The sequence below is a fragment of the Longimicrobiales bacterium genome (assembly GCA_029245345.1).
In the GTDB taxonomy this organism is placed as follows: domain Bacteria; phylum Gemmatimonadota; class Gemmatimonadetes; order Longimicrobiales; family Gaopeijiaceae; genus CALFPJ01.
In genome coordinates this window covers 573,467-631,137 of sequence record JAQWPM010000021.1, presented here as the reverse complement: position 1 = coordinate 631,137, position 57,671 = coordinate 573,467, and the positions used below count along the sequence as shown (strand labels likewise).

38 protein-coding genes (2 of these 38 running past the window's edge) are annotated in these 57,671 nt (G+C 63.5%); 26 read left to right on the top strand and 12 right to left on the bottom strand.

Annotated elements, in window-relative coordinates:
* Positions 1-2,818: the 3' portion of a PDZ domain-containing protein gene (locus P8L30_13795; GenBank protein ID MDG2241271.1), read on the top strand. It extends 446 nt beyond the left edge of the window; only the last 2,818 of its 3,264 coding nucleotides appear in the window; the start codon falls outside the window, past its left edge; the stop codon is at positions 2,816-2,818.
* Between the two features lie 397 nt (positions 2,819-3,215).
* A complete protein-coding gene (locus P8L30_13790; protein ID MDG2241270.1) occupies positions 3,216-4,844 on the top strand; it encodes a CPBP family glutamic-type intramembrane protease in 1,629 nt (542 codons plus the stop codon).
* On the opposite strand, the gene P8L30_13785 is transcribed toward P8L30_13790, so the two are convergent.
* Positions 4,841-5,017 carry an ArsR family transcriptional regulator gene (locus P8L30_13785; protein MDG2241269.1) on the bottom strand — a complete coding sequence of 59 codons (177 nt, stop codon included), beginning with the start codon at positions 5,015-5,017 and terminating at the stop codon, positions 4,841-4,843. The genes P8L30_13790 and P8L30_13785 overlap by 4 nt on opposite strands.
* A gap of 10 nt (positions 5,018-5,027) precedes the next feature.
* Positions 5,028-8,258 (bottom strand): hypothetical protein, encoded by a 3,231-nt coding sequence (locus tag P8L30_13780; GenBank protein MDG2241268.1) that lies wholly within the window; start codon positions 8,256-8,258, stop codon positions 5,028-5,030.
* Between the two features lie 543 nt (positions 8,259-8,801).
* Between P8L30_13780 and P8L30_13775 the strand changes: the two genes are divergently transcribed.
* Positions 8,802-10,469, top strand: coding sequence for an amidohydrolase (locus tag P8L30_13775; GenBank protein MDG2241267.1), 1,668 nt, complete (start codon positions 8,802-8,804; stop codon positions 10,467-10,469).
* A gap of 53 nt (positions 10,470-10,522) precedes the next feature.
* On the opposite strand, the gene P8L30_13770 is transcribed toward P8L30_13775, so the two are convergent.
* On the bottom strand, positions 10,523-11,107 hold the full coding sequence (locus P8L30_13770; GenBank protein ID MDG2241266.1) for a phosphatase PAP2 family protein: 585 nt from the start codon (positions 11,105-11,107) through the stop codon (positions 10,523-10,525).
* 172 nt (positions 11,108-11,279) lie between these two features.
* Between P8L30_13770 and P8L30_13765 the strand changes: the two genes are divergently transcribed.
* Positions 11,280-11,483 carry a hypothetical protein gene (locus P8L30_13765; GenBank protein MDG2241265.1) on the top strand — a complete coding sequence of 68 codons (204 nt, stop codon included), beginning with the start codon at positions 11,280-11,282 and terminating at the stop codon, positions 11,481-11,483.
* 150 nt (positions 11,484-11,633) lie between these two features.
* Positions 11,634-11,834, top strand: coding sequence for a hypothetical protein (locus P8L30_13760; GenBank protein MDG2241264.1), 201 nt, complete (start codon positions 11,634-11,636; stop codon positions 11,832-11,834).
* Positions 11,835-11,947: 113 nt separating this feature from the next.
* On the opposite strand, the gene P8L30_13755 is transcribed toward P8L30_13760, so the two are convergent.
* The 3 genes from P8L30_13755 to P8L30_13745 all read right to left on the bottom strand — a co-directional run bounded on the left by P8L30_13755 (position 11,948) and on the right by P8L30_13745 (position 17,138).
* Complete coding sequence (locus P8L30_13755) at positions 11,948-13,417, bottom strand: alpha/beta hydrolase (protein MDG2241263.1); 1,470 nt, start codon at positions 13,415-13,417, stop codon at positions 11,948-11,950.
* Between the two features lie 6 nt (positions 13,418-13,423).
* Entirely contained in the window at positions 13,424-13,846 is a 423-nt protein-coding gene (locus P8L30_13750; GenBank protein ID MDG2241262.1) for a hypothetical protein, read from the bottom strand.
* Between the two features lie 73 nt (positions 13,847-13,919).
* Complete coding sequence (locus P8L30_13745) at positions 13,920-17,138, bottom strand: hypothetical protein (protein ID MDG2241261.1); 3,219 nt, start codon at positions 17,136-17,138, stop codon at positions 13,920-13,922.
* A 181-nt stretch (positions 17,139-17,319) separates the two neighbouring features.
* On the opposite strand from P8L30_13745, the gene P8L30_13740 reads away from it, so the two are divergent.
* The 7 genes from P8L30_13740 to P8L30_13710 all read left to right on the top strand — a co-directional run bounded on the left by P8L30_13740 (position 17,320) and on the right by P8L30_13710 (position 27,983).
* Positions 17,320-19,488, top strand: a complete 2,169-nt coding sequence (locus P8L30_13740; protein ID MDG2241260.1) for a transferrin receptor-like dimerization domain-containing protein — start codon at positions 17,320-17,322, stop codon at positions 19,486-19,488.
* The gene (locus P8L30_13735) at positions 19,485-20,795 is read left to right on the top strand and encodes an amidohydrolase family protein (protein ID MDG2241259.1); all 1,311 of its coding nucleotides are present in this window, start codon (positions 19,485-19,487) and stop codon (positions 20,793-20,795) included. Before P8L30_13740 ends, P8L30_13735 begins: the two co-directional genes overlap by 4 nt.
* 40 nt (positions 20,796-20,835) lie before the next feature.
* On the top strand, positions 20,836-22,080 hold the full coding sequence (locus P8L30_13730; GenBank protein MDG2241258.1) for a PQQ-dependent sugar dehydrogenase: 1,245 nt from the start codon (positions 20,836-20,838) through the stop codon (positions 22,078-22,080).
* An 85-nt stretch (positions 22,081-22,165) separates the two neighbouring features.
* Positions 22,166-24,415 carry a DUF5916 domain-containing protein gene (locus P8L30_13725; GenBank protein ID MDG2241257.1) on the top strand — a complete coding sequence of 750 codons (2,250 nt, stop codon included), beginning with the start codon at positions 22,166-22,168 and terminating at the stop codon, positions 24,413-24,415.
* Entirely contained in the window at positions 24,415-24,768 is a 354-nt protein-coding gene (locus P8L30_13720) for a type II toxin-antitoxin system VapC family toxin (protein MDG2241256.1), read from the top strand. The genes P8L30_13725 and P8L30_13720 overlap by 1 nt, the downstream gene beginning before the upstream one ends.
* Positions 24,769-24,852: 84 nt before the next feature.
* Complete coding sequence (locus P8L30_13715) at positions 24,853-26,004, top strand: dipeptidase (GenBank protein MDG2241255.1); 1,152 nt, start codon at positions 24,853-24,855, stop codon at positions 26,002-26,004.
* A gap of 17 nt (positions 26,005-26,021) precedes the next feature.
* A complete protein-coding gene (locus tag P8L30_13710) occupies positions 26,022-27,983 on the top strand; it encodes a sulfatase-like hydrolase/transferase (protein ID MDG2241254.1) in 1,962 nt (653 codons plus the stop codon).
* 112 nt (positions 27,984-28,095) lie between these two features.
* Here the strand turns inward: P8L30_13710 and P8L30_13705 are convergent, their stop codons facing one another.
* Both P8L30_13705 and P8L30_13700 read right to left on the bottom strand, forming a co-directional pair.
* Entirely contained in the window at positions 28,096-28,317 is a 222-nt protein-coding gene (locus tag P8L30_13705) for a hypothetical protein (protein ID MDG2241253.1), read from the bottom strand.
* Positions 28,318-28,459: 142 nt separating this feature from the next.
* Positions 28,460-30,166 carry an amidase family protein gene (locus P8L30_13700; protein MDG2241252.1) on the bottom strand — a complete coding sequence of 569 codons (1,707 nt, stop codon included), beginning with the start codon at positions 30,164-30,166 and terminating at the stop codon, positions 28,460-28,462.
* A gap of 315 nt (positions 30,167-30,481) precedes the next feature.
* On the opposite strand from P8L30_13700, the gene P8L30_13695 reads away from it, so the two are divergent.
* From P8L30_13695 to P8L30_13685, 3 genes are read left to right on the top strand one after another with little or no spacing between them, the layout of a single operon-like run.
* Positions 30,482-31,723, top strand: a complete 1,242-nt coding sequence (locus tag P8L30_13695; GenBank protein MDG2241251.1) for a sorbosone dehydrogenase family protein — start codon at positions 30,482-30,484, stop codon at positions 31,721-31,723.
* A complete protein-coding gene (locus P8L30_13690) occupies positions 31,710-33,206 on the top strand; it encodes an amidohydrolase family protein (GenBank protein MDG2241250.1) in 1,497 nt (498 codons plus the stop codon). Before P8L30_13695 ends, P8L30_13690 begins: the two co-directional genes overlap by 14 nt.
* Positions 33,203-34,426, top strand: a complete 1,224-nt coding sequence (locus tag P8L30_13685) for a PQQ-dependent sugar dehydrogenase (protein MDG2241249.1) — start codon at positions 33,203-33,205, stop codon at positions 34,424-34,426. The genes P8L30_13690 and P8L30_13685 overlap by 4 nt, the downstream gene beginning before the upstream one ends.
* Positions 34,427-34,447: 21 nt before the next feature.
* Here the strand turns inward: P8L30_13685 and ggt are convergent, their stop codons facing one another.
* Complete coding sequence (gene ggt, locus P8L30_13680) at positions 34,448-36,232, bottom strand: gamma-glutamyltransferase (protein ID MDG2241248.1); 1,785 nt, start codon at positions 36,230-36,232, stop codon at positions 34,448-34,450.
* A 129-nt stretch (positions 36,233-36,361) separates the two neighbouring features.
* Between ggt and P8L30_13675 the strand changes: the two genes are divergently transcribed.
* Complete coding sequence (locus tag P8L30_13675; GenBank protein MDG2241247.1) at positions 36,362-36,628, top strand: hypothetical protein; 267 nt, start codon at positions 36,362-36,364, stop codon at positions 36,626-36,628.
* Positions 36,629-36,641: 13 nt separating this feature from the next.
* Here the strand turns inward: P8L30_13675 and P8L30_13670 are convergent, their stop codons facing one another.
* Together P8L30_13670 and P8L30_13665 are read right to left on the bottom strand one after the other, a co-directional pair.
* Complete coding sequence (locus P8L30_13670; GenBank protein ID MDG2241246.1) at positions 36,642-38,810, bottom strand: prolyl oligopeptidase family serine peptidase; 2,169 nt, start codon at positions 38,808-38,810, stop codon at positions 36,642-36,644.
* A gap of 109 nt (positions 38,811-38,919) precedes the next feature.
* Positions 38,920-39,366 carry a DUF3127 domain-containing protein gene (locus P8L30_13665; protein MDG2241245.1) on the bottom strand — a complete coding sequence of 149 codons (447 nt, stop codon included), beginning with the start codon at positions 39,364-39,366 and terminating at the stop codon, positions 38,920-38,922.
* Between the two features lie 186 nt (positions 39,367-39,552).
* Here P8L30_13665 and P8L30_13660 point away from each other — a divergent pair, with 186 nt between their 5' ends.
* The 9 genes from P8L30_13660 (at position 39,553) to P8L30_13620 (ending at position 53,270) form a co-directional block, all read left to right on the top strand.
* Positions 39,553-39,693, top strand: a complete 141-nt coding sequence (locus tag P8L30_13660) for a hypothetical protein (GenBank protein ID MDG2241244.1) — start codon at positions 39,553-39,555, stop codon at positions 39,691-39,693.
* Positions 39,694-39,752: 59 nt separating this feature from the next.
* On the top strand, positions 39,753-41,321 hold the full coding sequence (locus P8L30_13655; GenBank protein MDG2241243.1) for a serine hydrolase: 1,569 nt from the start codon (positions 39,753-39,755) through the stop codon (positions 41,319-41,321).
* Between the two features lie 2 nt (positions 41,322-41,323).
* Positions 41,324-42,895 (top strand): M20/M25/M40 family metallo-hydrolase, encoded by a 1,572-nt coding sequence (locus P8L30_13650; GenBank protein MDG2241242.1) that lies wholly within the window; start codon positions 41,324-41,326, stop codon positions 42,893-42,895.
* 16 nt (positions 42,896-42,911) lie between these two features.
* Positions 42,912-43,268: a Smr/MutS family protein gene (locus P8L30_13645; GenBank protein MDG2241241.1), complete on the top strand. Its 357-nt coding sequence runs from the start codon at positions 42,912-42,914 to the stop codon at positions 43,266-43,268.
* A gap of 79 nt (positions 43,269-43,347) precedes the next feature.
* Entirely contained in the window at positions 43,348-45,006 is a 1,659-nt protein-coding gene (locus tag P8L30_13640; protein ID MDG2241240.1) for an amidohydrolase family protein, read from the top strand.
* Positions 45,007-45,297: 291 nt separating this feature from the next.
* Positions 45,298-48,069, top strand: a complete 2,772-nt coding sequence (locus P8L30_13635) for an alkaline phosphatase D family protein (protein ID MDG2241239.1) — start codon at positions 45,298-45,300, stop codon at positions 48,067-48,069.
* A complete protein-coding gene (locus tag P8L30_13630; protein MDG2241238.1) occupies positions 48,066-50,549 on the top strand; it encodes a sulfatase-like hydrolase/transferase in 2,484 nt (827 codons plus the stop codon). Before P8L30_13635 ends, P8L30_13630 begins: the two co-directional genes overlap by 4 nt.
* Positions 50,550-50,586: 37 nt before the next feature.
* On the top strand, positions 50,587-51,087 hold the full coding sequence (locus P8L30_13625; protein ID MDG2241237.1) for a (2Fe-2S)-binding protein: 501 nt from the start codon (positions 50,587-50,589) through the stop codon (positions 51,085-51,087).
* Positions 51,084-53,270, top strand: coding sequence for a molybdopterin-dependent oxidoreductase (locus P8L30_13620; GenBank protein MDG2241236.1), 2,187 nt, complete (start codon positions 51,084-51,086; stop codon positions 53,268-53,270). The genes P8L30_13625 and P8L30_13620 overlap by 4 nt, the downstream gene beginning before the upstream one ends.
* 29 nt (positions 53,271-53,299) lie before the next feature.
* Here the strand turns inward: P8L30_13620 and P8L30_13615 are convergent, their stop codons facing one another.
* Positions 53,300-56,506 (bottom strand): glycoside hydrolase family 2 TIM barrel-domain containing protein, encoded by a 3,207-nt coding sequence (locus tag P8L30_13615; protein MDG2241235.1) that lies wholly within the window; start codon positions 56,504-56,506, stop codon positions 53,300-53,302.
* A gap of 223 nt (positions 56,507-56,729) precedes the next feature.
* Between P8L30_13615 and P8L30_13610 the strand changes: the two genes are divergently transcribed.
* Positions 56,730-57,671 carry the 5' end (the start) of a DUF5916 domain-containing protein gene (locus P8L30_13610; GenBank protein MDG2241234.1) on the top strand. It continues 1,434 nt past the right edge of the window, so only the first 942 of its 2,376 coding nucleotides appear in the window; the start codon lies at positions 56,730-56,732; its stop codon lies beyond the right edge, outside the window.

The window sequence follows — 57,671 nt, the reverse complement described above, 5'->3', positions numbered from 1 at the left end:
ACTCTCCGCCCAAGCCTACGAAGGTGAACTCAACGCCGACGGCTCCTGGTTCGCCTATCAGGAACTCGGCCTCTGGGACCCCGAGTGGCGCAACCACCGCGGCGGGCAAGCGCAGCCGGTCAGCCTGGTATCGACTGAAACCAACGAACGCCTCACCCCACCCTGGGAAGGCGAACGCCACCTGGCCCCGGTGTGGTTGGACAGCAAAGTCTTCTACATGTCCGAGCGCGACTACGCGGCCAACGTCTGGTCGTTCGATCCTGCGACGGGCACCGAGACCCAGCACACGTACCACGCCGACTTCGATGTGAAGTCGCTCGGAGCGGGGGACGGCGTCGTGGTCTACGAGCAGGCTGGCTACCTCCACGCGCTAGACCCAGCCACTAATACGACCCGGCAGCTCGACATCAACGCGTCGGGCGATCAGAACTGGGCCCGTACCCGCTGGGAGGATGCCCCTGCGACCCAACTCCGTGACGCCCGCCTCTCGCCCACCGGCCAGCGCGCACTCTTCGAGTACCGGGGCGAGCTGTTCAGTGTCCCGGCGGGTGAAGGTTCATGGCGCAATCTGACTCGAACTCCGGGCGTAGCCGACCGGCACGCCGCATGGTCGCCGGACGGATCGCAGATCGCGTGGTTCAACGATGCTGAGGACGAATACGCACTGGTCATCGCAGATCAGGACGGCACGAATCAGCGCCGCATCTCCATCGACAACCCGACCTTCTACTTCCAGCCGCAGTGGTCGCCGGACGGCACGCACATCGCGTTCACGGACACGGACTATCGCTTGCTCGTCCTGGACGTCGAATCGGGCGACGTCGCACACGCGGACACGGAGCGATACGCGCACCCCGAGCGCACGCTAGAGGCAGTGTGGTCGCCGGACTCTCGCTGGGTCGCCTATGCGCGCCGGCTCGACTCGCACCTGCGCGCCATCTTCATCTATGACACCGAGTCAGGTGAGTCCCATCAGCTCACGGACGGTATGGCGGATGCGATCACGCCCGTGTGGGATGCCTCGGGTGAGTACCTCTATTTCCTCGCGTCGACGGACGTCGGGCTCGGTACGGGATGGCTCGACATGTCGTCGTTCGACCATCCCGTCACTCGCGCGCTTTACTTGGCCATCCTAAAAGAGGATGGCGTATCGCCGTTTATGCCCAAGTCGGACGAGGAGCCTGAGTCGGACATGGCTTCAGGCACCGCGGCTTCAGGCACCGCGGCTTCAGGCACTGCGGAGTCGGGCTCCTCGGACGCACCTGTCGTCACGATCGACTTTGAGGGGATCAACACCCGCATCGTAGATGCACCGGGCCTGCCGCTCCGTAACTACACGGGGCTGCGCGACGCACCGGAGGGCCACGTCTTCGTATCGGAGGTCATCCCGAACGAGGGCGCGGTGCTCTACAAGTACAGCCTCGACGATGCCGATGACGAGACCTTCATCGAGGGTTTCCAGGCCGTACAGATATCCCACGATCGGAAGCAGATGCTCTACCGCCAGGGACCGAACTGGAGCGTGGTGAGCACGGGCAGCAAACCGTCCGGATCAGACGGCCGGCTCACCCTGGGCCTGCGCGTGCAAGTCGAACCGATGGCCGAGTGGGGCCAGATGCTCCGCGACGGTTGGCGTTTCATGCGCGACTTCCTCTACGTGGACAACCAGCACGGCGCCCCGTGGGATGACGTGTGGGACTGGTACAGCGCGTGGCTGCCGGACCTGCGTCATCGGTCAGATTTTAATCACCTGTTGGACATGGTCAGCGGAGAGATCGCGGTCGGGCACAGCTACGTCCGAGGCGGCGACTACCCCGAGCTCGACAACCCGAGGACAGGCCTGCTCGGCATCGATCTGGAGGAAGCGGATGGGGCGTACCGCATCAGCCGTATCTATTCGGGTGAGGGTTGGACCCCGGGGCTGACCGGCCCGCTCAGTGTACCAGGCATGGGGGTGCATGAAGGGGACTATCTGCTCCGCATCGACGGGCAAGAGATCGGTGCCGGACAGAACCCGTATGCCGCTCTAGAAGGCACCGCGGGACGGGTGATCACGATCACCGTAGCCGATGACGCTCAAGGCGTCGGCGCGCGGGATGTTGTGGTCCGCCCCGCATCGACTGAAGGACAGCTCCGGAACTGGGCCTGGGTAGCGGGTAACCAGCGCAGGGTAGACGAATTGAGCGGTGGCAAGCTCGCCTACGTCTGGCTCCCGAACACGGGGCAGGGCGGCTACACCTATTTCAACCGCATGTACTTCGCGCAGCAGGACCGGAAGGGCGCCGTCATCGACGAGCGCAACAACGGAGGCGGATCAGCCGCCGACTACATCGTGGATATCATGGCCCGGGAGCTTACCGGCTACTTCAATTCCAAGGCCGACGATCACAGGCCGTTCACGCAGCCTATTGCCGGGCTGTGGGGGCCGAAGGTCATGATCATCAATGGGCGCGCCGGGTCGGGTGGGGACTTGATGCCCTACCTGTTCCGGGCCAAGGGTGTCGGGCCGTTGGTGGGCACGAACACCTGGGGCGGATTAGTGGGCACGTGGGACACGCCGCCGTTGATCGATGGCGGGTCTTTTGTGGCGCCAAGGGGTGGGTTCTATGACGTGAACGGCGAGTGGGCCGTGGAAGCCACGGGCGTGGCTCCGGATATCGAGGTGCGGAATAACCCTGCTGAGGTGCTTGCTGGTGCCGATCCGCAGTTGGAGGCGGCTGTCGCTGAGGCGTTGCGGTTGTTGGAGACGGAGGGCATTGAGTTGATGGCTGAGCCGGAGGCGCCGGTGCGGTATCGGCGGCCGGGGGGCGGGCGGTGATCAGCGGCTACCGTCCAGATATGTAGGCGTGTCCTTCGCGGTCTGCGGTGTCCTGGTCTTCGCCATCAATTGGATTGCGTTCGTTCCCGCCTACCTCAGGCGGACCGAATTAACGAGTCCCCCAGCCGGTAAGGCGAGCCCATCCCGCCCCTCGTTTGAGGACTCTTTGCACTATATGCGAACGTTTGTCTAATAAAGTGATGCATAAAAAGGCAAATAGTTAGACATAAGCTTGACATAGTGTCCGGGCGCCGCTCAATTCTTGGAAGATGTCGGCTTCGGTCGACTTCCTGGGCTTGGCCCTTTGCACAGGGTCGCCGCTTCAAATACTAGATCCTACTCGACCCGACCTCGGCTCATTGAGCGGGGGTCGACCCTCAGTCAACATGGATGAATCGTGAACGCTCCTGCTAGACGAACCCTGCTGTTAACCGGCGCGACGGGATTCGTGGGTCGATACGTATACGAGCCACTTGTCGAAGCGGGTTGGACTGTGCGCTGCGCCACGCGCAACGTCGCGGCTGCACAGGAGCGTTGGCCGGACCGTGAGTGGGTGAGGCTCGACGTAGCGGACGCGGACTCTGTTGAGCGGGCCGTCGAAAGGTGCGACGCTGCCCTGTATCTGATACACGGCATGGCGTCGCACGCGGAAGACTTTCGCCAAGCTGAAATCCACCAGGCGGAGACGTTTTCCGCCTCGGCGGCGCGAGCCGGCTTGAAGCGAATTGTCTATCTGGGTGGCGTGGCCGCACAGGCCGACCCGTCGGAGCACCTGCGCAGCCGTGAAGAGGTCGGCGAGGCCCTACGCGCGGGGGACGTACCAACCATCGAGCTTCGGGCCAGCATGATCGTCGGAGAGGGAAGTCTGAGCTGGCTGATCGTGAGAGACCTGACCGCCCGGCTGCCGGTGATGATCTTGCCGAGTTGGCTTCGGTCGCGCACAGAACCCGTCTCCATTCACGACATCACCATCGCCCTGGTGCGGTCCCTGGATCTTGAAATGTCAGGGAGCGATTGGTTCGATGTGCCGGGGTCCGAGGTGCTTTCAGGACGAGAAATCTTGGGGCGCACTGCGACCGCTCTGGGCGTAGCGAAGCCCCTCATGATTCAGGTCCCCTTCCTCTCCCCCAAGCTGTCCTCTCACTGGGTGCGGTTCGTCACGAGGGCCGAATGGTCCGTGGCACGTGAGGTCGTCGTCGGTCTCAAGACGGACCTCATTGCACGGGACGACCGGTTTTGGTCGCTCATTCAGCACGCAGAGCTTCAGAGCTTCGATCAGGCGGCGCGCAGGGCCCTCGAGGACGAGCATGCCCGCCCACCTTTTCGGGGGGTTTGGGCCTGGATCGAGCGAGCCTTGGTGGGGATTGCGAAGGCGGGTCGAGAACGAAGGAGTGCCGCGGGAGATCAGAAGCGAGGCACGACCCTCGCCGACTGGCGGGCAGTCGCCTATGGGCTCGTTTGGCTCGTGGGTGCCTGGGCTTCCGGGCACTTCGGAATCTGGCCGGCCGTGGGCACCACCGCCGTCTTCCTGGGCCTGGCCGTGATCGGGTTCGAAGGAACGAGTGTTCTGGGCCGGGGGCCACACATACGACCGTTGATACTCGGGGTGGTGGTCGGCCTCGCTATGGCGGCGACTACCCTTGTGTTGTTCGAGCCTGTCACGGCCGCTTTCCCCGGGCTCAGGGCCGATGTCGCAGCGCTGTATTCCGCGTTTCAGCGTCCAGGCGTGCTCATGGCCATCCTCATGGTTCCGTTGGTCGTAGCGTTCGAGGAGATCGTTTGGCGGGGCGCGATCCAGAATGCCCTCGCCCGCCGGATGTTCTCGCCGCTGGCTGTGGTGGCTGGCGCCGCGCTCTACACGCTGGCGCATGTCCCCATCGGTTCCTCTGCGCTCCTGCTCGCTTCATTGGGCGCCGGCCTGAGCTGGAGCGCGCTACGAGCCTACACCGACAGCCTCCCCGCTGTGGTTGTCGCACATCTGGTGTGGGACCTCATGGTGCTCGGGTTCTACCAACTCACGCTTTAACCGCTGCGCATGAGTGCCAACACCCAGCACTCTTCGAGCTCTCGAAGGCCTTCGGCGTTGAGACGGTAGCTCCGGCGTTGGGCGTCTCTGCGTACGGAGGCCAGCCCGGCTTCCCGGAGCACACGTAGCTGCTTGGAGACGGCCGGTTGGCTCATGTCGAGTCGCTCAACCAGGGCGCCAACCTCAGCGGTCCGTGATGAGGAGCAGCCCCTGAGCGCTCAACATACGATTCAGCGCCGCCACGTCGGATGCCACGAGCGACTCCAATGCCATCAGGTGGTCTCGAAGCTGATCGTGAAGGATCGTCTTCACCTCCGCTTCCGAATCCGTCGGCCGGAAGTCGGCGACCGAGAGTCCCCCGGTCAAATAACCCAGCTTTTGCAGGAGCTTCGCCTCAAAGCGCGTACCGTCCTGTCCCTGCGGCGTCAGGCGTAGGTCGACCATGTTCATCTGAAGGCTGACGAGCTTCTCCTCAAGGTCGTCGATTGCGGCCGCGATCACCTGATCCTCCACGAAGCGCGCCATGGTATGGAGCTGCACGCGCATGGCCTCGACCCGGTGCACGGCCTTACCCGCGGTGACGACGTCTTCGCGCACCTCCCGCAGGAACGTGACCTGGGCCCGTATGTCGGCGGGCGACCCCGCCGAGTGCGGGTCCTTGATGATGGTGAGTGGTTGTTCGTGCGTCTGTCCGTCGACGTTCAGACGTACGGTGTACTGTCCCGGTGGCATGAGGATCGATATCTGCCTGCCGCCGGGGGCCGAACGGCCTTCTTCGGTGACCACGATCTGTGGCGCATAGAGCGGGCTCGTGAACAGCTGGACGGGACCGTTGGGTTCGTCGGCGAGATCCCAGTGGATACGGTTCACTCCACGCTCATTCGTCCCATCCAAGGTCCGCACGGTGGTTCCCGCACCATCGAGGAGCTCGATCGTCGGCGTCTCAGCGGCCGCTTGGGCCAGCCAATAGTTGATCGACGCTCCGTACTCGGGATCCTGTCCCTCGGTTGGGTCGCTATAGGGGACCGACGGGGGTGTGATCGGTCGGAAGCGATAGGCGTCCCGCGGCTCGAACAGGTGTGACGCAGATGACATCACCTGGGGTGTCACCTGCTGAAGGGGCGCCAGATCGTCGAGGATCCAGAAGCCACGGCCGTACGTGCCGATGACCAGATCGTTGAAGTGTTCCTGGATCACGATGCCGGAGACGGGTGCGTGCGGGAGGTTGTTCTGCAGCGGCTGCCAGTCGTCTCCGTCATTGAACGAGACGTAGACTGCGTTCTCGGTGCCTACGTAGAGCAGGCCCTGCCTCTTCGGGTCCTCGGCGATCACCTTGGTGTAGCTGAGCATGCTGCTGGGGATCCCGTCCGTGATCTTCTCGAACGAGGCACCCCAGTCGCGCGTGCGGTAGATGTGTGGGTCGCGGATGTTCGCCTGGTGCCCGTCCACGGCCACATAAGCGGTGGCTGCGTCATACCGCGAAGCTGCTATGCTGCGCACCGCTCCCCACTCGGGGGTCCCGGGCATATTGCCGGTAACGTCGGTCCACGAGTCACCACCGTCGCGTGTCACGTGGAGGAGGCCGTCGTTGGTGCCGGCCCAAATCAGACCCTGTTCGATGGGCGACTCGGCGATCCCGAACACGACACCCGCGTATTCGACGCCGATGTTGTCGCCGGTGAGGCCGCCGGAGAGTCCCATGCGACTCTGGTCGTTGAGGGTCAAGTCGGGACTGATGACCTGCCAGCTCTGACCTCCATCGCGCGTCCGGTGCACGTGTTGGCTCCCGACGTAAACCGTGTTGTGATCGTGCGGCGAGATGGTGATCGGAGCGTCCCACACGAAGCGGTAACGCACGCCGGATGCGGCGCCGCGGCTCTGCTCAGGCCACACTTCAACCGCACGGTACTGGCGGCGGTCCTCCTCGTAGCGGACCACGATGCCGCCGACCATGCCCGATCCGGACGCGGACGACCAGACGATGTTCGGGTCGACAGGGTCCGGCGTGGCCCATCCGCTCTCTCCGCCGCCCACGTGATGCCACATGCCGCGCGGAATCCCCGTGATGCGCCGCTGGCCCATGATCCGGCTGTTGCTCGGCCCTCGGTATGTCGGCTCGTCCTGCTTGTTGCCGAGCACGTTGTACGGAATCTCGTTGTCCGCCGTCACGTGGTACATCTGCGCGTTGTTGAGCCGCTGCCGGAACCACGTCTTCCCACGGTTGATGGAGATGGACAGGCCCTGATCGTGCGCGACGATCATTCTCTCGGGGTTGGTGGGGTCGATCCACATGTCGTGGTGGTCACCGCCGGGCGCCAGCGGGCGAGGCACGACGTCCAGTGTGCGCCCGCCGTCGGTCGACCGCGCGAAGGATGCGGTCAGAAAGTAGGCCTCGTCTTCGTCGTCGGGAGCGATGACGACCCGAGAGTAGTAGTGAGGCCGGCCCATGGCGAAGTGATCCCGCGAGATCAACGACCACGACCGGCCGCCGTCCTGGGAGACCCACACCTGACCGTCTTCCGTCTCCTGGCCGTTCCAGGGGAACCCGTCACCGGTCTCGAACATGGCGTAGACGTGCTGGGTGTTCGATGGCGCGATCGCCACCGCCACCTTGCCCACCGGGAGCTGAGGCAAGCCGATGTCGTCGGCTCCTCCGTTCAGCTTTTCCCAACTGTCCCCGCCGTCACGGGAAACGTGTAGCCCGCCGCCCGGCCCACCGCTGGTTCGGCCCCAGGTATGGATCTCGAGTTGCCACGTGCCAGCGAAGAGCACCCGTGGGTTCGACGGGTCCATCGCGATGTCGGAGCAGCCGGTGTCCTGGTCGATGAACAACACGTGCTCCCAACTTTCCCCACCGTCCGTCGTGCGGTAGACGCCGCGCTCCGGCTGAGGGCCGTACGAGTGGCCGAGCGCGCATACGTAGACGATATCCGGATTCGTCGGATGCACGGCCAAGCGGGGGATACGGCCGGTCTGCTCCAGCCCCATCAGCGTCCATGTCTGACCCGCGTCGGTGGATTTGTAGATGCCTTGCCCGACGGAGATGTGACTCCGAATCTTCCCCTCACCGGTGCCCGCCCAAACGATGTTGGGGTCGACAGGAGAGACCGCGAGCGCCCCGATCGATTGGACCGGCTGGTCGTCGAAGATCTCATCCCAATGCACACCGCCATCAGTCGTCTTGTAGATGCCGCCCGAAGCCGCTCCGACGTAGTACGTCGCTATGTCTCCCGCGATTCCGGCCGCGGCGGAGAAGCGGTTACCCTCAGGTCCGATGTGCCGCCACTCGAGGCTCGCGTAACTTGCGGGGTCAGGCGCGCCCTGAGCTGCGAGGTCTGCGCGTGGCAACCCCACAAAAGCGACGGCCGCGAGCAGGGGCAGGGGCCCGAATGGAGAACATCTGCGTGCACGCATGACAAACCTCTCGAAGTCGGCAGGTGCCAAGCAGGCCTCGGTCAGCGAGGTGATGGCTTGGCATCGGGCCGGGTGGGTGCGGGGACCGGGCCCCGGGTGAACTCTTGGATTACCAATAGAGGCGCTCCGCTAACGGTGTCAAATGCGGGCTCGGCGGACCTCACGCCTGGCCTGATCCGGACGTCGTGAGGTAACGATGCAGGTCGCGGCAGTAGGATGGGCCATTGGCGCCACTGCGTGGCTTGATCTACCGCCCCCCCCCGGCCGCGGGATACCTCACACAGGTGTGGGTATCGATCGCTCTCGGGATCGCAGGCGCGTACGCCTCCCTGTGGGCCGCAGTCAAGATTGTCCGCGTCAGACTGCTTATGTAGGGCAAGCCGCCGAACTTGCCGACTCTGCTGAAGTGGACCCGGCAGGCTTAGGGCTCCGGGACGGCGATCCTCGGATGGCGTGTCCACTGTAGACCGGCTTCGCCTCCGGAGCGTACTATGAGCGGGTTGGCCATGAGGCCGGCCTTTCCCGCGCGATCTGGAGCCTTGGATGCTCGACTCCGTATGTGGCCGACTCACCGTGCTTGGCCTGGCCACTCTGCTCGCAGCATGCGCAGGCCCTGAACCTGCCGATCTCGTCTTCGTGGGAGGTTCGGTCGTGACTGTGGCCTCTCAGAGGGTCGCGGAGGGACTGGCCATCAGGGGCGAACGCATCGTGGCCGTGGGAGACGAGTCCGAAGTCAGGAGGCTCATCGGGCCCGATACTCGGGTCGTTGAACTGAGCGGACGCTCGGTGATCCCCGGGCTTGCCGATAACCATTTTCACTCGATCGGCGGCGGGCCCGGTGTCGACCTCTCTCGGGCCCGGTCCGTGGAAGACGTGCTCGACGCGATTCGTGAGCGGGCTGAGGGAACCGACCCAGGCGGAGTTGTCGTCACCAACAGTGACTGGCACGAGGGGCAGCTGGCCGAGCAGCGGCTACCCTACAGGGACGACCTTGATCGAGCCGCGCCCAACAAGGCCGTCGTGGTCGTCCGCGGAGGTCACGAGTTCATTCTGAACAGCGCTGCTCTGGATCGATGGGGGATCGACGAGTCGACCGATGACGTGGCTGGCGGCCGCATCGGGCGATATGACGATGGGCGGCTCAATGGCGAACTGGTGGACCGAGCGAAGGACTTCGTTTCCTTGCCGTCGCCCTCTCCAGCCGGTCCGGATGCGGTCCTCGACGAACAAGAAGCGGCTCATCGCATCTTGAACAGCCGCGGTCTCACGAGCATCCGCCATCCGGGGACGTCGCCTGCCCAATACGCGTCACTGCAACGCCTACGCGATGAAGGTCGGCTCAATCTCCGAGTCGAAGTGCTCATGCGCGCACCTCGGTCGGGGTTACCCGAGCAACTGGCGGAGGCCATGGAGGACTGGCCAGATCCCGATGAGGGAGACGCATGGCTGAAGATGGGTGGCGTCAAACTCGGTGTAGACGGTGGCTTCGAAGGGGGGCTGATGAGGGATCCCTACGAAGAACCGTGGGGTGAGGGTGGGACGTTCTATGGCCTGCAGACCGTCCCGCGAGAGCCTTTCGTCGAATCTGTGCGTGCACTTCACGCCGCCGGATGGCGGGTCGCTACGCACGCGGTGGGTGATGCCGCAATCGACCTGGTGCTGGACGCGTACGAGTCAGCTAACCGCGACGCCCCAATTACCGGGGAGCGATGGGTCGTTGAGCACGCGTTCATTCCAAGGGATGATCACTTCCCCAGAATGAGGGAACTCCAACTCGTGGTGTCGGCCCAGGACCATCTCTATCTGGCCGCTCCGAGTTTGGTCGAGTATTGGGGCCGGGACCGGGCTGGCCTGACCACGCCACTGAGGGCGTTTCTCGATGCTGAAGTGCCCGTCTCTCTCGGGACGGATTCTCCAGTTGTCCCTTACGACCCCTGGTGGGTCCTCCATCACTTCACCACCCGAGGCACCATCAGCGCGGGGGTCGTGGGAGCGGACCAGAAGGTGACTCGCCTCGAAGCCCTCCGGGCGGCTACAGCCGCGTACGCCTATCTAACCTTCAGCGAGGACGAGCTTGGAACCTTGGAGGTGGGCAAATTCGCGGACGTCGTCGTGACCGCCGAGAACTACCTGACCTGCCCCGACCCGTGTTTGGAAACGATGCTCGTAGACCTCACGGTTGTGGGTGGCCGCGTCGTCTGGGAGCGATAGCGCCCCGCCGGTCAGCGCAGCCCGGGTACGGCGTCGGCCCGATCGTAGGTCCCCTACCTGCTCGAATACCCCACCGTGACCCTGCCCGCAGCGTTCACCGTCGCGGCGAAGTTGGGCACGGCACCCCCTGATGAGCCGTCTCCGGCTCGAGAGCCAGTGAAGAGCCGCGCGCTGAGCGCACCGATGGCCGCACCCAATAGAACGTCTTCGAAGAAGTGTTTGTCCGCGTGCATCCGACTGTACCCGACGAACGCCGCCGCCGCGTAGGCGGGCACGGCGTAGCGAAGTCCATACCGGAAGTGGAAGAACGTCGCGCTCTGGAACGCGATGGAGGTGTGGCCGGAGGGCAGTGAGTTTTGGTCTGATCCGTCGGGGCGGTCCTTATCGACCAGATACTTGAGGCCCTTCGTGACGCCCGCATTCGCGACGAAGCCCAAGACGAACTGTTGCGCGCCGTCGTGCTCTTTGAGCACCAGGGTGCTGGCCAGCGCCACCACGGGCGCCGCGACCATGAGCACGTCCCCGACGTCCTCAGTCCGATTGTGCTGAGCAACTCCTGGCTGCGGCGAGACGAACAGAGCCGTCGCGGCGATGAGGCAAGCTGATGCGAACTGGAAGCGTGGTTTCCCGAAAAGCACGTTGGCGAACCCCGATCTCGGCAGATGGTGATGGTGACGCCGAATTGAAGACGAGGGGGCGTGCTAAGAAAGGGGTGATTCCCAAGCGCTTGTAGGACCGGGCACCCCTTTGCACGATTGGTACGTACGCTACATAGCCTGGGGCTGTGACGCGCATGCAGCGGTCGGCAGTGTGGGTGATCCGACGCTCGCTCGCATGGAGGCGCGTGACTATGTGGTGTCTGAATGGGGGGAGGCCGGAGACGCGAAGGCTGCAGACAGGCCGCGCCGGCGCTACTGCCGCGTCACGGCGGTGGGTGCTCTGGCTCTGAGTGAAGCGCTCGATCGTCTCGCGGTCTTGTCCGGCGCGGCGCCGCGAACGGCTGCACAGGGCTGATGCCTCGGCTTCTGCTGCGCCTGTGGGCGCGCACGGTGCCACTGATCTACCGGGGCCGGTGTGTGCAGGAGTGGGAGGCGGAGCTTGTGGGGCGCTCGTTCACATGCCGCAGAGCTGGCACGCATACATGAGAAGGACAACACAGGGACGATGACGGTGACGATGATGGGACGGGATTTGAGATTTGCGCTGCGGTCGTTCAAGCGGGCGCCGGGCTTCACCTTTGTTGCTGTGCTGACGCTGGCACTGGGAATCGGCGCCACGACGACCATGTTCAGTGTGCGGGACGCGGTCGTGCTTCGGCCTCTCCCGTACAACAACCCGGACGAGTTGGTCATGATCGGGTCGTAATCGCAGCGCTTCCCGGGCCTCGCCCCTGTGGCCCCGGGGAGACCCGCGCGGCCGAGGAGGGAGCGCTGTACGGTGAGCTTGGGGCGCCCGGACAGGGGCGTCACGCCAAGGTTTTATCTGACGGAGATTTCGAAGGCTGTGGGTGGTCGGCTCTGGACGCAGCTTGTATCGATGCCGCTGACTGAACCGGTGCGAACGAGGTGTACCAGCATCGCCGTGATGCATGGACCGCCTTGACCGTGGCCTCCGTTAGGAACGACCACATGGACGTTGTTCGGCCACTGCTCTGCCATCCTGTTTCCGCCGCCGACAGGCGTCACCGGGTCACGGCCGCCGGACAGGATTAACACTGGTTTGTTTGATGTCACCGGTTCGAAGAAGGACGCCGGCATCTTTGCAGAGGGCCAACGCTCACACGCACGTTTGTAGCCGGCGATGAGGTAGTCACCCATGAACGTGCCGGCTGACGCCTCCTCAATCTCGGGCCACGAAAGCGGGTCGATATCTTCCGCGCACAGGACTGAGAAGTGGTATCCCGCGGGCACACCGGCGGTAGTGCCCACCCATGACTGCCGCTGTACATAGTAGTCCGCCAGCGCCTGCCAATTGCCGTCTTTCGCTTCGTAGATCCGGGCAGGCACGGTCTCCGACTGGCCGTACAACAGTCCGCGGAGAGCATACGACAGGGGTCCGATGCGGAACGGGGCTCTCGTGCTTCCAGCACGAACCAAGCGGGGCCGGGTGGACGCAGTCTGGAGGACCTCTTCTGTGACCGCTTGTAGGTCGGGGTATGCCTCGGAGCACTCGGGCTGTTCCGCGCATTCCGCGTACATGTTCTCGAGGGACTCCTGCAGGTAACGCGCGTGATGGACATAAACGCGGTCTTGGAGTGGTGCCACTCCGTTCATAATCACCGTGCGCACCATGTCCGGGTGCCGCCGGGTGAAGACTTGTGCCTCCACCGTGCCGTATGATCCACCGTTGATGTTCAGCTGTGCGTAGCCGAGCCATTCGGACAGCTCCGCCAAGTCGTCCATCGCGTTCGGCGTCGTGTACTGCGAGAGGTCGTGACGCCGGGACAACATGTCGCGGCACCCGTCCACATGGTCCAGCGGCATGACCGTCTCGAACCTCGACCGCATCCCGGTAGGGTAGGCGTTGTTGCACCCCAGCGGAGTCGAGTTGCCGGTTCCGCGGTGATCCACGAGAAGGACGTCACGGTCCGCTCGGATGTCGGCCCGACGGCGAGCCATAGAGCTGGATGCCGGCGTCATGGGAGACCCCGGACCGCCATTGAACTGGGTGTAGGCGTCGGCGCGTCCGCCGCCGTCTAATGCCTTAAGGACGACAAATGCCACGTCGATCGTGCGGCCAGCTGGGGCGGCCCGGTTTTCCAATACGCGGAAGCGTCCGCACACGGCCTCGCCTTCAACGGTGTCCAGGCACGGCTGGGTTATGCCCTCGCCAATGGCGTGATCGGTGGCCAGCGTTGGGAATTCTGGAGCCAGTTGGGCGGCTATGGGTGATACGGCCAGGACTCCGAGCAGGGCGACGGCGTATACCCCGAAACGATGGCCTCTCACCAAGGGTCAGCCGCCCTCTTCTTTCCTATACCCCATGAAGCTCCCCCCACCGTAGTCGCCGAAGTCGATGGTGCCGTTACGAAGCTGGCCATCGAGATAGGTGGCCTTGTACGTGACCGCGAACGCGCCGGCATCCATGAAGATGGATGCGACGAAGAAGACCTGGTCTCCTTCGATCGTGCCCTCGAGGTCGCCGCTCGCCATGGAGCTCGAGATCTCGCCCGTGAGCTTGTTGCCTTCTTGAACGAAGGTCACCTGTCGCTCACCGAGGCCGTTCGGAGACTCGACGTTGAAGACCCACTCACCGGTGAGGTCGAATTCCGGAGCCGGCTGAGCCGATGCGTGCTGGGCTGCAGAAAGCGTGAACGCGATGAGCAGGGCGGATATCGTGCCGATGCGTCGGGCGAGTAGCCTCGTGGCGAACTTCATACGTGCTCCGTTGATCCGAAATCGTTTACATGTCTATGCTGAAAAATGCGGACGATGCGACTGTGGTACAACGTCACGTGATAATCGGGGGCAGCCCGCGCGCGAGCACGAGACGGTTGTACTCTTGTACGGCGGTTTCCAGCAATGCTTCCAGCGCCTCCTCCGCGTCACGGAGCTGCTGACGCAGGATCACCTGCACTTCACCGTGCTGGTCGGTGGGGCGGAAGTCCGCTGAACCGACGGCTCCCCTCAGGTAGTTGAGCTGTCCCCACAGCATTGCAGGCCAGCGCACGCCGTCACCGCCGCCCGTGGTTTTGAGCTGCACCAGTGACGACTCCACTTCGATCAGCTGCTCCTCAAGCGTGCTCGAGGCCGCGTCGAACTCTTCGTCGGTGTCGTCGCTGGTCTCATCCACAACGGTCCGGATGTCCGCGATCTGTTTGCGGATCAACTCGATGCGATTCACCGCTGCAGCCGCTCCCTCCTGGTCCGCCCTGATCTCGTCCATGAGCGTGTACTGCGTCCGGATGTCCGAGAGTGACCCTTCGGATGTGGGGTCTTTCAAGACGGTGAGGGGCTGACTGGCCGCATCCTCTCCATCTATCACGAGTGTCACGGTGTACGTGCCCGGTGGTTGGAGCATGCCGCCTACTCGCCCGCCGGACCTGAAGCCCTCGTCGGGCATGCTGAACCAGTTCGCGAACAGTGGCTTGGTCCAGAGCTTCACCTGCGTGCCCGGCTCGTCCTGGAAGTCCCACCAGGCGCGGTTCACACCGGGTTCTGTCCCGCCATCAAGGGTCCTGACGACGTCACCTGCTGCATCCTCGATCCTCAGCTTCACCGACTCCGTGGCATCGTCACCAATCCAGTAGTTCAATGACGCTGCGTTCGGTGGGTTTTCGCCGTTCGCCCAGTCTTCAAGCGTGATCATGGGTTCGGTAACGGGCCGAAACCGATATGCGTCTCTTGTTTCGAACAGATGAGCGCCCGACGCAGCGACCTCCGCGTCGAGCTGCTGAACCGGCCCGAGGTCGTCCAGGATCCAGTAGCCCCGGCCGTACGTCCCGAGCACCAAATCGTTGAAGTGCTCCTGGACGAAGATCCCGTAGAACGGGGCAGGGGGCATGTTGTTCATAAACGTGCGCCAGCTCGCTCCGTCGTCGTAGCTCAGGTAGAGCGTGGTCTCAGTGCCCAAGTAAAGCAGGCCGGGCCTGACCGGGTCTTCGAGCAGGTACCGCGTGTAGTCGACAGGCATGTTCGAGATGCCTGATGTGATCTGCGTCCAACTCTCACCGTAGTCGTCCGTCTTGTAGGCGCGGGCAGCGAAGTCACCCACCTGATGATGCTCGATGGTGATGTACGCTTTGGCAGCGTCCCAACGTGAGGCATCGATGGAGCGTACGACGCCGTCTGCCGGCAGGTTCGGGATGTTGTCCGTGACGTTGGTCCAGGTGGCTCCGTCGTCGCGGGTGACCTGCACGATCCCGTCGTTCGAGCCGGTCCACAGCACACCTTCCTGCACCGGGGACTCGTCGAAGGCATAGATCACGCAGCAGTACTCGACGCCGATGTTGTCCGGCGTGAGTCCGCCGCTGATGCCTTGTTTGGACAGGTCGTTCGTGGTGAGGTCAGGGCTGATCACGTCCCAGCTCTGCCCGCCGTTGCGGGTCCGGTGCACAACCTGACTCGTCACGTAAATGGTGTTGTTGTCATGTGGCGAGATGAGCAGAGGGAAGGTCCACTGGAAGCGGTATCGAAGTCCGTCTGCGGGCCATCCGCCGGTGGACATGGGCCACACTTCTACGTTGCGGAACTGACCCGTCTCTACGTTGTGTCGCACGACGATGCCGCCGCGTGCGCCGGAGCCTGAAGCGCTCGACCAGACGATGTTCGGGTCTGTGGGATCAGGCGTTGCGAAGCCGCTCTCACCACCGCCCACGGCACGCCAGTCTCCTCGCGGAATGATGCCGTTCGCCCAGAGTCCACCTGTACGGGTGTTCGACGGCCCGCGGAACGAGGGGCCGTCCTGCCGGTTGCCGAGCACGTTGTACGGCACCGCATTGTCGGCCGTGACGTGGTACATCTGTGCGATCGGGAGTTGGATCCTATACCAGGAGGCGCCGCGGTTTTCCGTGATGACCACGCCGCCGTCGAATGCCAGAGCAAAACGTTCTGCGTTGCCGGGATCGATCCATATGTCGTGGAAGTCCCAGCCGGGGGATGACTTGTCACGGAGGAAGTTGGTGGTCGTGTGCGTCGTGCCGCCGTCCAGGGTCTTGCTGAAGCTGGACGACAGAAAGTAGACCTCGTCTTTGTCGTCAGATGCGACGCCGCAGCGGGTGTAGTACGCCTGCCGGGTGGCCAGGTCATGGTGGTACGAGACCAGGCTCCACGTCGTGCCGCCATCATCGGTCCGCCACAGCTCACCGGAGTCCGTCTCTTCGCCGTGGATCGGCACGCCGTCGCCCGTCTCGATCAGCGCGTAGATGCGCCGAGGGTCATCGGGTGAAGTACAGACGCCGATCTTGCCCACCGGTTTTGTCGGGAGCTCGCTCCCTTCCAGGCGTGTCCAGTTGTCACCGCCGTCCCGGGTCATGAACATGCCGCTGCCAGGACCGCCGCTTTCTCGACCCCACTGGTTGATTTCGATCTGCCACATGGTGGCCAGGATCTTCCGAGGGTTCGTCGGATCGAAGAGCATCTCGTATGCACCCGTGTTCTCATCCACGTGGAGCACGAGCTCCCACGTCGCGCCGCCGTCCATGGTGCGGTATAAGCCTCGCTCTGCGCTGGGCCCGTGCGAGTGGCCGAGGGACGCGACGTACACGATGTCCGGGTCCGACGGATGGATGAGGACCTTTCCGATGCGACCTGTGCCCTCCAGTCCCATATGCGCCCAGGTCTCTCCTGCATCAGTGGACTTCCAGACACCATTCCCGAGAGAGACGTTGGACCGAATCGACGTCTCACCCGTGCCGACCCACACGATGGCCGGGTCGGATGACGAGACCGCGAGGGCCCCGATCGCGTGTACCGGCTGGTCGTCGAAGACCGGTTTCCAGTGGATGCCCGCGTCCTCGGTTTTCCAAACTCCGCCTGTTGCCGCGCCTGCGTAGTAGGTGAAGCGATCGCCTTCCACACCCGCAATTGAGGTGGTCCGGTTACCGACCGGCCCAATATGCCGGAACGACAACTGGCTGAGCGCGTCGGTGGGGATCTGCTGTGCGGCTGCAGGGACGGCGAGTGTCAGGATCAGCGGCAAAGACGACAGAGCGCGGAGCGTCGGGCGCATGGCAATTTTCCTGCGTACAGTGGTGGGCCTACACGAACTCTCCTTCAATGGGCAGAGCAGCGAGACTTCGGGCAATGCTTAGTAAAGTGTGGTTAGGGCCTGAACTGAGTCGCTCTTGCGGCGGTACCGGCGCTCACCCCACCATCGGTCCTTGCAGTTCGCCCGCACCGAGGAAGTCCGTATGCCACGAGGATTTGAGAGCATGGGCAGTAGGCACGTGCTCATGGCCACTGTTGCAACGCTCGTCGCGTTCCCATGTGGCTTGGCCGGTCAGGAGCCGCAGCGCCTCATGGGCTTCACATCTGAGCGCGCCGCCGAGCAGCTCCGCTGGGAGCGTGTTATGGCCGCCGTGCCCGACACCGCGACGATGCGCGAATACCACTTCGCGATGACGCGGGCGCCTCATCACGCAGGCACCGAGGAGAACTACCGTCTCGCGACGTATCTGCGGGACATCTGGGATGGCTTCGGCTTCGAGACCGAGATGGTCCGTTACGACATTCTCGTGCCGTGGCCGGTCGATCTGAGTTTGCGACTCGTCTACCCAGAGACGATCGAGCTGGCCGTGACGGAGCCGCCGATTCCGGAGGACCCCGATTCGTACGTGGAAGGTGGGCTCCCGGGAATGGCGGCGTACGTCGCGTCAGGGCGGGCGGAAGGCGATGTGATCTACGCCAACTACGGCCGGATCGGGGACTATCGGCACCTGGACGACTTGGGGGTCTCACTCGAAGGCAAGATCGTGCTCGTGCGCTACGGAGGCACTCCGGGCCAGATGCGCGGCATGAAGGTGCGCGAGGCGGCGAAGCGAGGGGCGGTGGGGGTTGTGATCTACTCCGACCCGGAAGACGACGGCTACGTGCGGGGCGACATCTACCCGGAAGGCCGTTGGCGTCCCTGGGAGGGCATTCAACGAGGGAGCTTCCTCGACGTGCCGATCTACCCGGGGGACCCACTGACACCCTTCGAGCCTTCGATCCCAGGCGTCGAGCGCATCGCGTTTGAAGATGCGGAGAACGTTCAGAAGATCCCGGTCCAGCCGATCTCGTATGGGGAAGCCCTCAAGATCCTCGAACACGTCGGCGGCGACCTCGTGCCCGCGGAGTGGCAGGGCGGTTTGCCCCTAGCGTACCACATGGGACCCGGGCCGGCGCGCATCGAGATCGATGTCGAATACGACTATCAGGAACGGCCGGTGTGGAACGTCTTTGGGAAGGTGGTCGGCTCCGTTGAGCCCGAGAAGTTCGTGCTTGCGGGTGGGCATCGGGACTCTTGGGTCTTGGGTGCGCGCGACCCGACGAGCGGTGCGGTGTCGCTGTTGGAGACGGCGCGCGGTGTGGCCGCAGCCGTGGCGGAGGGCTTCCAGCCACGCCGAAGCATCGTGTTCGGAAGTTGGGGCGGTGAGGACTTCTTCCTACTCGGATCCACGGAGTGGGGGGAGCAGTTCGCCGACGAGTTGAAGGAGAACATGGTCGTCTACATCAACCGGGAGTCTTACACCTCCGGGAATTGGAGTGCTGCCGGGAACCATTCCCTCGAGCGCTTCATGATCGAGACGTCGAAGGACGCGCCCCACCCAGAGGCAGCGACGCTCTTTGATGCCTGGCAGGGTCAGCAACCGGGTGAAGCCTTGCGGCTCGGTGCGTTGGGGTCCGGGTCGGACTATACGGTCTTCCTTGACCATCTTGGTGTGCCGTCGCTCAACGTTGGATACGGAAGCGCCAACGGCATCTACCACTCGCTTTACGACACGTACTACTACTACCAGCGCTTCGGTGACCCCGGATACAAGTACGGAGTGGCTCAGGCGGATATGGTGGGCCGAATGGTTATGCGACTGGCGAACGCGGACATACTACCCTTCGATTTCACCAGTGCGTCGGGTGTAATCGCCGGATATGTGGACGAGCTCGTGGCGATGGATGAGGGCGGGCTCCTCCGCGACGAGCTCAGAGAGATCGGTGCGGCCAATGCGGCGATGCGTGTGGCCGCCACCGAGACGAACGGTGTCCTGGCCCGCTTGCTAGGCGGCGCCGCCGCGTCTGCCGAGCAGAACCGGAGTGCGGTGGACCAGGTCAATGCACTCATCATGCGCGCCGAGCGCGACATGATCGACGAACGCGGTCTTTGGCGCCGACCCTGGTATCGCAACTTGATCTATGCCCCGGGCTACTATGAAGGGTATGCAGCCAAGACCCTTCCCGGCGTGCGCGAGCCGATGGAAGACGGGGCGTGGGAGGTTGCGCGGACCCAGGCCGGCATGCTGGTCGAGGCGCTCGAGCGAGTCACGTTGGCGCTGACAGAGGCTGGAACGGTCGCCCGCGCTGCGACGACGAGGGTGATTAGTTGAGGTCCCTGCGCGGCGCCCTTGGGGTCGCCATTCTGCTCTTCTCGGCCGTGCGGCCTGCGGGCGCCCAGCAGCTCGCCTTGGTTGGCGGCATGCTGCTCGACGGCTACGAGGCGCCGGCCATCCACAACGCCACTGTGCTCATCGAGGGCGATCGCATCGTCGCGGTAGGTCGGTCGGACCAGGTGGAGATTCCGGCTGGCACACGCGTGATCGACACGCGCGGCATGACGATGATGCCCGGACTGATCGACCTTCATGTCCACACGATGTTTCTCGGCCACGGGGAGTACTCGGACTACTTCCCGTTCTTCACGCCGGAGAAGGAGAAGATGCTCGCGATCGCGGCTGAGCAGCTTCTCATGGCTGGAGTTACCACTGCGGTAGACCTCGGTGCGCCACTGGAGATCGTCGGCGTGCGGGATCGAATAAATGAAGGAGAACTCCCAGGCCCTCGACTGCTCGTGAGCGGCCCTTGGATTGCCGGTCGCGCGTGGGGCGGCTTCCCGGGTTACTTCCAACACGTCGTGACGAATCCGGAAGATGCGGCCCGAGTCACACACGAGTTGGCGGACGCCGGTGTCGATGTCATCAAGACGTGGGCTGCGATGTCCGAAGAATCGATGCGCGCTGTCGTGGAGGCCGCTCACTCGAGAGGGCTTCAGGTGCATAGTCACCTCTATGCGCCTGAGGCTATCCGGGCGGCACTGCGCGCTGGTGTCGACGTCATCCAACACGCGGGCTCCGCGGGGAATGCGCCTTACCCGGAAGATCTAGTAATGGAGATCGCCCATAGCGGCACCCCCGTCGTGCAGACCATCGCACACCGGCCCTGGGTCTTTCAGGCGACCATCGATTTCCCCGAGCGACTGCAGGACATCCGGCTGCGGGAGACGCTACCGCCCTCGTTGTACGAGGAGTTTCAGCGGTCCTTCGAGGATTTCCACCGGCTGTCCTATTTCCGCACGACGGCCCAGCAAACTCGAAAGAGCGAAGTGGCGGCCCGCCAATTCATCGACGCGAACGCCGTCATGGGGATGGGCACGGACTCCGGAAGTCCGCTCAACTTCCATACCGAATCTGCCTGGCGGGAAATCTCGGCGCTCGTCGACAGTGGCATGACTCCGCTGCAGGCCATTTCGGTGGCGACCAAGACCGGTGCTGAGATCATCCGCCGCGGCAACGACTTGGGCACGATCGAACCTGGAAAGCTTGCGGACATCCTCGTCGTGAGGGGGAATCCGCTCTTCGACATCAACGTGCTCGGGTATGTGGAGCACGTAGTGAAGGGCGGAACGGTGTATCGGTAGTGCTGGCTCGTGTGAGAATGACATCACCCGGAGGAGAATGATGAGGCGATCCATCGAATTGGGAGCCGTCGTGGCCGTGGTTCTAGCCGCGTGTAGTGCGCCACCGGAATCGCAGAGCGCCGGCGAGGCATCGGTCGACGACGAAGTCGTCCAGACGGCGTACCATGACTTCCGCCTGGTCGAGGTCGTGAACGGGCTCGTGAACCCGTTCAAGATCACCTTCACCCCGGAGGGCGACCTGCTCGTCACCGAGCGGCCCGGACGCCTCAGGATTGTACGGGACGGAGTGCTGTTGCCGGAGCCGGTCCAGGGCCTACCCGACATCCTAGCGCTGGGGCAGGGTGCGATGTCGATGAATGGGCTCGAACAAGCAGGCATGCGGGATGTCGTGCTTCACCCCGACTTTGCGTCGAATCGGCTCCTCTACCTCAGCTACACGAAGCCGGGCGCGGATTCTCTGGGAAGCCTCGCCGTCGTGCGCGGACGCTTCGAGAACGATCGCCTCTCTGAGGTCGAAGAGGTCTTTCACGCTTCCGCGGACGGAAACGGGAGTGAGCGCAGTTCTATGTGGGGCGGACGACTCGCCTTCGACGGTAACGGCTACCTCTTCATCACGTTGGGCGATCGGCAGTGGCCTTCCTATGGGGACCTCAGCGCTCATCCGGCGCAGAATTTGTCGAACCACAACGGCTCGACCGTACGGGTGCACGACGACGGGCGAGTCCCGGCAGACAATCCCTTCGTAGACCGCCCCGGAGCACTTCCGGAGATTTGGACGATCGGCCATCGGAACGCACAGGGCTTAGTTGTTCATCCTGAGACGGGCGATGTCTGGCTGAACGAACACGGCCCCCAGGGCGGAGACGAGCTGAACCTCATTCGGCCCGGGCTGAACTACGGTTGGCCCGTAGTGGGTTACGGGGTCAACTACACCTCGGGCGCCGCCATTCACCAGGGCACGCTCATGAAGGGGATGGAGCCACCCACGCACGTGTGGGTCCCATCCATCGGGGTCAGCGGTATGCTCGTCTACACCGGTGAGATGTTTCCGCAGTGGAAAGGGGACATGCTCGCGGGGGGATTAAGTGGCCAGCGGCTGGTCAGGATGCGCCTCGACGGGCAAGAGGTCTCGCGCGAAGAGGTCCTGCTTCAGGACATCGGTAGGATTCGAGATGTGGCTCAGGGCCCGGACGGCGCCATTTATCTCGCACTGGACGGCGGCGAGCGTTGGGTAGACGGTCCGCCCACAGCGATTCTCCGGATGGAGCCGGCTGGGCGACGGTAGCGCTGCCGGCAGCCTATCGACCAATCGCGGCCGACGTGTGATTTTAGCGCGCCGGCCGTTTTTGTGTCCCGACTACATAGCCAGGGTGGATATCCTGATTCGTCTGTGCTTTTTTCGTCTCCAGTGTTCGCGCCTCGCGAGTGCCGCGCTGCCCACCCTGTTAGCTGCGGGTCTGTGTGCATCTCCCGTTTCAGCTCAATCAATCCCGTCCGAGCTCGAGTCCCTTCCTCGTCCTGAAATCACCGCGAAGCGCATCTCCGGGATCCAGATTGACGGCCGCCTCGATGAAGCGGACTGGGCCACACTCACTCCGATCACGGACTTCGTACAAGCGCAGCCGAACGACGGCGCCCCGGGCACGGAGAACACCGAGGTCTTCTTCGGATACGATGACGAAAAGTTGTACATCGGGGCGAACATGTACGACTCGGACCCGTCCGCGATGATCACGAAGAGCCTGGAGCGAGACGCCCCGGGCATCCTCTTTGAAGAGATGGACGCGCTCGGCCTCGCCTTCGACACGTTCCTGGATCGACGGAACTCGTTCCTGTTCTTCGTGAACCCGATGGGCGGCCTGAAGGACGGGCAGGGCTTCGACGACGGACGATCGCGCGACTACGGGTGGAACGGTGTCGTCGATGTGCGAACCACGCAGCACGAGCGCGGCTGGACGATGGAGATGTCCATTACGTGGCGTTCGCTGCGCTTCGATCCGAGCATCGAGAATCAGTCGTGGGGGCTGAACATCTTGAGGCGGGTGCGTCGCAAGAACGAGGTGACGTACTGGGCGCCGCTGGACCGCCGAAATCGGATCTTCCTGATGTCGAGTGCTGGGACCCTGAAGGGATTGGGACGTCTGCCTGCGGGCAACAACCTGACCGTAAAGCCGTTCGCGCTGACTGCGAGTGGGAGTGGCGCCACGCTCGCGGAGGACCTGCGCGGTGCAGAAGCCGATGCCGGGCTCGACCTGAAGTACGGCATTACGCCGAACCTCACGCTCGACCTCACGTACCGGACCGACTTCTCACAGGTCGAAGCCGACGCGGAGCAGGTGAACCTGACGCGCTTCCCGCTCTTCTTCCCGGAGCAGCGAGAGTTCTTCTTGGAGAATTCTGGAACGTTCTCCTTCGGCGACGTGAGCCGAGTGCCTGGTGTGCCGCGTTCCAATACGTCGTTTCGGGACTTTACGCTCTTCCATTCTCGCCAGATCGGACTTCGTGGAGGCACACCGGTGCCGCTCACGGGCGGTGCACGTCTCACGGGGAGAATCGGCGAGATGGAGGTCGGTCTTCTCAACATCCAGAGTGAGATGTTCGATGGCGAAGCGGCTGAGAACTTCAGCGTCGTAAGGCTCCGACGGAGTGTCTTCGGTCGTTCAGACGTCGGTGTGATTTTCACGAACCGGCAGGACACGGGCGTCGGTGGGGCGGGTGGCTCCAATCGGACGGTCGGGTTCGATACGAACCTGCGTCTCCTGGGCAACTTGTTCGTGAACGCGTATGGGGCGGCGTCTCGGGATGGCTCGGTGGACGATGAGGCGGCCCGCCTGGCAGTCGGCTGGCGGGACCGGTTCTGGAACGTGGCCGCGTCCGTTCGACGCATCGGGGACGACTTCGCGCCCGGCATGGGATTCGTGCGTCGAAAGGGGATCCGTGAAGGATACGCGACCGTAGGCGTCCACAAGCGCCTCGCGGATTCACGTCTCTTGGAGTTCAATCCCTACGTCCAAACCACCTTCACGACCAACCTGTTCGCCGAGCTCGAGTCGCGGGAGCAACGGGCGGGGCTCGGCCTCAGTTTTGACGATCGCTCGTCGGTCAACTTCACTTATACGGATCGATTCGAGCGCATCACGACGCCGTTCACGATCTCCGGCACGGCCGTGCCGGTAGGCGACTACGACTTCACAGAGGGCTCTGTGCGTTACTCGTCGAGCCGCGGAAAGGAGTTGTCCGGATCTCTGTCCGTGTCGGGTGGCGGATACTTTGGCGGAGACCGAGTCAGCTTCAGTGGGTCCGCACGCTGGCAGCCGGGGCCAGGTGTGACCGCGGAAGTGGTAGTAGCTCGCAACAACCTGACGCTGGGTGGCAACGAATTCTCGGTTGATGTCTACGCAGGTCGATTGAAATACGCGGTCTCGACCACGCTGAGCTTCGCTGCGTTCGTCCAGCTCAACGCAGAGACGGACGAGATGGTCACCAACCTGCGCGCGAATCTGATCCATGCTCCGCTCAGCGATCTGTTTCTGCTCTACACGGAGCGGCGGGGCATGAACGGAGGTGGGGTGCTCGAGCGCTTCGTGACACTAAAAGTGACGCGCCTGCTGATCTTTTGATGCGCGAAGGCTCCGAGCGGTCCTCCGCTCGGGGCCTTCGTGTTCGTCGCTGCGAGGCGCCTGCTCCGGCGATTCTCCTCAGTGAGCTACGGAACGTTCTCGTGGGGTCCGTGCGGGGAGGCTTGCTCGACGCGGATGATGCGCTCGGTATGCTGGATGATGCCGGACGGATTCTGGCGGACCGGGTGGCGGCTGTGGACGGAGCTGCGGTCTTTCGGTCCGCGCTCGACCTGGGGCTCAGCGCCTACGATGCAGAGTTCGTGGTGCTGGCGCGGGCCCTCGGTACGCCGCTGGTCACCGAGGACCACCAGATATTGGAAGCCGCCCCCGGGGTCGCGGTACCGCTCGCCTAGGTAGCAGCCCCTCCGGCTCGAGCGCACTCCGCTTGCACCGCGGTTCGAGGAGAATCATTCTTGCGCCCCCGACTAGGAGGCCCTTTGAAGCGATCACGAAGAGCGACTGCAATCGCGCTCACGGTTACGGCGCTTGCCGCGCTGGCCGCACCCGTCTACGCACAGGAGAGCCTCGAACAGCGAGTCGAGCGCATCCTGTCTCGTGTCCCGCTTATCGACGGGCATAACGACCTCCCCGGCAAGATTCGGGACATCAAGACCGCAGATGGGGATGTCGGTCTTTATGATCTGAGGCAGAGGACCGAGGGGGATACCGACCTCCCGCGGTTACGGACGGGGATGGTCGGCGCGCAGTTTTGGTCCGTGCACGTCGACGTCGCAGACCCGGCACCAGCAAAACAGCAGCTCGAGCAGATCGATATCGCGCATCGGATTATCGAGGCGTATCCGGACGAGCTCGAGTTCGCGGGCAGCGCGTCGGACATCCGGCGCGTTTTCGGGGAGGGAAAGATCGCGTCGATGCTCGGGATCGAAGGCGGGCATGTCATTGAGAACTCTCTCGGTGCTCTGCGTGCGTTCTACCGAGCCGGCGTCCGTTATATGGGACTGACCCACTTCTCGAACACCGACTGGGCGGATTCTGGCACCGACGATGTCGTGCAGAACGGGCTCTCCCCGTTCGGCGAGGAGGTGGTTCGAGAGATGAACCGACTGGGTATGCTCGTGGATCTGGCGCATACGTCGGCCGCGACAATGAGCGACGCGCTCAACGTCGCCGAAGCGCCCGTCATCTTCTCGCACGCAGGTGCGATGGCGCTCGCCGATCACCCCCGCAATGTCCCGGACTCGATCCTGGAACGGATGCCGGGCAACGGCGGCGTCGTGATGCAGGTCTTCTTCCCGCCGTACCTCGACGTCCAGGACTCCATTGCTTCCATCTCGGATGTGGCTGACCACATCGAGCACATCAGGGACGTCGCGGGGATCAACCACGTCGGCCTAGGCTCCGACTTCGACGGGATTCCGTCCTACGTCGACGGCCTCGAAGACGTCTCCACCTTCCCGGCGCTCTTCATGGAATTGGCGCGCCGCGGATGGTCCGACGAGGACCTCGGGAAACTCGCGGGGGAGAACCTGCTCCGTGTGCTACGGCAGAGTGAAGCGACGGCAATGCGGCTCCGCCGGGAGCGCTCGCCGTCTACGAGGACGATCGAGGAGATGGATCGGGGGCGGTAGCCCCTCCGGAGCCCGCCGTGACACCCACCCGCAGAGAGTTCCTGAGAAACACCGGAGCCGCCGGCCTCGCGCTGACCGTACCCGGCTGGATCACCGCGTGCGCCCCCGGCAGGCGTCCGACGAACATCGTGCTGATCTTCACAGACGATCAGGGCTACGCGGACCTCGGGGTGTACGGCGCTGAAGGCTTCCAAACGCCGCATGTGGACCGCCTAGCCTCCGAAGGCATGCGCTTCACGGACTTCTACGCGTCGGAGGGTGTGTGTTCGGCGTCGCGGGCGTCGCTCCTGACCGGATGCTACGCGCCGCGGGTGTCGATTTTTGGGGCGTTGAGCCCAGGGTCCCAAGTGGGGCTGCACGAAGACGAGGTGACCCTTGCGGAGCTCCTCAAGCCGCTTGGCTACGCCACCGCGGCGGTCGGGAAGTGGCACTTAGGGCACGGACCCGAGTTTCTGCCGCTGCGCCAAGGCTTTGACGAGTACCTCGGCCTTCCGTACTCAAACGACATGTGGCCGGTCGACTACGACGGTGTGCCCGTGGGGGAGGGCAACAAGAGCCAGTATCCACCGCTGCCCCTCATCGACGGATCCGAGGTTGTGGAGACTATCGACGAACTCGCGGACCAGGACCAACTGACGACGCGCTACACGGAACGTGCCGTGAGCTTCATCGACCGCGCTTCCGATGGCCCGTTCTTCCTCTACCTCGCCCATTCGATGCCCCACGTGCCGCTCGGTGTGTCGGACAAGTTCCGAGGCACGAGTGAGCAGGGCATGTACGGGGACGTGATCCAGGAGATCGACTGGTCTGTGGGTCAGGTGCTGGAGGCGCTCGACCGGAACGGCGTCGCCGAGGATACCCTCGTGATCTACACGAGCGACAATGGCCCGTGGCTCAACTACGGGAACCACGCGGGATCCGTGGGGCCGCTGCGGGAAGGCAAGGGCACGGCGTTAGAAGGCGGACCGCGCGTGCCGGCCATCATGCGTTGGCCCGGCTACATCGCGCCTGACTCGGTTTGTACGAAGATGGCCTCGACAATCGACGTCCTGCCGACGGTGGCGGCCATCACTGGCGCTGCGCTCCCCGAGCATCCGATCGACGGCGTGGACATCCTACCGCTACTGAAGGGCGATCCGTCGGCACACCCGCGCACCGAGTTCTGGTTCTTCTATACGGGCGAGCTCCGGGCTGTACGCGAAGGCCGCTTCAAGCGTGTCTTCGAACACCGGACGCGATCCTACTCGGGCGTGGAGCCAGGGATGGACGGACACCCCGGCCCGTATGCCTTCCCGACTGTGCCGGCCGCGCTCTACGACCTCGACGCCGACATCGGCGAGTCGGTCGACGTTTCGGGTGAGCATCCGGACGTTGTAGCTCGCCTCGACGCGATGGGCGAGCGGGCCCGCGCGGCCTTGGGCGATCGGCTCACGCAGCAAACCGGGACCGAGGTTCGCCCCCCGGGCAGGCGCTCTCTCGGCAGGCCGGACACTATCGAGCATCTGGGTGTCGGGGCGACGGTGATGAGCGCGACGGACTCGGACCCGCGCTATGCAGGCGCGGGCTCAGGGGCCTTGGTGGACGGCCGGGCAGGCTCCGGCGACTTCCGTGACGGACGCTGGCTCGCCTTCGACGGTGTCGATCTCGCCGTCGCGCTCGATCTGGGAGAAGCGCGCTCCGTTTCGCGGGTGGGTGTGGACTGCCTGCAGGTTCAGTCCGCGTGGATTCTGCTGCCCAGAAGCCTCTCCGTGAGCGTTTCGGCAGACGGCGAAGACTGGCGGTCACTCCCCACGCTCACCGTGACGCCGGAGCCGGACACGACGGTGGAGGCGCGGCTTCTGTCCGTCGACGTCGGCGGCGGACCCGTGCGGTACATACGGGTGGTGGCCGCCAACCGGGCCATCCTGCCCGATTGGCATGTCGGTGCGGGCGATACCGGTTGGATCTTCGTGGACGAGATCGTGGTGGAGGGGGCTTAAGGCTCCGTGCTGACTCCCGCCGGAATCGATTCACCTCCCCCTTGATCGCCTCCCTTTTAGGGATCGAGGGTGGGCATGTGATTGAGAACTCGCTTGGGGCTCTGCGCGCGTTTTACCGGGCCGGCGTCCGGTATATGGGACTGACCCACTTCTCGAACACTGACTGGGCCGATTCCGGCACCGACGACCGCGATCCGTCACGGACAACCAACTCCTGGATCTCACCTGGCGGCGGAATCTCGATCGAGGCGGGCGGCATGTCCTGTGCTTCCAGAGCCGAGGAAAGCGGAAGCGCGAAGGCAAAACAGGCAATCACAACGGACAATCGTCGCATGAATCGTCCCTGGGGGTGGGGGCTCATCGCATCCTAGTCATCGGAATATCGTTGGAATCCCTAGGTAGAAACGACCCCATGATGTCGTAGACGGCCCAGTACCAACGCCACCTGTGCCCTTGGGCCGATTGACTCGCCATAGTCACGGAAACAACGGTGGTGGCACCCTCCCTCGTGTGGCTTGTTCGAACGCATAGGCGAGCTCGATCAGGCGGGGCTCGCTACAAGCCGCGCCGTTGAAGCCCACGCCGAAGGGTGCTGGGTTAGGGTCGAATCCTTCGGGAAACGACGAATCGCCCGCTCTCGACACAAACCCGAACGGCACCACAATGATCGGAGTTCCGGCCCGAGCGGCGAGTCCGGCGCCCATGCTGGAGGGTGTGAGGATCGCATCGAGGTTGTGCTCTTCAAGAACGGCATCGATTCCGCGGGTGCGACTGAGGAGCACATCCTTGGCCATATCGACCTCGTTGCGGGCGCGATCACCTTCTAGGTCCATCTCGTCCGAGATGTCGAAGCGCGACTGCTCGTACTTCATCGAGCCGGCCTCGCGGTGGGCCAGATTCCACTCGCGCAGTTCCGTGAGCGTTTTCACCGGCGCGGAATCCCCTAGGCCCTCCAGCCAGTCGTTGAAGTCACGCTTCATCCCGTACTTAAAGTTGATGGTACACTCCTGATCCGCCCCTTTGGCCTGCTCGCCTCCAACGCAAATATCCCAGACGGCAAAGTTGTTCTGAGGATCGGGATCGACGAAGCTGGGCACGTCAGCGGGATCAACAATGACGGCACCCGCAGCCTCCAACGCAGCGATGGCCTGAGCCATGAGTGCGGCGCCATCCGCATTCAGGCCGCCCATCGACCGACCGGCTACAGTGATCGCATCGTAGTAATACGCGCGCGGAACACCGATGCGGGCGCCGAGCAGTCCGTCCGCAACAAGGTGCGGAGTGTAGTCGCGACCGGGCGGAGGTGCGCACACACCGGTGGCCGGATCGTTGGGATCTGCTTCAGCACTCTCCAGTGCGCCCAGCATCACGGCCGCATCGGCCACGGAGCGCGTCATGGGCCCCGCCATGTCGTGGTCGAGCGTAACCGGCGCGATTCCCCACCGGCTGAGTCGACCCAATGTGGGCCGAATGCCAACCAGCATGGTGGCGTTTGCGGGGCTGATGATTGATCCGCCAGTGTCCGTGCCGACGTTGCCCTGCCAAAAACTCGCTGCGGTCCCGATTCCCGAACTCGATCCGCCCGTATTCAGCACCGGACGACCGTCGAAGCGACCCGGTCGTGGATCCCGCCTTGGGTCGTAGGGGTTGAAGCCGAAGCCTGTGAGTGCGTTGTAGTTGCCGGGCATTTGGTTGGGCGAACCCGCCATGAAGTTGGCGAATTCGGTCAGGCCGGCCTTTGCGATGATGATGGCGCCGGCGTCGCGCAAATTGCGGGTGACGGTGGCTTCAAAGGGCGGCACATAGTCCGCAAACGCCAGCGCACCTCCTGTTGTGGGGAGGTGGGTAGTCTGGATGTTGTCCTTAAGGGCAACGGGAATTCCGTGGAGTGGCCCCCGCACCCTACCCGCGGCCCGCTCGGCATCCAATGCCTCGGCCTCCGCGATTGCGTTCGGGTTCACGAACACGGCAGCGTTCAGCCTGTCCTCGTACACAGCGATCCGGGTGAGGTAGTGCACCACCAACTCACGCGAGGTCAACGCTCCCGACGCCATCAATCCCTGAAGCTCCGGAATGGAGGATTCCGTGACCGTGAAGTCAGACGGCGGCGCGGGCTCTACCGCACACGCGGCGATGGACCCCAGGGAAACCCACATGAGGGCGAGATGGGCGATGCGTGTCATAGATAGCTCCAAGACAGCGATGACGACCCGGACCGAGGCGGTCGGGGAGAGAATGATGAAGGCCAACACGTGCGACCAGCAAGCCCGAGGGCACGCGTGACATCTTCAGTTGGCTTGACAGAACGGTGGCTGCTAAAGGTGAGCGCGGAGAAGCGGAATCACTCCACCCGCTCGAGAGTGGCTGCCCTTGCGGCGCGAGCCCGGCTCAGGGCAGTGTAGCTCTTCCTTAGAGCATTCGGTGACGCACGTGGTCAGGTCGCCTTTGCCCGATTTGTACCTGTGCACAAAGTCCGCGCTGTCTCGGAGTCATCGCTAATGTCTGCCATCGCAATGATGTTGCTCCTGTCGGTCCAGCAACTCGCGGAACCCTTCGAAACTCCGTGGAACCGGGCCATACCCACAGTCGTGGAGCAGCCCGCGGACGCCCGCCTTTCGGTCCCCGCCGGATTTTCGGTCAACGTGTTCGCAGACGGGCTGATCAATCCGCGGCACATGGCGCTCGCTCCCAACGGCGATGTGTTCGTGGCCGAGAGTCGCGCCGGTGAGGTTGTGCTGCTTCGCGATGCTGACGGCGACGGCGTGGCAGAAATGCGGGAGACTTTTGCCACCGGTCTTGAGCGACCGTTTGGGTTGGCATTCCGTGGCGGGTTCTTATACGTCGGAAACAACGATGCTGTGGTGCGTTTCGCATACGTGCCTGGACAGCTTCAGGCGAGTGGCGCTGCGGAACACATTGTCGACCTTCCCGTCAGCAGCGACGCGCTCGATGTCGACACGGCCGAGCGGCTGGGTATCGACGTCAGCCGCACACGCGGATTCAACCATTGGACCCGCAACCTGACATTCGGCCCGGACGACGAGAAGATGTACGTCTCCGTTGGCTCTGCGACGAACGCCATGCCTGGGAACGATCCTCGTCGGGCCGCGATCAGCGAGTACGAGCCGGATGGGTCAGGGCACCGCGTCTTTGCGGGAGGGCTCCGCAACGCCGTGCCCCTGGTGTTCTACCCAGGAACACACACGCTGTGGACCGCGGTCCATGAGCGCGACCACCTGGGTGACGAGCTCGCCCCGGACTACGTGACGTCGGTGGTGGACGGCGGGTTCTACGGCTGGCCGTACGCCTACATCGGTCCCAACCCCGAGCCCATCCTGAACGGAGCGCGCCCCGATTTGGTCGAGAAGACCATCACCCCCGACGTGCTCCTCGCCGCCCACGCCGCCCCCATGGGGATGATTTTCTACACCGGGGACCAGTTTCCCGAGGCGTACCGAAACAGCGCGTTCGTTGCGCTGCACGGGTCGATCAATCGCCTTGACTTGGTTGGCTATTCGCTCGTTGAGATCCCCTTCGTGGACGGAAAGCCATCCGGGCCTCCGCGGGACTTCCTGACCGGATTCATCGTACGGGATGACGATGTGAAGGAGGTATGGGGTCGTCCAGTGGACGTGCTCCAGGCCACAGACGGCTCATTGCTCGTCTCGGATGACGCGGGCAAACGCATCTTCCGCATCTCGTTCAACGGCACACGCCAGGACACTCATGAATCGCCGTGACGCGATCCGTGCCGGGGTGGCGGCCGCGGCGGGCTTGGGCACCGGAGCGACATCGATCCTAGCGGCGACCCCGGGTCCGCTTTTGTCGGGCGCGCTCGGACGGGTTGGACAACAAGCGCCAGAAGTGCTTGTGCGGGGCGGTAAGGTCGTCAACGCCGACGGCAGCCGGTTCGCCGATGTCCGCATTGTCGGCGAGCGGATCACCGAGATTGGGCTGGATCTAGCCGCGGGCCCTGACGCGCGAGTGGTCGAAGCCCGTGGCCACCTCGTGATGCCTGGCGGGATTGACCCGCATGCGCACCTGCAGGGCAGCTTTGTCGACGATCTCACGACCGGGACGTCGGCCGCCCTCGCGGGCGGGATCACAACCGTCGGCACATTTGCGTACGCCCAAGACGGCGAGAACGTCGTCCAAGCGATGGACCGATGGTTGGCCGAAGTTCCGAAGCTTGCGGTTGGCGACGTCTTTTTTCACGCAGCGAGTTGGCCCCCAACGCCTGAATTTGCTGCGCTCATGCCGGAACTGGCTGCCCGAGGCCAGCCCAGTCACAAGATCTTCCTGACGCGAGTTGACTTCGGAGAACAGCGCCGCGCGGTGATCGATGTACTCAACGCCGCACGTGACGCGGGCGTGGTGACCCTCATGCATTGCGAGGACGGCGTAATCTTGAGCGCGACCCTCGACCGCTTGCGATCTGAGGGGCGCACGTCGCTCGACTACTACGCGGAAAGTCGGCCTGAACTGGCCGAGATCGCCGCGACCCAAGACGCCGTGGCCCTGTGCGCGCTGACGGGCGCGCCGATGCACTTCGTGCACCTCTCCTCTGCTCGGTCGTTGGACGCCGCACGCAACCCGGGCTTTGGCCCGCTGCCCATCAGCATCGAGACGCGCCCTCTCTACCTGTATTTCACAGACGAGTGGCTCCGTGGGCCGGACGGACCTCTGTTCATCGGTCAGCCGCCGCTGCGGTCTGCAGTAGATGTTGAGGCGATGTGGCAGGGGCTCAGGGACGGACGCATCAACATGGTGGCCACGGATCACGCGCCCTGGACGCGTGAGCAGAAGCTGGATCCCGAGCTGAATGTCGGGCGGCTGCGCCCCGGCGTAAGCGATCTGCGCTTCGTACGGCCGGTCCTCTACTCTGAGGGGGTGGGCAAAGGGCGCCTGACGGCAGAGCGCTATGTCGAAGTCACTTCGACCGCCGCCGCACGTGCGTTCGGCCTGTACCCCGATCGCGGCGTGATCCGCGAAGGGGCTTTCGGCGACATCATGATCCTCGATCCCGAGCTTACCCACGTGGTGGACGCTGGGGACGATCCGTCCAACTCTGACTACACGCCGTTCCAGGGCTGGGCCCTAACGGGGTGGCCAGTGATGACAATCCGTCGCGGCGAAGTGGTCTACGAAGATGGCCGCGTCACCGCCCAACCCGGCAGCGGTCGACCTGCCTTTCGTTCCCCGGCACCTACGGGTACCCCATGATTCTGCACGCCCGTACCCTGATCGTTGCGTTTGCCGCACTCGTTGTGCCCGTTGCTGCCGCGCCTCCTGCTGTCGCACAGATCCCCAGCCAGGCGCCCGATTCAACGGATGTGTATCACTCCGCGCGACACGATTTTCGGGTTGTTGTTGTGACCGAGGATCTCGAGTTCCCGTGGTCGATGGCCTGGCTGCCCACAGGAGAAATGCTGGTCGTAGAGCGACCGGGCCGACTGCGTATCCTTCGTGATGGTGTGCTCGATCCGGACCCAATCGAGGGCTTTCCAGCCGTGTACCGGCCGCGAGGGCAAGGAGGGTTCATGGACATCCTCCCGCACCCGGACTTTGCCCAAAATCGCTTGCTTTACCTGAGCTATGGCAAGCCGAACGCCGATGGGTCCGAAGGTGCCACCGCCATTGTGCGGGGCCGGCTCGACGGGAATCGCGTCGTTGACGTCCAGGAAATCTTCGTCGCTGACGCCTGGCATGGGAACAACAACCACTTCTCCGGTCGACTGACGTTCGACACGGAAGGCTACCTGTATCTTGCCGTAGGAGACCGTCAGGCCGACCCCAATTTGCTCACGAGTCACCCCTCTCAGGATCCCTCGAACCACGGTGGCACCCTTGTTCGCCTGCATGACGACGGCCGGGTGCCTGACGACAACCCGTTCATAGGACACCCCTCCGCACGTCCCGAGGTTTGGAGCTACGGGCACCGCAATATTCAGGGCCTCGCGACCGATCCGCGCACCGGCGCGATCTGGTCGAACGAGCATGGGCCCCGGGGCGGAGACGAGCTCAACCGAATCCTACCTGGCCGGAACTACGGCTGGCCCGTCGTCACGCACGGGGTCAACTACGATGGCACGGTCATCACACGCGACACTCACCTCGACTCGATGGAGGACCCGCTTTACCTGTGGACCCCGTCGATAGGGGTATCCGGCCTGATGATCTACTCAGGTGACGCGTTCCCATGGTGGCAAGGAAACGCGTTTCTAGCGGGAATGATTGGGGAGCGCCTCGTTCGGATCACATTCGCGGACGACGACGTTGTGAGTGAGGAAATGCTCCTTCACCAACAGTTCGGCCGAGTCCGCGACGTGCGCCAAGGACCGGACGGATTCATCTACCTGGCTCTTGAGAACCGAGAGAGCCAGCCCATGTCCATCGTTCGGCTGGAGCCCGTCGTCGGGGAAGTAAAGCCACCGGGACGCTAACACGGCTCCCGTTCGCGGACGCTACCGTCCGAGCACGTAGTCGCTCTTCGCCGGACTGACGCCCCCGTACATCACGCCGGTCACGGGATCGATCATCACCATCTTCACGGCGCCCGCTCCGGACGTGGCCTGCCGATACGGCTGCTGCAGTGGCACAACCTCAACGCGGTGTCCCCGGGCAGCCAGTTCGTCACTCACTGCGTCGCCCAGCACGGCCGGCATCGTCAACATGCCGCGCACAGGATTCGGATACATCGACGCACCGAAGGCCGAACTGGTTACGGTCGCTGCCTCAACCGCCTGCTGGACGTTTGCGTCGAACAGGGCAACGGCCAGAAACGACTGCAGCATTGCCTGCGGCTGGTTGTCGCCGCCCGGCGTATTCCAGGCCAGGAACGGCTTGCCGTCTTTCATGGCCAGAGCCGGGTTGATCGTGTGCCGCGTGCGTTTTCCCTGCGCCAAGACGTTGAGGTCGTTGTCGTCCGTGGAGTAGTAGGGCATGCGGTTGTTTAGCACGATCCCTGTGCCCGGCACGTACATCCCGCTACCGAAACTTCCGTTCACACTGTGGGTCACCGAGACGAGGTTGCCGTATTGGTCCGCAATCGAGAAGGAAGAGGTCTCACCTGACTCGGGGAGGCTTTCGGTCTGCTCGATGGGGTAGGTCCCGGACTCGTATTGAATCGTCCTGTCGGCCAGGACCGCCATCCCTGCCCTGGGGTCACCGGGCGCAGGCGCGACCATGGCTCGGTCCATCCGGATCAACGCGCGCCGGGCAGCAGCATAGTCCTTGGAGAGCAGTTCCTGCGTTGGCACATCTATGAAGCGGGGGTCCGCGACCCACTGGTTCCGGTCCGCGAAAGCCAGCTTCAATGCCTCCGTGACAACGTGGATGTAGTCAGCCGAGTTGTGCCCCATTCCGCGAAGGTCGAAGCCTTCCAAGATGTTCAGGGCCATCAGCATCACGATGCCCTGGGAGTTCGGGGCACTCTGGTAGACTTCCAGACCCTCGAATTCAGTCATGATGGGATCGCTCAATTCCGGCTCGAAGGCAGCCAGATCCGCGTAGCGTAGCCGTCCCCCCATCTCTTCGTAGAAGTCGCTGAATGCGTTCGCGAGCTCGCCTCGGTAGAAGACGTCCGCGCCGCCCTCGGCGATCAGCTCCATGGAGGCCGCCAGGTCCTCCTGCACAAACACATCTCCTCGGTCGAGGGCACGGCCTTCCGGCATCAGAATGCCAACCGACGACGGGTAGGGCGCGGTCTTCTCGACGTTGTTTTGGTGGTAGGTCGATGACCAAAAGTCGAGCGGGTGCCCTTCTCGAGCCGCACGAATCGCCGGTGCAAGAACACGGGCGTACGACTGCGTGCCGAACGTTTTCAGTGCAAGGTCGAACCCTCCAACGGCACCCGGTACGTCGGTGGCGTCCGGTCCAGCGTCAGGGATTCCACCCAGCTCGCGAAAATACTCAGACGTGGCAAGGGCCGGTGCGCCCCCGGTGCCGTTGATGAACACCACGCGGTCCTGATCCGCCACGTAGGCGACGATGAACGCGTCCCCACCCATCCCGGCTTGGTGCTGTTCGACAACCGTGGTCATGTAAAAGACGGCCGTGGCCGCGTCGAACGCGTTCCCGCCGCCCTCCAGGACCTCCCATCCGGCCATCACCTCAAGTGGGTGCTCCGCCGCCACCATTCCGTAGGTCCCCATTACAACCGGCCTCCAGACCGGAGCGTCAGCCGGTGCCTGTGCGGCTGCCGGAGATGATGTAATCGCGATCGTTAGAAGAGCGAGAACGAAGCGCATGAGATCCCGGGGGCTTGAGGCGTGAGGACGGATGATTGTAGCGTCCGAAAGGGCGCTCGGGCCAGACAGGTGGAAAGCGTGCGTTTTGGGATCACGTTGTTTTGACTCGGGACCCGCTAGATCACTCTAGTGCGCGTCGCTCACCCCGCGCGCATGGTCGAAGAGGTAGTCGCCAGCGAGGTTCGCCAGTGCACGCATCCCGACCGGAAGCGCCTGTTCGTCGGGGTAGAACAGGGGCGAGTGGAGGCGCGGCTCCTCTCGGTCGAGGTGGGCGGCGAATCCGTGCGCTACATACGTGTGGTGGCCGCCAACCGGGCGATTCTGCCCGATTGGCATGTCGGTGCAGGCGATACCGGTTGGATCTTCGTGGACGAGATTGTGGTCGAGGGCGCCTGAGGCTCGGCGCTGACTACCGCCGGAACCGGTTCACCTCCCCCTCGATCGCCTCTCCACGCAGCATCACCCGATCGAAAAATTCCTCCGTCGCACCGAACGCGTGCAGCCAGCGATCGTACACCAGTGAGTCGTGCACGTCGTCCGGAAAGACGATCAACTCGAACGGCACGTCTTGGGCCCGAAGAGCTTGTACCAGCCCGACAGTCTGCTGGAACGGCACATTCCGGTCGTCGTCTCCGTGCATGAGCAGTACGGGTGACGTCCAGGTCTCCACGGCAGAGATCGCTGACGAAGTGTATGTGAGCGACTCCGGACTGATCGATTCACCCCTGAGATGCACCCCGGCGAGATCGACACCCGCCTTGAAGACGTCAGAATTCCTCGCCAGCCCCTGGGCCGTCAGGATGCCCCCGTACGACAGGCCCCACACACCGAGCTTGTCGGTGTCGACGTCCGGACGGCTCTGGAGATACTGCCCGGCCGCGAGCACGTCCTGGTACTCCGTGTTGCCTTCGCCGCCACGGCCGGGTGCATTCCGGAAGTCCCGACCGTAACCGATCCCGCTCCGGTAGTTCACCGACATGACGATGTAGCCCTTGTTCGCGAAGTACTGATTCATCGCGTAGGACATGTGGTAGAAGTGCATGTAGTGGTAGCCGAGCAGCATCTGCCGACGGGACCCACCGTGAATGAACAGCAGGGCAGGTCGCTTCTCTCCTGGCTCCAGATCCTCTGGCACCCAGACCTGGTTGTAGAACTCGAAACCATCTTCTGCTGTGAGCGTGACGGCCTCAGGCTCGATGTGCTGCTCGAGCGGATACTCGTCCGGAAGGCTCGTGATGTACTCTGGCGACCCGCCATCCGTGGGGACGAGAGCAACGCCCAACGACCGTGCACCATCTCCGGCGAGCGTGGCGATGTGGCTTTCAGAGGCGAGCACCGCTGGATACGTCTCGATCGTCGCTCCGCGGCTCAGCTGAGTGGCGCGGCCTCCCGACGTGCTGACCTTCCACAAATGTCTGCGATCGATGTCGTCGACGTTCGTCGCGTAGTAGAGCGTCGCGCCGTCTGGGGACAGCGAGATGTGCTCCGCGATTCCGTCGCCAGGAGTGAGAAGGACCGCTTCGTCAGGGTGCTCGGTAGAGACCGAGTAGTAGTGCCGCCACCCGTCGGGTTCTGCCTGGAAGAGGATGCTCTCGTCTGCCCAGATGATCTCACGCACTTCACCGTGAAGTTCGTCTTCGGGGGCGTTGTGCCAGATTTCTCCGCCGTGGCCGCCATCCCCTGAAGCGACCCAGATAGACCAGTCGTATCCGCCGGCGAAGCGTGCGGTCAGGAGTCCGTCCGGGAGTTCTGCTTCGGTGGCTTCACCCGGATCCGCGTGGCTCCCGAAGGGGAGACCCGGGCGGCGTATGAAGGCGATGCGCTGACCGTCCGGTGACCACGTTGGGCTCGAGTCCCGATCCACCCCGGGCGCCAGATAGGTGATACCAGGGTTTTCGGTGTCGTAGATGCCGATGTAGCTGTGGTCTCCCCGAACACTGACAAATGCGAGCTTCTTCGAGTCTGGTGACCACACCGGATCCCGATTGTCGCCGAAGACGCTGAAGAGCGGCGGGGCGGCGTCCACGGTCCCGGAGTCGTTCGTGCCTGGATTCACCGCGGCGCGGTAGATTGCACCGTCCTTGTCGTAGGCCACCCACTTCCCGTCTGGGGACAGCGCGAGGTTCCAGGCTTCGACGACTCGCCAAGGCTCGCCGCCCTTCGTGCTCGCCGCCCAGATGGCCCTCTCGGTACCACGGGGGTCGCTCAGCACATTAGCGATCCAACCTTCTCTGTTCGGCGTGTGCCCGCGGATGAACGCGATCACGGACCCGTCGTCCGAGATCTGCGCCTCGGCCATGTCGTGCCCGTCGTCGTCCATGAAGTTGGTGAGGCGAACAGGCGCGAAGTCCGGTGCCGCGGCCGTGTACAGGTTGCGCATACCACGCTCGAACTCGACCCAGGCGATGCGGTCTGCGGCCTTGGCTGAGACCAAACTCAAGGGGAAGCCAGGGCTCAGAATGTCATCGATCGAATATGACTGAGCGTGTGTCGGTGCCGGGATAGCCAGCATGACGAGCCCGACGACGCAGGAGCTCACCAAGTAGCGGACGCGGGGACCGACCAGGGCAAACGGCATAACGACCTCGACCTTGAAGAAGCAGTCACCTCAACAGGTGAGGCGACTAAGGTCAGGGTGGGGCGTTCGCTGCGAACCGGCAATGCGGGCCCGCGGGGGACATCACTCCCTAGAACGGCAGCCCGTCGTCGTCGTCATTCGTTTCCGGGGGCTCCGGGAACGGCTCATTCGACTGCACCGGCGGTCCCGATTGCCCACCACCACCAGACTCACGCTCGACCTTCCACGCCTTGATGTCCGTGTACCAACGGCTGTTGTACTCACGGCTCGCGATGTCGATGTGCGCCGTCAGCTTCTCGTTCTCCGAGATGCCGAACTTGTCGATGTTGTCACCCCACATGACGATGCAGATCTGCTTGGGGTAGTTGCCGTCCGTCTCGAGAATGAACTCCTGCTTGCGCCAGGTGCCGTTCTTTCCCTCGCCAGATGCCTCTTCGAGGATCTGAGTGACGGTGCCGTTGATCTTGAGGTCCATGGGGGTCTGCGTGCTGGTGTTGGTGTGATGACGGGCCGGAAAGTAAGGGAGGGCAGGAGGATGAGGGAAGGCTCTGGACATGGTCCTTGCCTCAGGCCCACATGCTGACCGATCATGGGAGCACGATGACCGACCTGCCGACCGCACCGACGCCCGAACTGCTCGCCTTCCAAAAGGCGCTCGCAGGCCGCGGTCGCGGCGCTCGAGTCGATCCGGTTGGGGCTCCTCTATATGCAGGCTGGCACCGGAACGGTGGAGAGCCTGACGATGGAATTGAAGGCGGCCAAGGGGCTGGCGGGTGACATGGAGAATCTGCTGGAAGGTCACCGTGAGGTTGAGCGGATCTTGGACGAACGCCGAAAGACAGGCGTATTCGAGCTCGTGACAACCGCGCACGGCGAGCGGTGATGGCGACCTAGGGCCACGTGCGCCAAATTGGCCTCCTGTATCCCGCACAGGAGGCCAACATGGTCCGCCGTTTCGCTCCGAGACATTTCGTCGTATTTGCCGCAGTTGCCGCGGCGTCCTTCGTCCTTCCGTCGGCAGCCTCAGCGCAGTCGGTCGCCGACCATCCACGCGTCCAAGAGGCCACCCGCCTGCTCGAGACGTGGATTCAGGCGCAACGGGACTACGAACGAATTCCTGGGGCTTCCGTGGCCGTCGTGCACGACCAAGAACTCGTTTACGCCGGCGGCTTCGGGTACGCACATGTCGAAGCAGAGGAGCCAGCGACCCCGAGCACGATGTACTCGATCTGCTCGATCTCGAAGCTCTTTACCGCGACGAGCATCATGCAGCTGCGCGACGAAGGCGCACTGACCATCCGGGACGACGTGGGTGACCACCTCGAGTGGTTCGATCTCGAGCAGCAATTCCCAGGGCTAGGACCGGTCACGATCGAGGGGGTGCTCACGCACTCGTCCGGACTGCCTCGCGAGGCGGACGCCCCATACTGGAGCGGGCCCGACTTCCCGTTCCCCACGCACGATGCAATCGTGGAGGGTCTCTCCAACCAGGAGATGCTCTACCCGGCTCGGACCCACTACCAGTACTCCAACCTTGGCCTGACGCTCGCTGGGGAAATTGTGATGGCGAAGTCGGGCATGTCTTGGGGCGACTATGTGAAGGGGCACATCCTGGAGCCGCTCGGTATGACGAATACGACCACCGAGCATCTGGACGAACTCCGCGGGAAGCAGCTAGCGACCGGCTATTCGCCCATTCAGCGCGACGGGACCCGAGGCTTGGTGCCGCCCTATCAGGTCCGGGGCATTGGGCCGGCCGCCGGGATGCTCTCCACGGTGGAGGACCTCGCGAAGTTCGCGATGTGGCAGTTCCGGGTCCTCGACGGCACGAGTGAGGAGGTCTTGGACAGGAACACGCTGCGCGAGATGCAACGTGTTCATTGGCTCGAGCCGGATGGGACCAGCAGCTACGGGCTCGGTTTCTCGGTCTCGAAGCGCGACGGGAAGACCTATGTGGGCCACGGCGGCTCGTGCCCGGGCTACGAGAGCAACCTCAACATCCGCCCCCAGGACAAGATCGCGACGACGTTCATGACGAATGGTCGCCGGGTGAGCGCGAGCAGCTTCTCACGCATGGCGTACGACATCATGGCGCCGGCGATTCTGGCCGCTGTTGCGGACGGAGGTGCCCCTGCCGCGGAAGAGGACCATGAGATGACGGATGAGATGAGTCAGCGCATGGCCGCGATGAGTGCGGACGAAATGGGCGCACATCATCTGCAGATGCATGGCCCGGATCTCGAGACCCTAACCGGCCTATACTCACGCCCATTGGGCACCGAGAGCATGGTGACGACCTGGAACGGTCAGCTCGTGGTGATCGGCCTGCCGACGACCAATCCGCTCAACGCGATGACCAAACTGAAGCACATCGAAGGAAACTCGTTCCGACGCGTACGTTCCGATGGGGATCTCGGTGAGGAGTACCTCTTCGAAGAGGGGCCCGACGGTGCCATGACCTACTGGGTGCACAACAACCCGCGCGTTCGTTCCTCGCGCCTTCCGAGATAACGATGAAGCACTTGTTTGCCAGGAGTGTCCTTACGGCGCTCGCATGCGGCATCCTCGCCTCACCGGCCGCTGCACAGCTCGATTCGGCACGCTTTGTCTTCTCCACAGATGAGAAGCTCGACGCCACGGCGACGCCCGCGTACGAAGGCAGTCACGACGCCATTTATGCGTATATCGATGAGAACTTTGAGGCGCATCTGGCGAATCTCCAGCGCTGGCTGAGACAGCGCTCCGTAAGCGCGCAGAACGATGGCATTACGGAGATGGCCGAGATGCTCCGGTCGGATCTCGAAGCGCTTGGTTTCGCAGAGACCGCGGTGGTCCCGACGGATGGTCATCCCGGCGTGTGGGGCTACTACGACGCGGGCGCTGAGCGGACGCTCATGGTCTACCTGATGTATGACGTCCAGCCGGTGAATGAAGAAGACTGGGAGTCGCCGCCATTCGATGCCGAGGTCATCGAATCCGGCCTCGGCGAGATCCTCATGGCACGAGGTGCGACGAATCAGAAAGGGCCGGAACGGGCGTTTCTCAACGCCATCGAGTCGATCATCGCGGTAGAAGGCACGCTTCCCGTGAACCTGATGGTACTCGCCGAAGGTGAAGAAGAGCTCGGCTCTCCGCACTACTACCAACTGGTGGATCAGTTCGAGGATCGGCTCAAGACGGCAGACGGTGCGTTCTTCCCGTTCAACTCTCAGGGCCCCACGGGCGGAGCCGGCATGAGCCTCGGCGTGAAAGGGATCCTGTACACAGAGATCGAAGCGGTTGGCAACGCAGGCGGCGGTCCGATACAGGCTGAGATCCACGGGTCGTACAAAGCCATCGTGGACTCTCCGCCTTGGCGGCTTGTTCAGGCGCTCTCGTCCCTGGTGTCTGAAGACGGCAACACGATTCTCGTCCCCGGCTACTACGACGACGTGCGCCCTCCCACGGGCGAAGAGCAGCGCCTCATCAATGCGATGGCGGACACGTGGAATGACGAGGCTCAACAGGACGCATTAGGCGTCGAGCAGTGGATCGACGGCATCACGGGCCGCGATGCGATCATGCGTTATCTGTACCACCCGACACTCAACATCGATGGAATTTGGGGCGGATACACCGGGGAGGGTGTGAAGACCATTCTGCCGCACATGGCCACTGCGAAGGTCGATTCACGGCTGCCGTACGGACTCGACCCGGACACCGCGCTCGCACGGATCCGCCGGCACCTAGATGCGGAGGGCTTCGAAGACATCGTGGTCCGAAAGTTGTCCGGGTATCCGGCTGCTCAAACCAGCGTAGAGGCTCCCATCGTTCAAGCCGCGATTGGAGTGTTCAACAAGTACAGCCACACGCCACAGGTCTCGCCGCGGCTGGCCGGGAGCGCACCGTTCTATCAGTTCACAGAGCGACTGGGTCTGCCCCTAGTGTTTGCCGGGTTCGGTCATGGCTCCGGCGCTCATGCGCCGAACGAGTACATGGTCGTGACCCCGGCGGAGGGGTCGTCCATTGCTGGACTTCGCGAGATCGAGCGCGCGTACGTCGATCTGATGTTCGCCTTGGCGTCTCAGCGGCCGATTACCCAGTAGGACGGGGAGGCCATCCATGGCAAAGCGTAAGCCGAAGAGTCAGCGGCCAGGACGAGCGGGCGCCGCAGCTTCAGACCCGCCGGCGCTCACGGGCATCGCGTTATTGCTCAGCGAGTACCCCGCGGACAAGCTCGACCTCCATGGAATGACCGCGGCTCAGGCGGAGCCACGTGTCATGGCGTTCATGAAGCGACAGAGCCATACGGCGAGCGGCAGGGTGGTTCACATCATCACGGGTAAGGGCAACCGGTCCGAGGGCGCTCCGGTGCTGCCTGGTTTGGTCCGCGACCTGCTGGATGACGACTTGACCCGCCTTGTTCGTGAGGTCGCGGGGCTGCCAGGGGGTGGTGGCGTGGCCGTGAGGCTGCGCTGAAGGGTCGCTAGGCTGCGCCACTTCTGCTCGCTTCGTAGCTTGTGGGATCTCTACCGAACACGACTGCAGGAGCTTAGCTATGATCACGGTCCGTACACGCTGGATGCCACCAGGCATCCTCTCTGCGCTTTGCCTTTCGTTCGCGCTCGCGGCGCCCGCCAGCGCTCAGCTCGAAAAGGTCCAAGCCAACCCCAACCCGACTGAAACCAAGATGTTCGGCGACCTAGCGGAGGGACCCTACGAACGCCTGGTCCTCCGCAACGTCATGGTGATCCCGGGGCACGGCGGCCCCGCGAGCGGCCCGTACGACATCCTCGTCACGGGTAACGTGATCGCGGAGATGACCCAGCACGATCGCAACAACCCGGAGCGCATGCAGGGCGACCGCATCATTGAAGGCGACGGGCTCTTTGTGATGCCGGGTATGCTCAACCTGCATCTGCACCTGCGGGGTGAGGAGCTACCGCTCGACTACATCTACTATATGCAGCTCGCGACGGGCGTGACCTCCATCGGGCCGGCTGAAGAAGACCGGGTGCAAGACCAACTGCAGGCTGAGCGAGGCAACGAGATCCTGTCGCCCCGGCTGTTTCCGATCTACGGGTGGGGCAGTAAGACGGACTACTCGGCTGAGGACTTGGCCGACCCCGAGATGGCACCTCAGATCGCTCGCGACATGATCGCGGCCGGCGTGCGGCAGGTGTACCTGAACCAGCTCACCTGGAACCCCACGATGTTCGGGGCGGCCGCGCAGGCGATCGAGGCCGCGGGTGGGATCACCGCGGTTCACATCCAACCGTCCAGCACATCGCAGGTGAACGCTCTGGATGCTGCCCGGCTCGGCGTGACCATGATCGTGCACCACTACGGGTATGCTGAGTCCGCGCTCAACCGCGGCGTCCAGAATTATCCAGTGGACTACAACTTCCTCGACGAGAACAAACGATTCCGCGAGGCCGCCCAGGTCTGGATCGAGGCGGGTGAAAACGAAGAGACCCGGCATCGACTGTTGAACACGGTGGTGGATTCGCTGGTGTACTACGGCGTGACCATGCAGCCGAACCGGGCTACCTACGAGGCCAACCGCGACATCCTTCGCGCCCAGAGCCTGCCGTGGCACGAGAAGTACACGCACCAGGCGCTGTGGGACTGGCACCTACCGAATGCGGATAACCACGCGTCCTTCCAGTACAACTGGACGTCGATGGACGAATACCGTTGGCACTACATGTACGACCTGTGGGGCGACATGATCTACGAGTTCAACAAGCGTGGCGGGCGCGTCGCGTACGGCACAGACGACAACTACCAGTGGTCGACGGGGGGCTTCGGCAACATCCGAGAGCTCCAGCTCGTGCTCGAATCTGGGATGCATCCGCTCGAGGTACTTCAGAGCGCGACGTTCAACTCGGCCCAGACGATTCTGGAGCCCAAGCTGGGCATGGTTCAGGTGGGCTACATCGCCGACCTGCTCGTAGTCGATGGTTCTCCGGCCGAGAACTTCCGCTACCTGTACCCGTTCGGCGCGATCAACATGAACGAGGCCAGGGAGATGTACCGGACGCAGGGCATCATCCACACGATCAAAGACGGTGTGGTGATCGAAAACGACAAGCTGATGGAAGAGGTTGCGCGCATCGTGGCGGAGTCCAAGCGCGGAGTCGGGCCGGACATCGTGACCAAGCCGTTCATCGTGGGGCCGACGGCCAGGCGGCCGATTGGATCAGGGGGACGCTGACGCTCGATAGGGCGCGCGGGCCGGGAACCTCACCGGCCCGCGCCGCCTTTGACCTGCGCAACGACGACCGTGAACGTTGCGGCGATTGACCCGTGCCGGCTTTCGCACGCAAGCATTCGGATATTCAGGCGCGTGTCATGGACGTCTTCGAGGCACGCCAGCTGTCGGATCGAATCTCCAAGGAACTCGATATCGATGTCCTTGCGAATGGGCCTAGGAAGCCGAGGTTTCGTCCGGTGAGGTTCGCAGAGCCAGAACCGTTCCAGTCGGTGAGTCCAAGGAGGCTCGTTCTTGTCCCAATCGCCTAGTGCATCGTCGGACCCTGTCGTCAGTCGTCCGCCCCGTGTTGGCCCGCTGAAGGGCAATGGATTACTCCTCGGCCTCGTCCTCGCGAGCGTCGCCCTCAGCGGCTGCGTGGAACCCGGTCCGCAGTTCATCGGCCTCGTGACGGAGGACGCCGACCGCATCTGGGTCGGACCCGACTACTACGCGAATCGGCTGCAGGACTGGCGTGCTCGCGACGGACGCATCGAGAGCATCGAAGGCAGCCGTGCCAAGCCGATGCGGACCCTGCACTTGCTCACTTACGCGCTCAGCGACGACGACGGCGCATTCCGAATGAGTGTGGGTATGGGTGCGGTCGAACCAGGGGCGAGGCATGAGGACACCTGGTCCGGCTTCCTGATCGGGGTCGGTGGCGGTGATGTGGACTTCCGAATCAGCGCGCTGAGCCACCACTGGCCATCCACAGACGGTGGCTTGATCGTCGCCGTGGACGGTACGGGACAGATCGTCGTGCGTGACAACTCGGAGAATCACGGCTACACGGGGCCCAACCCGAACATCCCGCTTGAGCACTGGCCGCTGATCCAGGCGGATCAGACCGAGGTCTCCGGGGAAGTGGGGAACGACATGTTCCTGGCCGTCCAGGCCGAGCCCGACGGTGACACGTATTCGATGATCGTGACGCTGTTGGACGGCGTCACTGGCAATGAGCGTGCTCGGGCTTGGTACTCCGGCATCGACCCAGAGCACATGACCGGAAATGTGGCGCTGGTGTCGCACCGGAGTCCCGCCGCTGCCGACGGCGCCGCGGCGGAAGACGCGCCGGGCTACTGGTTCGCATCATGGACGTTGGATGGTGCGAAAGTCCGCAGACACAAAGACCGCGCTTTCGGCCCCGTCATGGGCGCGATGTACACGTTGTCGCGTGGCACCATGAAGATGACCGCCCAGCTCGGACCTCTCGGGCCGACGGACGCCCCGGAGGCTCATCTCGAGCTACAGCGCGACGGAGGCTGGCAGCGCGTGGCATCCGCTGAGATCCAACCTTTGAGTGCTACGGCGCATTTCCGCCTCGAGGGCTGGGACGCTCCCGAGGATGTCCCGTACCGAGTGGCTTACAGTTTCCCGATCGGGCTTCGCGAGCCGACGCCGCACTACTTCGAGGGCACCATTCGCCAGATCCCGGACGACACTGAAGAGTTCGTGCTGGCTGGCCTCAATTGCCACCACATCTCGGGCGCGGACGGACAGTGGAATGGAAGCCACTTCTGGTATCCCAATAACGAGACCGTAGCGGGCGTGGCACACCATGACCCGGATATGATCTTCTTCGCAGGCGACCAGATCTATGAGGGCGGGCTCGAAGGTGTCGTCCGCGATACGACCGACATCGCCTCCGTGGACTACCTGGGGCACTGGTTCCGCTTCGTGTGGTCGTTCCGTGATCTGACTCGTGACAGGCCCACGGTCACGATCCCTGATGACCATGACGCCTACCACGGCAACATTTGGGGCAACGGGGGCGTGAGGGAGCCGGGCGACTACACGGTTCAGGACGCAGGCGGGTATCGGATGTCACCCGATTGGGTGAACGCGATGCATCGGACGCAGGTCTCTCACCTGCCGGATCCGGCGCCGGCAGACCCGATGGCGTTGGGCATCACCACGTATCACACACGCATTGAATACGGCGGCATGAGCTTCGCGGTGCTCGCAGACCGGATGTGGAAGTCACCTCCGTCCGTGGTCGTTCGCGGAGGAGACGTCGTGAACGGCTGGCCGCGGCGGCCCGGCTTCAACGCGGCGACCCAATCCGACTCACCGGATGCGGTGCTGCTCGGGGAAGGGCAGGAGCGGTTCCTGGAGGAGTGGGCGAACGACTGGACTGACGGCGCCTGGATGAAGGTCGTTTTGTCTCAGACGCCTTTCGCGGACGTTGCGACAATCCCTGAGGACGCCACCAGTGGGGCGGTGTTGCCGGGCTCGTACATCGTGGAGCCAGGTGAATACCTAGAAGGCGAAAAGCTTGCCGAAGACATGGACTCGAACGGCTGGCCGAAGTCGGGCCGGGACCGTGGAGTCCGTGCATTACGGAAGGGCTTTGCGTTTCATGTAGTAGGCGATCAACATCTTGGGCACTTCATTCGATATGGAGTGGATGCCTGGAACGATGCCGGACATGTCTTCACCGTCCCATCCATCGCCAATCTCTGGCCGCGGAGGTGGTTTCCGCCCACACCAGGCAGGAATCCCGTGCCTTCGTCTCCCCGCAACACCGGGGAGTATCTCGACGGCTTCGGAAACCGCATGACCGTGCTGGCCGTGGCGAACCCAACCCAGGTTGATTTCGAGCCCCACGAGTTGTATCAGCGAGCGCCGGGGTACGGGATCATGCGCTTCGACAGAAGCACGCGTGAGATCGAGGTCGAGGCATGGCCGCGCTGGGTCGACCCGTCGGCTGCGGATGCTGCTCAGTATCCCGGCTGGCCGGTCACTGTAACGCAGGCGGAGCAGTACGACCGTGAGGCTGTCGCGTACCTGCCAGAGGTGGTGGTGACCGGAATGGTGGACCCGGTGGTGCAGGTCGTTGAGGAGCGCACGGGCGAAGTAGCTTATACCCTGCGCATCCAGGGCGACCGTTATCGGCCGCGCGTGTTCACGGCGGGTGGTGCCTACACGATTGTTGTCGGTGAGCCGGGTACGGACCGGCTTCAGACGTTGACCGGCGTCCGCCCGACTGCTGATGAGAGCGCGGTACTCGACGTGGTGTTCGAGTGAGCTTTGTCCCCACGATCAGGCTGACGCTGGTCGTCCGCACGGCGCTGATGGCTCTGGCCGTCTCGGCGTGCGGGGATGGTTCCGGTCCTGGGAGCGCTGAGGAGTCCCCACCGAACATTGTCCTGATCTATATCGACGATCTCGGCTGGAACGACTTAGGCGTGCAGGGCAGCACGTATTACGAAACGCCCAACGTCGATCGATTGGCCGCCGAAGGCATGCGCTTCACCAACGCGTACGCGAATGCACCGAACTGCGCACCGAGTCGTGCTGCGCTGATGTCCGGGCAATATGCGCCCAGGACTGGTGTCTACACCGTAGCGTCCGCGGCCCGTGGCGACGCTGCCAACCGGAGGCTTGTTCCAGTACAAAATCGACTGGACCTCGACCTCGGGGTGGCGACGCTCGCCGAGTCCCTACAGGAAGCTGGGTATACGACGGGTCATGCGGGGAAGTGGCATCTGGGTGGGGACGGTTCGCTCCCCACGGATCATGGCTTTGACTGGAGTGTGGCCGGGAACGCTGCGGGCTCTCCGCCGGGATACTTCTACCCATACGAGCGTAACGGACGGCAAATTCCGGGGCTGGAAGAGGGGGAGGAAGGGGAGTACCTGACGGACCGGCTCACCGATGAAGTGATCGGCTTCATGGAGGAGAACCGCGAAGAGACGTTCTTCCTTTATCTGTCCCACTACGCGGTGCATACGCCCATTCAAGGCAGGCCCGATCTCGTTGCTGAGTATGCGGATAGGCCGGCTTCCGGCGGGCAGGGGAACGCCGAGTACGGTGCGATGGTCACCGCAATGGACGAGAGCTTAGGCCTCGTAATGGCAGCCCTCGACTCACTTGGTTTGGCCGAGAACACGCTCGTCATTTTCTACGCTGACAACGGCGGCTACGGCCCGGTTACTTCGATGGCGCCGCTTCGGGGATCAAAGGGCATGTTGTACGAAGGTGGCATCCGAGAGCCATTGATTGCGCGATGGCCCGGGCAGATCGAGGCCGGCTCGGTTCAGGACGTCCCCGTCATCGGGACGGACTTCTATCCGACGCTGGTAAGCGTCGCCGGGGGCGAGTTGCCTGCCGGCCAGGTGATGGACGGGCAGAGTTTTCTCCCGGTGTTGCGTGGGGACGCCATGGAGGCCCGAGACGTGTTCTGGCATTTTCCGGCCTACCTAGAAGCCTACAGGGGGATGGCGGGGCACTGGCGGACGACGCCCGCGAGCGCCATCCGGCGAGGGGACCACAAGCTGATCCACTTCTTTGAGGGCGACGTGTGGGAGTTGTATGACCTCGCGGCGGATGTCAGCGAGAGCAACGACCTGTCTGCGGAGATGCCTGAGCTGACAGCGGAGCTAAGGGGAGCCCTCGAAGCGTGGTGGGCGGAGACCGACGCGTTCATTCCGGCACCGGTGATGCCCGACAGTGTCTTCGGGATTCCCCTCGTCGACCTCGACGCCGAGACGGATCGCCAGGTGGTCGTGGACCGTGTGCCCGGGCAGTACTTGGGACACCCCACGACGCAGCTGATGGAAGACGGTCAGACGATCCTCACTGTGTACCCCGAGGGACATGGCCGGGGATCCATCGTGTATAAGAAGAGCCCGGACGGTGGACAGAGCTGGAGTGACCGGCTGCCTGTTCCCGGCAGTTGGGCGACGTCGCTCGAAGTGCCGACCATGTTCCGCGTGGCCAAGCCGGAGGGTGGACATCGCTTGGTGATGTTCTCTGGACTGTATCCCATCCGAAGAGCGATCTCGGAAGACGAAGGAGCAACGTGGTCTGAGCTCGAACCGATCGGAGACTTCGGCGGAATCGTCGCCATGTCGTCGCTGCACACGCAGAAGAATGGTGACCTGCTGGCGTTCTTTCACGACGATGGACGCTTCCTTCGGAACGAAGGTGCAGCCACGGATTTCCATGTGTTTGCCTCGCGTTCATCCGATGGGGGCCTGACGTGGTCCGAGCCGTGGGTCGTAGCCGAGCATCCCGATGCCGATTTGTGCGAGCCTGGCTTGGTCGTATCACCGGATGGAAGCCGGATCGCACTCCTGCTTCGTGAGAACTCGCGGCAGCACGAGTCGTTCGTGGTCTTCTCTGACGACGACGGGGAGACGTGGACCGAACCGCGAGAGCTCCCTCTCACGCTGACGGGGGACCGGCACGTAGCCCGTTATGCCCCAGACGGACGCTTGGTCGTCACCTTCCGCGACATGGCTGCGGACAGCCCGAGCAAGGGTGATTGGGTCATGTGGGTGGGTGATTGGGACGCTATCGAGACTGGAGGCTCCGGGCAGTACCGTGTACGTGTGAAAGACAACAAGAACGCTTGGGACTCCACGTATGCCGGGGTTGAAGTCCTGCCCGACGGGACCTTCGTAGGGACGACATACGGGCACTGGGACGACTTTGTGGACCCCTACATCCTGAGCGTGCGCTTTACGATGGCGGAACTGGACGAGCGGATTCGGAGTCGGTAACTCTGGTCCAGAGTTCTCCTCAAAGCGGATGATGTGAATGGTCACGCTCACACTGAATGGCCGAGTCGTCGAAGTCGACGCCCCTGATGACATGCCGCTGCTCTGGGTGCTGCGCGATACGCTTCGCCTCACCGGGACCAAGTTCGGATGCGGGCTCGGGCAGTGCGGGGCGTGCACGGTGCACGTGAACGGGCAGGCCATGAAGACGTGTCAGCTGCCGGTGAGAGACGTGGCCGGGGCTGAGATCAAGACCATCGAAGGCCTGTCGCCCGACGGCTCTGATCCGGTGCAGTTGGCTTGGGTGATGGAGCAGGTCCCACAGTGTGGATACTGCCAGTCTGGCCAAATCATGGCTGCGGCTGCGCTGCTCGATTCGGATGAGAAGCCAACCGACGAGGCCATCGACGTGGCGATGTCCGACAACATCTGCCGCTGCGGGACCTACAATGCCATCCGGCGGGCGATTCATCGCGCCGCGGATATGCGTGCAGGGATCACCTCCACGGATGGTGCAGGTGCGTCCGGAGGTGACCGATGAGCGAGAACGGACAGAAGCCGATGATGACGCGCCGGACCTTCGTGAAGGTGGCGGGTTTGGCTGGGACGGGATTGGCTTTAGGGATTGGCTACAAGGTCATGTCGGGCCCAGGCGTTCCGTATACGGACGCGGCGTTCGCTCCCAATCCGTTCCTAAGGATCGAAACAGACGGGTCGATCACGGTCATGGTCGGCAAGGCGGAGATGGGGCAGGGTGTCGCCACATCGCTTCCCATGCTGGTCGCCGAAGAACTCGAAGTCCCATTCGAACGTGTAGCGTTCGCTTTTGCGCCTGCTCACCCGGCATACGGTGCTGCGCTGGGCATGCAGGTCACGGGCGGTAGCACGAGCATCGTCGAGATGTGGGAGGTCCTGCGAGAGGCCGGAGCGACCGCGCGCGAGATGCTGCGCGAAGCTGCGGCTCAGGAGTGGGACGTCCCGGCAGCAGACGTCGTGATGCGTGATGCGATGGCGCATCACCCCGATGGTTCTACGCTCGCTTACGCTGACTTAGCGGTCGCGGCCGCCTCAGTTGCCGTTCCGGCGAATGTGCCGCTCAAGGACCCGTCCGAGTTTCGGATCATTGGCCTCCCACAGCCGCGTCTTGATGTGCCTCAGAAGACGACCGGCCAGGCGATCTTCGGCGTGGACGCCGGTCCGGCCGACGCGCGGGTCGCGATGGTGGCTCGCTGTCCGGTGTTCGGGGGTGCTGTTCGTTCGTTCGATGCGACCGCTGCACTGGCGATGCCGGGCGTGCAAGAAGTCCTTGAGATCAGCAGCGGCGTCGCCGTGTTGGCCGACGGCTATTGGCCCGCGTTAAAGGGTCGAGATGCGCTCGTCGTCGAATGGGACGAGGGCGAGGCCGCGGGGCTGAACGACGCTGAGATCAGCCGTCGGCTCGCGGCAGGGATCGATGAAGGTGGAGGTGTCGCAGCCGAGCATGGTGCCGTGGAGGCTGCCACGGGCGGTGAGGCGATCACGGCGGAGTATGAACTGCCGTATCTCGCGCACGCGACCATGGAGCCCATGAATTGTACGGCGCTCGTCGAGGACGGTCGCTGCACCGTATGGGCGGCGACTCAGTTCCAGAACGGACCGGCCATGCTGGGTGGGGGTGGGGCGAGGCAGGTGGCGGCAGCGGCCGCGGGTGTGAGCGCTGACGACACCGTCGTTCATTCGACCTTCCTGGGAGGCGGCTTCGGACGAAGAGCTGAGAAAGACTTTGTACAAGAGGCTGCGGAAATCGCCGGGCGCGTGGAAGGTGCCGTCAGGGTGATGTGGTCCAGGGAAGACGACATGCAGCACGACTTCTATCGGCCTGCATCGCTCCATCGACTCTCTGCTACCCTCGACGATGCGGGTAACCCGGCGGTGTGGCGCCACGACATGGCCTCCCAGTCGATTCTCAATCGCCTCTTGCCTGAGTGGATGCCGGGCTTCGTGCGCAACCGGACGGTCATGAAGAACGGCGTGGATCCCACGTCGGCCGAAGGCGCCTCCAATCAGCCCTATCGTGTGCCGAACTTCCGCATGACCGCGGCCACGGTGGAGCTCCCCGTGCCGGTGGGATTCTGGCGCTCCGTTGGGCACACTCACTCTGCGTTCGTAGTGGAGTCGTTCATTGATGAGCTGGCCCACGCGGCGGGCCAGGACCCCTATGAGTACCGCCGAGACTTGTTGGCCGAACACCCGCGGCATCTCGCGGTTCTCAACACGGTCGCCGAAGCAGCCGATTGGGGAAGTGAGGTTCCGCAGGGTCGGGCCCGCGGCATCGCCGTGGCCGAGTCGTTCGGCTCTTACGTTGCCGAGGTCGCCGAAGTCTCTCTTGGGGAGGACGGACGCCCACGGGTGCACAAAGTCTGGTGCGCGGTCGACTGCGGTGTGGTTGTGAACCCGGCGATCGTCCGGGCGCAGATGGAGAGCGGGATCATCTTCGGTCTGACGGCGGCGCTCTACGGCAAGATCACGATAGAGGATGGTCGAGCGGTGCAGAGCAACTTCCACGACTACGAGATGGTACGCATGAGTGAGGCGCCCGAGATGCACGTTGTGCTCGCGCCGAGTGGGGATGGTCCGGGTGGCGTGGGCGAGCCTGGTGTGCCGCCGATTGCTCCTGCGGTGACGAATGCGCTGTTCGCGCTGACAGGCCAGCGCGTGAGGACGCTTCCGATCGCGTTGGGCTGATGCGTGGGCACCGAGTGTGCTAGATGGGGCTAACGAATACCCTTGAGCACCACACTCCACATGTAGTTGGCTGCGGGAACGCGATATGGCGGGTGCACGCGGGCACCCCAGCTGGTGTCTCCGCCGACGCCCATTTGAGCCATATCCAGGTCGAGCACGATGTTCGGCTGCGGTGCGAGGTCGGTTGGATGCCGGAACGTCTTGGCGTTTCCTTCATCGAGATCGGCGTCTGCGTAGCGTAGCGCTGAGAAGCTGAGGGGTGCGCGAATGCCATCGTCCTCGGAGGCTTCGATGAGGAGCCCTGTGCCGTTCGCTTTCCGTAGCACGAGCCAGCGGACGTCCGTGCGATTACCCGTCTCCTGCGGACGGATGTACGGAAAGAACATGTCGTCCACGTCCATCGTGTAGCGACCGACTGCGGCGCCTGTTTGTCGGTCGGCGTAGCTCTCATGGGGGCCTCGTCCGAACCACTCTGCGTTTTCTAGGTCGGCCGGGACATCGAGCGTAAACCCGAGCTTTGCCATCTCGGGGAGCCCGATTTGCCCGAGCTCGATCTCACCCGTGATCTCGATCTCACCATTGCCGAAGATGTGGTAGCGGGTGGTGTGGAGGGAGCTGACCGAGGGCAGAGACCGGGTGACAATGACCTCGACGTCGCGGTCCGAGTTCTGCCACCACTGCACGCGCTCCACAGGCTGGTTCTGTGAAGCGTCGCGCCACACGGCGAGCTCCGTCGGCATCTCCCACCCGTAGTCGTTGTCGGTGGGGGGGCGCCAGAAATTTGGCCGCGGCCCACCAGTAAGGACGTCCGTCCCCGCGAATGTGTATCGCTCGATCTCACCGCTCTCGAGATCAAAGACGAATTCGAAGTCTTCGGCTTCGCCCCGGAGCAGCAGCCGGTCTCCGTCCACCACTCGCGTGATCTTGGCGGACTTTGCGAGGTCTTCGCTCGGGGGCGCGGACTCGACGTTCATGCGCCAACTGTCCCAAGCGACGGTGTGGCCTGCAGGGAGCAGTCCCTCCGCACGCCGGGTCTTCCAGTCGATACGGAAGTGGTACTCGCTGTCCGGCTCTGGCTTCACCGGTACGACCGACTCGCTAAGCGATGAGCGCGGGAGGTCGCCCATCAGCAGGTGCACGCCTCCGGGGGGAAGGTCGAGGTCCTCGATACGCCCGCGAGCGACAACGGCCGGTTCGCTTCCGGGCCCGCCGTAAGCAGTAACGCGCCAATCACCTACGAGGCCGTCCAGGTTACGGAAGTCATGTCGATTCCGGATGGCGATGATGCCTTCCTCAGCGTCCGCCAGCGTGGTCTCGATGGGTTGGTAGACCTTCCTGACTTCCCACGCGTGCGGATTCAGCTGACGGTTCGGGCTGACGAGTCCGTTCACGGAGAAGTTGCCCGCACCGTCCGCGCCACCGAAGTCGTCGCCGTAACCCCAGTAGAGTTCGCCGCCCTCTGCGGCGAGCGAGAGACCCTGGTCGACCCAGTCCCAGATGAAGCCCCCTTGCAGTTGGTCGTTGTCCCGGATGCTGGTCCAATAATCCGCCAGGTTGCCGACCGAATTCCCCATCGCATGGGCGTATTCGGACAGGACAAGCGGCCGGTCGCGCTGGGAGGAAGCGTAGTTGTCGAGCGTGTGGACACGCGCGTACATCGGAAAGAAGACGTCGGTGTGCTCGCGAAGATCTGCCATCTCATACACGGCGGGCCGGCTCGGGTCGCGCTCCTTTGTCCATGCGTACATGGTTTCGAAATTTGAGCCGTCTCCTGCTTCGTTCCCAAGCGACCACATGATGACGGACGCGTGGTTCTTGTCGCGCTCCACCATACGCTGGAGCCGATCCATGTGCGCTCCGAGCCACTCCTGCTTTCCTGCGAGTGTTGTGTCCGGATGGAAACTGGTGCCATTGGATTCCACGAAGGCTTCGTCGACGACATAGATGCCGTGTTTGTCCGTGAGTTCGTACCAACGCGGGTCGTTCGGATAGTGACTCGTCCGAACGGCGTTGATATTGAGCTCCTTCATCAGCCGGATGTCTTCCAGCATCAACGCTTCGGACACGACACGGCCGGTGCGCGGGCTGTGTTCGTGTCGGTTCACGCCTCGTAGCGTGGTCGCGGTCCCGTTCACTTTCAGAAGCCCATCGTGGATTTCGACGGTGCGAAACCCGACCCGGTGGCGAACGAATTGAGTCGGAGCACCCTGCGTCTGTACTTCGACAACGAGTGTGTAGAGCGACGGTGTCTCGGCCGTCCACGGGAGAGCGTTAGGCAGCGTCGCGGACCAGGTCACGGTGGTGCCCTGCGTGGGCACGTTCACCGTCTCGGCATGGCTGTGAACAATGGTCCCGTCTGGGGCTCGTAATTGGGCCAGGACACCAGAACGATTGGCACCCCCAGTGTTTTCGAGGTCGACGGTGATATCGAGTTCGCCCGCCGAGAGGTCCTCCGAGAGGCCGGCTCGAGCGAAGACATCAGCTACATGCACCGGAGCGAGCGCCCGGAGCGTCACATCCCGATCGATGCCGCTCATGCGCAGGAAGTCCACGTCCTCCAGATAGCTGCCGTCACTCCACCGCCACACCCGCGCCGCGATCAGATTGCGGCCCGGCTGTAGGTAGTCGGTGATGTCGAACTCAGTAGGGACCTTCGAGCCTTCGGAGTATCCGACATCCTCGCCGTTGACCCACAGTTGCATCGCAGATCCGATGCTCCCGAAGTGAAGGACGACACTCATTCTGGCCCAGTCGGCAGGCAGGTCGAAGGAACGGCGGTAGGAACCGGTCGGGTTCTGTGTGTGATCAATGAGTGGGGATGGGCCGGCGGGAATGCCGGAGTCTGCGTACCGGACCCGCCCGTAGCCGTTCATCTCCCAGTTGCCGGGGACTGGGATCTCGTCCCAATCGGTGTCGTCGAAGGCCGTTGAGTGGAAGTTGTCTGGGGCCGTCGTGGCGTCGGACACCCAGTGAAACCGCCAAGGACCGTTTAGTGATCGGACGAACGGGTTGGCGTCGGTCGCGGACACGCCCCATGCGGTTAGCGCATGCTCGGCGGTCGGGTGGGGCAGAGACGTGGCGCGCGGCGCCGCCCGCCGGATTTGGAAGGCGCCAGGGTCCGACAGGGCCGCGTGCTGAGCGATGGCCCGCTCGGGTACGCTGAGCACCACGACTGCTGCTGCGACGGCGAGCAGGACTGATTGAGGATGTTGAGTGCAGGGGCGAGATCGCGCCAAGGGGTTGGTCCGGGGCGTGGGATGACAGTACGGAGAGAATCTGTCTTCACGGGACGATTCGCCAGGACTCCAGGGGGAAAGGCCTTGGTCGCAGTGGCCTCCGGCCCGTCGCCCGGATGCCGGGCAGATCTTTCCGTAGCTTTGCTCCATTGCGTCGATCCCTCATTGTTGTATCCTTGTTCAGCTAAATAGTTAGACAATTATTGCACAAACATAGATATTCATGATCAAGTCTGCGCTCATTCTCGCTATAGCTGTCCAGTTGCAGGCGGCCCCGGACAGTTCGCCGTCGGTAGCTGGGGCATCCGCGTCGACGCCCGTAGTGGCCGCTACCTTCGACGGCTCAGCGAGCCAGTTAGACATCCCCGCGCCGCGCGTGATGGATCCTGACATCCAAATCGATGGCCGGCTGGATGACTTGGCTTGGGCGGAGGCCGCAGTGCTTACCGGTTTCACGCAGTTCGACCCGATCGAGGGTGCCCCGGCTTCCGAGAACACGGTGGTTCGCGTGATCGTCTCAAAGGACGCTGTCTACTTCTCGGTTCGAGCGGATGACTCCGAGGGCGGCGTTCGCGCCACGCTGACCGCGCGCGACGACTACGGCCGCTCGGACGACTACGTGCGTTTCATCCTGGACACATTCAACGACGACCGTCGCGCCTATGTGTTCATGGTGAATCCCTACGGTGTTCAGGCTGACGGACTCTGGATCGAGGGTCGCGGTGGCCGCGGGGGACCCATCGACTGGAGCCCCGACTTCCTGTGGGAGTCCGCGGGCCAGATGGACGACAACGGCTACTCCGCGGAGATCCGAGTCCCCTTCAAGTCGATGCGCTTCCCCGAGTCCGAGGTGCAGGACTGGGGGCTCCAAGTGCAGCGTGCCATTCGCCGTACAGGGTACGAGCAGTCGTGGGCGCCGATAACCGGCAACCAGGCCAACGGGCTCGCCCAGTCGGGGTCGATTCTCGCGCTCGAAGGCATCGACCCAGGGATGTTCTTGGAGATCAACCCGACGATGGTCGGTTCGAGCTCGGGCCGCTTCGACACCAACCTCGGTCAGTTCCAACGTGGCTCCTCCAACAGCGAGTTCGGGCTGAACCTCGCCTATGGGCTTACGTCGAACCTGACACTGGATGGCACGATCAATCCCGACTTCAGTCAGATC

Excerpts from the sequence above, each read along its gene's own strand:
- P8L30_13780 (MDG2241268.1), bottom strand. The coding sequence starts at position 8,258 with ATGCGTGCACGCAGATGTTCTCCATTCGGGCCCCTGCCCCTGCTCGCG.
- P8L30_13775 (MDG2241267.1), top strand. The coding sequence starts at position 8,802 with ATGCTCGACTCCGTATGTGGCCGACTCACCGTGCTTGGCCTGGCCACT.
- P8L30_13760 (MDG2241264.1), top strand. The coding sequence starts at position 11,634 with ATGACGGTGACGATGATGGGACGGGATTTGAGATTTGCGCTGCGGTCG.
- P8L30_13750 (MDG2241262.1), bottom strand. The coding sequence starts at position 13,846 with ATGAAGTTCGCCACGAGGCTACTCGCCCGACGCATCGGCACGATATCC.
- P8L30_13745 (MDG2241261.1), bottom strand. The coding sequence starts at position 17,138 with ATGCGCCCGACGCTCCGCGCTCTGTCGTCTTTGCCGCTGATCCTGACA.
- P8L30_13740 (MDG2241260.1), top strand. The coding sequence starts at position 17,320 with ATGCCACGAGGATTTGAGAGCATGGGCAGTAGGCACGTGCTCATGGCC.
- P8L30_13730 (MDG2241258.1), top strand. The coding sequence starts at position 20,836 with ATGAGGCGATCCATCGAATTGGGAGCCGTCGTGGCCGTGGTTCTAGCC.
- P8L30_13720 (MDG2241256.1), top strand. The coding sequence starts at position 24,415 with ATGCGCGAAGGCTCCGAGCGGTCCTCCGCTCGGGGCCTTCGTGTTCGT.
- P8L30_13705 (MDG2241253.1), bottom strand. The coding sequence starts at position 28,317 with ATGCGACGATTGTCCGTTGTGATTGCCTGTTTTGCCTTCGCGCTTCCG.
- P8L30_13700 (MDG2241252.1), bottom strand. The coding sequence starts at position 30,166 with ATGACACGCATCGCCCATCTCGCCCTCATGTGGGTTTCCCTGGGGTCC.
- P8L30_13695 (MDG2241251.1), top strand. The coding sequence starts at position 30,482 with ATGTCTGCCATCGCAATGATGTTGCTCCTGTCGGTCCAGCAACTCGCG.
- P8L30_13690 (MDG2241250.1), top strand. The coding sequence starts at position 31,710 with ATGAATCGCCGTGACGCGATCCGTGCCGGGGTGGCGGCCGCGGCGGGC.
- P8L30_13685 (MDG2241249.1), top strand. The coding sequence starts at position 33,203 with ATGATTCTGCACGCCCGTACCCTGATCGTTGCGTTTGCCGCACTCGTT.
- ggt (MDG2241248.1), bottom strand. The coding sequence starts at position 36,232 with ATGCGCTTCGTTCTCGCTCTTCTAACGATCGCGATTACATCATCTCCG.
- P8L30_13670 (MDG2241246.1), bottom strand. The coding sequence starts at position 38,810 with ATGCCGTTTGCCCTGGTCGGTCCCCGCGTCCGCTACTTGGTGAGCTCC.
- P8L30_13665 (MDG2241245.1), bottom strand. The coding sequence starts at position 39,366 with ATGTCCAGAGCCTTCCCTCATCCTCCTGCCCTCCCTTACTTTCCGGCC.
- P8L30_13660 (MDG2241244.1), top strand. The coding sequence starts at position 39,553 with ATGGAATTGAAGGCGGCCAAGGGGCTGGCGGGTGACATGGAGAATCTG.
- P8L30_13655 (MDG2241243.1), top strand. The coding sequence starts at position 39,753 with ATGGTCCGCCGTTTCGCTCCGAGACATTTCGTCGTATTTGCCGCAGTT.
- P8L30_13650 (MDG2241242.1), top strand. The coding sequence starts at position 41,324 with ATGAAGCACTTGTTTGCCAGGAGTGTCCTTACGGCGCTCGCATGCGGC.
- P8L30_13645 (MDG2241241.1), top strand. The coding sequence starts at position 42,912 with ATGGCAAAGCGTAAGCCGAAGAGTCAGCGGCCAGGACGAGCGGGCGCC.
- P8L30_13640 (MDG2241240.1), top strand. The coding sequence starts at position 43,348 with ATGATCACGGTCCGTACACGCTGGATGCCACCAGGCATCCTCTCTGCG.
- P8L30_13625 (MDG2241237.1), top strand. The coding sequence starts at position 50,587 with ATGGTCACGCTCACACTGAATGGCCGAGTCGTCGAAGTCGACGCCCCT.
- P8L30_13620 (MDG2241236.1), top strand. The coding sequence starts at position 51,084 with ATGAGCGAGAACGGACAGAAGCCGATGATGACGCGCCGGACCTTCGTG.